This is a genomic window from Xenorhabdus sp. PB62.4, from assembly GCF_014467285.1.
Classification (GTDB): domain Bacteria; phylum Pseudomonadota; class Gammaproteobacteria; order Enterobacterales; family Enterobacteriaceae; genus Xenorhabdus.
Genome location: NZ_NKHR01000008.1, coordinates 115,343 through 162,969, shown reverse-complemented (window position 1 = coordinate 162,969; position 47,627 = coordinate 115,343). Strand labels below are relative to the sequence as shown.

The following is a 47,627-nucleotide window of genomic DNA, read 5'->3' as shown; positions in this document are numbered from 1 at the left end:
TTGATATCAGAACGCGGGTCATCGATCTTACTGATAAAGTTAAAAATACTCATTATTACGATCGCTATTTTTATGGAATAGCGTGATCTTATCGTTTTAATGAGAGAAAGAGCTATAAGAAGTTATACTCTGGTCTTTATTTAACCTAAATAACCTTACTAAATATATGAGATCTCACCCTGAACCCCCTTACGAGTAGGTAACATTAAGGGGGAAGCCATGCTGAGAAATATATCTGGCTTTATGGATCACCGAATTACATATTTAAAATTCACCTTTTCCCAGCGCACTTTTGCATTGCTTTGGCATGGTAGATAATATGATTTTCAATGAAGCTGGCAATAAAGTAGTAGCTGTGGTCATACCCTGCCTGAAAGTTGATGGTCACTGGATAACTGATTTCATCGCAAATAGCCTGTAGTAATTCAGGACGTAATTGCTCCTCAAGGAAATCATCATTGAGCCCTTGATCAATCAAAATTGGGAGCTGTTTTTTTGCGTTCTTAATCAATTCTACAGAGTCATATTGTTTCCATTCAGACGTGTTTTCACCAAGATAGTTGGAAAATGCTTTTATACCCCATGGAATTTGACTGGGAGCAATAATGGGTGAAAATGCCGATACGCTGCAATAATGGTCAGGGTTTTTCAGGGCAATCACCATTGCTCCGTGGCCTCCCATAGAATGACCGCTGATCGACCGTATATCCGTCACCTCAAAGTTTGCTTCAATCAGTTCAGGTAATTCCGAAACAACATAATCGTACATACGATAATGTGAAGACCAGGGTTGTTTTAACGCATTGAGATAAAATCCAGCTCCTTTTCCAAGATCATAAGCAGGGTCGTCAGCGACATCATCACCTCGTGGACTGGTATCTGGGGCAACAATAACCATACCATGCTCGGCTGCGTAACGTTGAGCGCCCGCTTTTGTGACGAAGTTTTGTTCAGTGCAAGTCAATCCAGAAAGCCAGTACAGTACAGGCAATTTTCTTTCTCCAATCTGGGGAGGCAGGAAAACTGAAAAACGCATCTGGCAACCCAAAACCTTTGATTCGTGTTGATAGACATCCTGCCATCCACCAAAACAGGCGTGATGTTCGATTCTTTCCATTACCTTTCTCTCTAAGGATGATTGTTTTAAAGTCAATTGTTTTAAGGTTAAACGTCTTAAGGTTAATTATTGTGGTAATTTTCAAGTTTTCTCAGAAACCGTGTTAACTGACAACACGGTTTGCTGCTTATGGTAACTATTTAAAATCAGTAGTGAATAACGGTACGGATCGACTTACCTTCACGCATCAGCTCGAAAGCCTCATTAATGTCTTCAAGAGGCATTGTATGGGTAACGAAAGGTGCAAGCTCGATTTCACCTTTCATGGCGTCTTCTACCATTCCTGGCAACTGGCTGCGTCCTTTCACTCCACCGAAAGCAGTACCTTTCCATGTACGTCCCGTAACAAGCTGAAACGGACGAGTAGAAATTTCCTGCCCAGCGCCGGCTACGCCAATGATTACGGATTGTCCCCATCCACGGTGCGCACTTTCGAGTGCGGCACGCATTACGTTGACGTTACCAATACATTCGAAAGTATAATCAACACCCCATTTTGTCATCTCCAGAATGACTTGTTGAATGGGCTTGTCGTAATCATTTGGGTTGACGCATTCAGTGGCACCAAACTGTTTGGCCAGTTCGAATTTGGCCGGATTGGTGTCAATGGCAATAATGCGCCCGGCCTTTGCTTGACGAGCGCCTTGGATGACGGCAAGTCCAATTCCACCAAGTCCGAAAATGGCGACAGAATCTCCGGGTTGCACTTTGGCTGTATTATGTACCGCACCAATTCCGGTAGTAACACCACAGCCTAACAGACAAACATGTTCATGATTTGCTGCTGGATTGATTTTTGCCAGTGAGACTTCAGCTACGACAGTATATTCACTGAATGTGGAACATCCCATGTAATGATAGATAGGTTGCCCATTGTAAGAAAAACGTGTGGTGCCATCCGGCATGAGACCTTTACCCTGAGTATCACGCACTGAGATACAAAGGTTAGTTTTACCTGACTGGCAGAATTCACATTTACCGCACTCCGCTGTATATAATGGAATAACATGGTCGCCCGGTTTTACACTTGTAACACCTTCACCAACTTCGACGACGATACCCGCTCCTTCATGACCCAGAACAACAGGAAATATACCTTCGGGATCACTGCCTGAGAGAGTAAAAGCGTCAGTATGACAAACACCTGTGTGGCTGATTTTTATCATTACTTCACCCACTTTCGGGGGAGCAACATCAATTTCGATAATTTCGAGTGGTTTGTTTGGTCCAAAGGCAACAGCAGCACGTGATTTCATATAACCCCTCTTTTTATTGACGGTATTTTTTCTGTTAACGACATTATAGATAATTGCAATCTTCTGAAAGATAAGAAGATATTTATCCTCTTTATCAAGAATGTAACTAAGAGTCTATCCCCGTAGTTTTTTGATACTGCTATTTATTCTTTTTCTTAGATAACAATTTATTTTGTAGTTGTATCACAAAATGAATAAAAGGTGATTGGATATAACTAAATTAATACATTAAATCCAATAAATACATTAGGTTATTGTTGTTCTTGATAATGGTTATGTAACATTGAAATGATGTTATTTTTTATCACAGGAAAATTTTACGGGAAATAGAGGATGGGATTTTTCATCAAAATGATCATTAGCATTCAGCAAAAACATTGTTAGAAAAAATCACCGCCAAAGCTTTGGCGGTGATTATATGTTGACTGAACTTTATAGCAATTCAAATGCTTGTGTAATAACCGCATCGGAATAAGGTTGCTGACCATTTTCCATCTGAATGATAGCCTTAACCAGTTTGCTCATTGTGTTGACATTTTCTACATCTATCACAATACTGCTGGGCACACCGACTACTTTACATACATAGGCAATGTAAGCTTCGGTATTATTTTCATTCGGTGGTGCCCAGCGGGAAATAATCTGGCGAATAGTATTCAACCCATACTTGCGTTCGTAATTGCGCAGAATTTTCAGCATCGCCCGGATACCGTATTCAGGTGCCACAAACTGGCAAAATGATTTATCTGTCTGTATATCGCGTAAACCCTGCCATTTATCACCGTGGCGAATATTACCTGGGTTATGGTTACGAATCCCTCTTGTCATTATTTATCTCCTAAACGTTTGTTGATGGCCCGGTTCGCAAATTCTCGTATTTTTTCCACGCCAATAAAGCCGACGGCACCGCCGAGAGCGGGTGAAACACTGCTTGGAATACCAAGTAGTTCTAATCCACTGGAAAATCCCCACGACAGCGCTCCGCATAGTAGCGGTTCGACCCAGCGATTTTTCCGCTCCACACCGTCATAAATCAGTCGGCCATAGCAAATCATGATGGCCAAAATAGAGCCTGATATCTGTGGCCATGCATTCTTCAGACCGTTTAGTAAGTCGGCCCATAAATCAGGATGTTCTTTCATTCTTAGTCCTATAATTTAGTGATGGAGATCACAGCAGCAGGAGCTTTTAATCAATTCAATCCAGGAAAAATAAGGTGCAATAATCCTCAATCGAGATTGGTTTTTAGTGCCTGCTTAATGATGCCCCGTACTTTTCCATAGTAACGTCAGTAAAAGAAATCCACATTGTTATGCTATTGTGCCCTGGCTCTTACTAATTCAGCGCTATAATTGCGTAAACGGTATGGGTAGGAATTGGCTATTATTATAGAGTCAGGTTTAATAAGTATCTAAGATACAAAGGAGGGTTATTTCATTGATATGGAGAACTCCATTTCCGTGCTTGTAATGCAAAGCCATGGGTAACCAAACAGAGCATATTATCGCAATTATTTTTTCCTTTAGTTTACTTAAGGGTTAAAAAGCAGTCATTCAACAGGCTGATTATATAAAAAATAAATTAAAATAATAAAAAATAATCAAAAAACTAATTACGATTAAATATTAACACAACAGTTATTAACTGTTTTTCCTGATATTTCAATATTGATAGCTTCAACTTTGTATAGCAAAGCTAATTTCCATGCTATTACCAAAATTGCACAAATCCAAATAGACACTATATTGATCAGTGTGATTTTAAGCATAAAAATTTATATTTTAGCAAATAGTTAACTAATGTTACTACGTTAATGGAATTTATATTATGGCTCACTCAGTACCGTTAAAAATGCTTTTTATACAGCATTAGCCGAATGAAAAACATCCAATTCCCTGATTGTGTCAACCATTCTATGGCAATTGCCAATAACACTAAATTTTCTTGTTGGTTCAAGTAGAGATAGCGTAAGGAAAAATGTCATGAAAGTATTGATAGCAAAAAACGAAGTGGGTACACAATATCATAATCACTATATTGAAAATGCCGTGCAGCGGTTGGCAGATAAATTAATCGAGAGAGATGTTGGTGTTGTTATTTCGGATTCTCTTGAAGATAGCTATACGATAATTTCGGCCAATGAACCATTTGATTGTCTGATGGTAAGTTGTGCACTGATGGATGATGATTTATATCGTAATATACACCAATTATTGAATAAACTGTCTGAGCGTCAGGAAAATGTCCCGGTTTTTTTATTAAGTGATCGAGAAAAAACGGTATTTTTGCTGAGCCATGAATTGCTGGAACAATTCGCCGAATTTGCTTGGATATTAGAAGATTCGGCAGATTTTATTGCTGGCCGGGCTATTGCGGCAATGTATCGTTATCGCCAACAATTATTGCCTCCCTTAATGTCGGCTTTAATGAAATACAGTAAAATCTATGAATATTCCTGGGCTGCGCCCGGGCATCAGGGGGGAGTTGGATTTAACAAAACACCTGTTGGTCGTTTCTATCATGATTATTATGGGGAAAATCTCTTCCGTACTGATATGGGTATTGAACGAGCCTCATTGGGATCGTTGTTGGACCACTCGGGTGCGTTTGGAGAAAGTGAAAAAAATGCAGCCAGAGTATTTGGTGCAGACCATTCTTATTCGGTTGTAGTCGGAACATCAGGATCTAACCGTACGATTATGCAGGCTTGCATGACCGAGAATGATGTCGTCATCATTGACCGCAATTGCCACAAATCCATTGAACAGGGGTTAATCCTGACAGGCGCGAAACCTGTCTATATGCTGCCAAGCCGTAACCGTTATGGCATCATTGGGCCTATCTACCCACAAGAAATGCAGGCAAAAACACTCCAGAAAAAGTTAAAACAGAACCCATTGACTCAGGGTATGGCTAAGCTTAAGCCAGTTTATAGTGTAGTCACAAACTGTACGTATGATGGTGTTTGCTATAACGCCAAACATGTACAGGAATTGCTGGATAAAAGTGTGGACAGAATACATTTTGATGAAGCATGGTATGGTTATGCACGTTTCAATCCAATTTATCATGATCATTACGCCATGCGCGGGGAACCTAAAAGCCATTCAGGGCCGACGGTATTTGCCACTCACTCATCTCACAAGTTGTTGAATGCACTATCACAGGCTTCTTTTATCCATGTGCGTGATGGGCGTAACCCGGTGGACTTTTCGAGATTTAATCAAGCCTACATGATGCACGCGACAACCTCTCCTTTATATGCTATTTGCGCTTCAAACGATATTGCAGTTTCTATGATGGACGGCAATAGCGGTTATTCCCTGACACAAGAGGTGATTGAAGAAGCTGTTGATTTTCGCCAGGCATTGGCACGTTTGCATCGGGAGTTCAGCAAAGAAGGTAGTTGGTTCTTTAAGCCGTGGAATCAGGAGAAAGTGACAGATCCTGCAACAGGTAAAAAAATTGCCTTTGAAGACGCTCCCAGAGAATTACTGACAAAAGAGCAAAGTTGTTGGGTAATGCGCCCGGGGGACAGTTGGCACGGGTTTGAAGATTTACCGAATGACTGGAGTATGCTCGATCCGATTAAAGTCAGCATCTTGGCGCCAGGGATGGGAGATAATGGTAAATTGCAGAAGAAAGGCGTACCTGCGGCCCTGGTAACAGCATGGTTAAGCCAGCACGGCATTGTACCTACCCGTACCACGGATTTTCAAATTATGTTCCTGTTTTCGATGGGAATTACCAAAGGAAAATGGGGGACATTACTCAACACCTTGTTATCTTTCAAACACCATTATGATGCGAATACCCCTTTAAATAAGGTTTTGCCGGACTTGGTGCAACAATATCCAAAGGTATATGGTCATTTAGGATTAAAAGAGTTGGGTGACAAGATGTTCGATTATTTGCGGCAGAATAATCCGGGCGAAAAATTGAACCAAGCGTATGCGGGCCTACCTGAAATGGCGATGACGCCCCGAGCCGCTTATCAAGCGATTGTCACCAATCATGTGGAAATGGTAGCACTGGACGATTTACCTCACCGCATCGCAGCGAATTCCATCATTCCTTATCCACCCGGAATTCCAATGTTGCTTTCAGGAGAAAACTTTGGGGCCAAGACCAGCCCGCAAATTGGATATTTGTATGCACTGCAAAAATGGGATCACGAATTCCCCGGTTTTGAACATGAAACGGAAGGTACGGAAATTATCAACGGCATTTATCACGTTATGTGTATAAAAAAGTGAGTACGGGAAAATAAATTATGGCTACAGTTTCAGAGATGAAAAAAGTCGGATTGATCCCCGTTACGTTGATGGTTGCAGGTAACATTATGGGATCTGGAGTTTTCCTTCTGCCCGCCAGTCTGGCTTCGACAGGAGGTATTGCCATTCTGGGGTGGTTAGTGACTATCATCGGTGCGGTGGGATTATCGATTGTATACGCCAAGATATCTTCACTGGATGATAGCCCCGGTGGTTCTTATGCCTATGCACGACGGGCCTTTGGGCCTTTTCTGGGCTACCAGACCAACGTTTTGTATTGGCTGGCGTGCTGGATCGGAAATATCGCGATGGTCGTGATCGGGGTAGGTTACCTGAGTTATTTTTTCCCCATCCTGAAAGATCCGATAATCCTGACCATCACTTGTACGGCGATATTGTGGATATTTGTCTTTTTGAACATTATCGGGCCGCATGTCATTACCAAAGTACAAGCGGTGGCAACAACGTTGGCGTTGATCCCGATTGTAGCAACGGCGGTTTTTGGATGGTTCTGGTTCAGCGGTAAGACTTACATGGATGCGTGGAACGTAAGTGGATTAAATACCTTCGGGGCTATTCAAAGCATTTTAAACGTGACGCTGTGGTCTTTTATTGGCGTTGAAAGTGCTTCGGTTGCGGCTGGTGTGGTTAAAAATCCTAAGCGTAACGTACCAATTGCGACCATTGGGGGCGTGCTGATTGCGGCTGTTTGTTATGTTTTGTCCAGTAGCGTGATTATGGGGATGATCCCCAATGCGGCATTGAAAATTTCATCTTCGCCTTTTGGGGATGCCGCCAGATTAGCATTGGGAGATACCGCAGGGGCAGTCGTTGCCTTTTGTGCAGCGGCAGGATGTTTGGGATCACTGGGAGGCTGGACATTACTTGCCGGGCAGACAGCCAAGGCGGCTGCGGATGATGGATTGTTTCCTTCAATCTTTGCCAGAGTGAATAAAGCGGGAACGCCAGTTGCTGGTTTGCTGATCCTTGGCGTTTTAATGACAGTGTTCCAGCTCAGTAGCATATCTCCAAATGCCGCGAAGGAATTTGGGTTGGTTTCTTCTGTCTCAGTTATTTTTACCCTGATACCTTATTTGTATACCTGTGCAGCCTTGTTGCTAATCGGTCATGGGCACCTTGGGCAAGAGAAAATACGATATGTTGTTATTACTTTTATTGCCTTTATTTATTGTATCTGGGCGGTTATGGGAACGGGAGCAAAAGAAGTGATGTGGACATTGGTTGTGATGATGGTAATAACGGCTATGTATACTTTTAACTATAACACTAAACATCCTGTACCTTTCCCCTTGGATAAAAAGGAATAATCCAGACTTTCAGGATTACAAGGTGCTGAAATATCAGCACCTTTTTACATTTATGTGTATTAATAAATGATTCCCTTTATTTTCTAGCAAAGAATTGCCCCAGAATTATCCTGACAACAATCCGAATTTCTAGGAAAACCAGCCGTGCGTTTTGCCCACAATGCGGAAGTTCTCTGGGGGTTGTCTGCACAAATTGAATTGTGAAATGAGTCACTTTTTGATACAGCAAATGGTTCTCTTTGTGTCTAAAAAATAAACGTATGTAGAAAATCAAACAAATGTTTGTCTGGTTCAGTATTTTATCAATCTAATTGTTTTTAAAGTGATTATCACAAAATAAAACATTACCTTATCGACTAATTGATATAAAATGGTGACATTTTGTAAATTTTTGCTATATAAAAAGTGATCTAAGTCACTTTTTTGAGGCGAAAAAATTTTTTCATCAGCTCTACGATCTATTTCTCACAATGACAATAAACAGCATAAATTAACTTTACTGTCGGGTAGTGATGAAATAGAAAGCTTTCATGTTCAAAAAATTAGTAAGGACATGATATGGCAAATCGAGAAAAACAGATATTGCAGCTTATCAGGCGAGACCCCTTCATTCAGCAACAGGAAATTGCCGATATTCTTGGAATTAGCCGTTCATGTGTCGCGGGACATATTATGAACCTGAGCAAAAAGGGGTATATAAAAGGCAAAGGATATATTCTTTCAGAAAATAGGTATGCCGTTACGGTGGGCGCGGCCAATATGGATGTGACCAGCTATGTGTTCTCTAAATTAATCTATGAAGATTCTAATCCAGGGAAAAATAAATCCACAGCAGGGGGCGTAGGACGAAATATCGCACATAATATCGCTTTATTAGGATTAGAAAGCTATTTGATTTCTGTTGTTGGTGATGATTTTTATGGGAAGACTTTATTTGAACAAACGAAATTAGCGGGTGTTTATACAGATTATTTCCATAAATTATCCGGAGAAAGTACATCAACATACCATTCATTAATTGATGAGCATGGTGAGATGCGCGTTGCCGTTAATGATATGAGTATACTGGAAAAACTTACGCCCGCATTATTATCTCAATCTAAGGCATTAATTCAACATGCCGGTGTATTAATTATTGACTGTAACCTGACGGAAGATACATTAGAGTGGTTATTCAACCATGCGGGAAATATTCCTATCTTTGTTGATACGGTATCAACATTTAAAGCCCCCAAAATTCGCCATTGGTTATCTCATATCCATACTTTGAAACCTAACCGGCTTGAGGCTGAAATACTGAGTGGAATAAAAATTACGACATTGGCAGATGCGGCAGATACGGCATCGTGGTTCCATCAACAAGGCGTCCAACGATTGGCTTTGAGTATGGGAACAGAAGGCGTGTATTACAGTGAAATGGGCGGTGTTTCAGGGTGTTCACCCGCGATCCCGATTAATATTATCAATGCCAATGGCGCCGGTGATGCGATGATGGCCGGCCTTGCCTACTGTTGGCTGGAAAATATGACGTTGGAAAAGAGTATTCGTTTTGCCCAAGGCTGTTCTGCACTCACCTTATCTTCAGAATTTACCAATCATCCGAATTTATCCTGTAGCAGAGTGAATAAACTGTTGGAATTAAGATCATGAATAAAAATATTGCATTAAATGAGTATTTGGATATTTCCCCGGAAGTGGTTCACGCATTGGCAAATAATCGTCCTGTAGTTGCGTTAGAATCTACCATTATTTCTCATGGTATGCCTTACCCGCGAAATAGGGAAACTGCTTTAGAAGTTGAGCAGTGTATTCGGGAGAATGGTGCGGTTCCTGCGACCATCGCGATTATTGAAGGACGAATGAGAGTTGGGTTATTGCATGATGAAATTGAGTTATTGGCAAAAGATAGTCACTTAGTAACAAAAGTCAGCCGTCGTGATTTACCTTTTGTTATCGCGTCAGGAAAACATGGTGCCACCACCGTAGCTTCAACCATGATCATTGCAGAAATGGCAGGCATTACCGTCTTTGCAACGGGAGGGATTGGAGGTGTTCATCGTGGAGCTGAACACTCTTTTGATATTTCAGCCGATTTGCAAGAATTAGCCATGACGAATGTCGCTGTTGTATGCGCCGGAGCCAAATCCATTCTGGATTTGGGATTGACGATAGAGTATCTGGAAACTCATGGTGTACCTCTGGTGGGGTACCAGACGGAAAAATTACCGGCATTTTTCTGTCGCACCAGCCAATTTCCGGTTAGTGTGAGGCTTAATGATCCACGGCAAATAGCTCATGCCATGAGCGTAAAATGGCGTTCGGGGCTGAAAGGCGGTGTTGTCGTTGCCAATCCTATTCCTGAATTATTTGCCATGCCCGAAGAGCAAATCAATGCTGCTATTGAACAAGCCATTAAGGAAGCTGAAAATCAGGGGATTAGCGGCAAAGAAAGTACGCCATTCCTGCTGGCCAGAGTGACTGAACTGACAGGAGGTGAAAGCTTACAGGCAAATATCGAATTAGTTTTCAATAATGCTAAGTTGGCTGCGAAAATTGCCATCGCTTATCAAGAGATAAATAAAAACCAGTAACTTAAATCCAATCTGTTTTATCCGGAAACCGTAATAAATGCCGGCCTGAAAAGGCACTGGATAATATCCTTTGTGGGGACTTTAGGCTGGCTAAAAAACAATGAGGATATAATTATGGATATTTTACGCAGTTTACTTGGTGTGGTAATGCTGCTTTTAATTGGTTATCTGTTTTCTGTCAATAAAAAAAGAATCAGCTTGCGTACTGTAGGGGCTGCATTATTTCTACAAATAAGCCTTGGTGCTATTATGCTCTATGTTCCTGCGGGAAAATGGCTGATTAATAACATCGCCAATGGAGTCAATAATGTTATTTCTTATAGCGCATCAGGGAGTTCATTTATTTTCGGAAGCTTAGTTGGCCCCAAAATGAATGAATTGTTTGATGGTGCTGGTTTTATTTTTGCATTTCAGGTATTGCCCTCCATTATTTTCATCACGTCTTTAATATCTATTCTTTACTATCTTGGCATAATGAAATGGATCATTAATATTTTGGGATATGCGTTCCAGAAATCGATGAAAATTAGCAAAGTAGAAGCTTTTGCGGCAGTAACGACAATATTTTTGGGACAAAACGAACTGCCTGCGGTTTTAAAACCATTTATCAATAAAATGAATCGCAATGAACTATTTACTGTGATGTGCAGTGGAATGGCTTCCATTGCAGGATCAATGCTGGTTGGATATGCGGGATTAGGTGTACCGATAGAATATTTACTGGCTGCATCATTGATGGCAATTCCGGGAGGTATTCTGTTTGCCCGATTGCTCAGCCCTGCAACAGAGCCTTCTCAAGTCCGGTTTGAGCAAATTTCATTCAGTGAGAGACGCCCGACCAGTATTATTGAGGCAACGGCTGGTGGAGCCATGTTGGGATTGAAAATTGCCGTTGGTGTCGCGACCGTGGTAATGACCTTCGTAGCCCTGATAGCATTAATCAATGGTCTTATTGGGGGTATTGGTGAGCTGTTTGGTTTACAAGGAATAAGCCTGGAACGTTTACTTGGCTATCTTTTTTCACCTTTGGCCTACATCATGGGGGTAGACTGGGAACATGCTGATTTAGCCGGGAGTCTGATCGGTCAAAAATTGGCAATCAATGAATTTGTGGCTTATGTCAGCTTTTCTCCTTATTTAAATGATCCTGTAGTGGCTTTGGACACTAAAACCATTGCTGTTATCTCATTTGCTCTTTGTGGTTTTGCCAACTTCGGCTCAATTGCTGTTGTGGTTGGTGCGTTTATCACGGTCGTCCCGGAACGGACTTCAGACATTGCGCGGCTCGGGTTCAGGGCTTTACTGGCAGCAACGCTTTCTAATCTTATGAGCGCAACAATTGCAGGGTTGTTTTTGGGTTTATCAGGCTAGTTCCTATCTATGTATCTGAATAGGCGCTAACATGTTTAGGTGTTAGATAACTCACAGTAAGTTGCCTGAATTTCAATATAATAAAGAAATCAGAATAACTTGGTATTTCAGTAGATAGGAGCATGCATATGTACAAAACTATTTTAGTACCAGTAGATATTTCAGAAGAAGATCTAACCAACAAGGCCGTTGACAGCGCGCTTAAGATCGCTAGAGAAACAGGGGCTAAATTACATTTCCTGCATGTATTACCTATTTCATCAGCTATCATTAATGCTTATGCCTTAGGCTATATGGAGATTAAGGACAAGGCGACTATCAAGGCGGAGCAAGATTTGGGAAAACTCGTCGATTCCCTTGAATTACCGCATGACCGCATTGCCTATTCGATTGCATTTGGTTCACCAAGAGATGAAATCACTGCGGCGGCGGATGAAATTGGGGCTGATTTGATCGTCATTGGTTCAAGACGACCCAATATCACTACACACTTATTAGGCTCTAACTCTTCTGGCGTTGTCAGGTATGCAAAAGTATCTGTATTAGTAGTACGGTAATGATTTCCATTGGGAATGGTGGATTAATGATAGTAATAGGTTTTTGTGACGGCTTGATGGTTGATATCCAATTACAGGGGAGTATATATGTATAACACAATTTTAGTTCCAATTGATATTCCAGAAGATCAATTAACTGACAATGCAATTAAGCATGCAGAATATTTGGCAAAAATATCTAATGCAAAGGTACACCTGTTTCACTCAGTGCCAGATATCTCCAGGTTTTCTGTGAGTTATAGCTATCATTATGATTTACTAAGTGCTTTTGCCAAAAAGGCGATTACAAATTCTGAAGAAGAACTGAAAAAAGTCGTAGAAAGAATCGACCTGCCAAAAGATAAAATATCATACTCTGTTGCTTTTGGTTCCCCACGAGACAAAGTGTTGTCTACAGCCCGTGAAATAGGGGCAGACTTGATTATTGTTGGATCAAGGCGCCCGGATATTTCAACCCATTTACTGGGTTCAAATGCGTCGGGTATTGTAGGGCATGCTGAAATCTCAGTTTTGGTTGTAAGATAATCGATTTTATTCAGCGAAAAATGCCATAAATCCTCGCCCCGGCACGGGCGGGGATAATAGTACATTCTTATAATGATACAAATACAGAGAATTTTGGTTAATCAGAAAATGAATTCAGGGTAATATCTAACTGATTTTTACCAGCGATAATAACTTGAATCTGTAAATTATTTTCTGAACTGTTAGTAGTAATGACGGTGACTTCTTCATTCCCTGAATATTTCTTCACAACTTCCTGCAACTCTTGTTCAAGCTGTTTGATTTTAGTGCTAATGGTCATTTATCCTAATGAATTCAACTGAGTGTTTTAAGTAATTGATTTAATATTACTCAAATAAACCGAGTTCAATAGTTTAATTAACGTGATATTTTAGTACTTAAAATTCCAATAAAAAGGGCTGTTTAGTGCATTAAGTCATATTAATATTAATTAATCCAAATAATGGATTAATTCCGTTGCCGTTATCAATAAAATTTCCACGAATTATATTTGTCATTTTATGGTGTTGTCAGGCAGGATAATAGATGGATGTTATGCACAATAAGTAAATAGGTATTATTTTGAACAATAAAATTGGCCTGTGGGCACGTTATCTTTTGATTTTCGGATTAACTATTTCGTTTAATGTATGGAGCGCTCCAACCAGTTTTGAGCAAGCAAAAGTGGAATCAAGAAAGAATGTCTATGATGGGCAAACAAAATCCGGCATAGGGACATTATATTGTGGCTGTGACTGGCAATGGGTCGGCAAGAGTGGTGGACGTGTTGATTTAGCATCTTGTAGTTACCATGTAAGATCACAGCAAACAAGGGCAGAACGTATTGAATGGGAACATATGGTGCCGGCATGGGTATTTGGGCACCAGCGCCAATGTTGGCAGAACGGGGGCCGAAAGAACTGCGTTGATACTGATCCGGTATTTCGCATGATGGAGTCAGATATGCATAATTTGGCTCCTTCAATTGGTGAAGTTAATGGCGATCGCAGTAATTTTGCTTATGGAATGGTTGCCAGAAACACGCCTAATATGTATGGCGCTTGTAGCAGTAAAGTGGATTTTCAATCACGTTTGTTTGAACCCCGCGACAGAGTGAAAGGGATGGTTGCCAGAGTCTACTTTTATATGCATGACCGCTATAACCTGACGATGTCACGCCAACAACAACAATTGATGATGGCATGGGATCGTCAGTATCCAGTGGAAGCTTGGGAGCGTGATAGAGATAACCGAATTGCCCGGATTATGGGGCACCATAACCCATTTGTGACTGGCAGCAAAAAATGGGAATTAGGGCACAAAAACTCAGGCCAAGGGCTGGTGGCACAATCTGGTACGCCAAAACAAAATAGGCTGCATGCGGGAAATAATCAGGCACTTACTCAAAGATCCACATCAAAAGCGGAGCAGGGAGCCATGATTAAAGGCAATAAAAACAGCCAGATTTATCATTTTGCACATTGCTCTGGTTATAAGACGGTAGCAGATAAAAATGCAGTTTATTTCCATTCAGAAGCAGAAGCCAAAAAAGCGGGATACCGTTTGGCAGGTAATTGTAAAAAATAATGGAGAAAGTAAGGTCATTATTTTTCTGAGGTTACTGAGTGAGCCCTTACCAATAAAAAATCAAGAACGTTTCAGTAAAGTTTAACCTTTCATCTTGTCATAAATAAAAAACTGTCATTATACTGACATCATAGTCCGTTAGGTTACACCAAAGAAAGCGGAAAGATGCGAGGAATGCTAATGACAGAGACTGAAACTGCATTCTCGGTTAGGAACCGGCGATTGGGATCAATGTCACTAATAAAAATAGTGGCGATCTTAGCGTCGGTTTTTTTATGGGCCTTAATGAGCTGAAAAGGGAGCTCCTACCTGTTCGATATATACCCGATACCTTGCAAATTGTAGCGTGAAAGGTGAAGGGCATAACTTAGTTATTCTATCAATGATAGAACACCGCAATAGTGAAACTAACGATAAGGTGTATGACTATGGGTAGACAGAAAGCAGTGATCAAATCGCGTCGTGAAGTGAGAAGAATGTTAAAAAAGGACATGCGGCAATCACGTTATCGGAATCATGATAATGTCACCTCATTGGTGCAAGTTGGAGGCGTTGAGGCTATTGGAATGGCGCGTGAAAACAGGGACACTTCAGAAATTCTGCCACGCAGTGAAGTTCAGTACCGCTATATGCGGGCGATCAATAATAAGCAATTGATTATTGCTAATGGTGAAGCTGGCTGCGGAAAAACATACATTAGTGCAGTAATGGCAGCGGATGCCTTAATCAATAAAGAAGTTGATAAAATTATTGTGACACGCCCTGTATTGCAGGCAGAAGAAGATCTTGGTTTTCTCCCCGGAGATATGGCAGAGAAATTTGCCCCTTATTTCCGGCCCGTTTATGACGTGTTATTAAAACGCATGGGGGCTTCATTTTTGCAATATTGCTTGCGTACTGAAATTGGCAAAGTAGAAATTGCGCCTTTTGCCTATATGCGCGGAAGAACATTTGAGAATGCGTTTGTGATCCTTGATGAGGCACAAAATGTTACAGTCAACCAAATGAAAATGTTTTTAACGAGATTGGGAGAAAACGTAACAGTGGTTGTTAATGGTGATGTTAGTCAATGTGACTTGCCGGGAAACATAACATCTGGATTGGTGGATGCCTTAGAAAGGTTTTTCGATGATGAATCTGTCAGTGTAATTCACTTTTCCCAGCAGGATTGCGTGCGTTCCAGATTGTGCCAGAAAGCATTATTGGCTTATAGCTGATAGACCTGAGCATACACATCGCTGCAAAGAAACCCATCCCCCAGTTAATCCTGTGGCTGGGGGAATAACTTTGACAGTCTAAAGCAGAGTTTTTCATTTTGTGGGGGGATTGTGGCGATTACACAAAATACTAAACAAGGTCGTTTACAGCGGAAATTGAATTTCAATTTCTGTGCCACTTTTTCTGCGTTTTTTAATTTTCATCTTACCTGAAATCAAAGATACCCGTTCTCGCATAATTGCCAGACCAAATTGTTCTTGTTCTGTCAGAGTCAGAGGCATTCCACGACCATTATCGCTAATAACGGTAATAATCTTTTTCCCGACAGGATAAATACGGATGCTGATCCAAGTCGCAGCAGCATGCTTATAGCAATTATTCAGTGCTTCCCTGATAATCTGCACCAGATGCCGGCCATGACCAATGGGAATAATTTGGTGCGTGATCCGGTAATGAAATTCAATATTAAAACCCAGTCGGTGGTTGAATTCTTTGATTAAGGCTTTCAATGATTCAAATAAATCATGATGGTTTCTCTCTGTACGTAGTGAGACCAGCATTTCTCTAAATTGTTGACCAGCGATATCCAACTCTTCTTTGATCATCCTTAAGGAGATCAATCCTTGTCGAGAGAATTTATCGGTGCGAAAGTGCAAACTATTAATCTGAATCTTCAGGAATAGAAATGATTGCGCTACAGTATCATGCAGCTCTCTGGAAATAGCTTTCCGGTCATCGCTGATACTTTGTTTAATTTGTTGGCGCACTGTATTTTTGAGCGATATATGCCTTGCCAGTGCGTCAGTAACGGACTGAATTAAATTTTTTTCATAAGAAGATAAAACCTGATCCCGATGAATTAAGATCTGGATCATTCCGTGGAAAGTCTGTTTATCATATAAATCCCATTTCATCATTCGTGGAAGATAGTTATTTAAAATATTATCCGGGTACTCAAAATGGTATTTCCTTTGTGGGTGATAAAGCGTGATCCTGACTTCCTTGAAAGGCACTAACTGGTTCAGTCGGTAAAATACCATATGAAAATTATCAGATAATGCAGTATTAAGGTTTAGCTGAGAATGAACGGAGATGAGAAAACGTAAGTATTGTTTTTCCTGTTTCAGAATCGCTATTTTTCTTTGCTTCTTTGTGGAAAATAATTTTGAAAATAAGGTGATACGAAATGAAATGAAATTTGCTCTATGGAGCAAAATAAATAAAAGTAATATATTCAGAACGTTAAAAATTGCCCACAGTTTTTCAATCAACGAGAGTGGGGTATTGAATCCCAGAAACAGAAGCACAAACAAATTAATGGCGATAGCCGTACCACACAACCAGCCTGTTGCCGTTACTGGATTGTCAGAGAAGGTTTTCATCAGTTAAACAATCCTCTTGTTGTCCTGATCAAAACCTTAGCTCAATTAATTAAAAAGGGTTAGTTATCACTGGATTTTCATGCCCGCTGTTGTCATTAAGGCGCGAAATAACGTGGATACGGCGTAGAGAGCAAGTACACTGCAAAGCCAGATTGTAATCATCCAACCTAAGCGTTTCCATATTGAGGGACGTTGTGGATCAGTTTCAGTGATAACCTTGTTCGTGAGTGATTTTTCCTCGGAAGACATAATAACTCCAAAAGGTATAAGTCAAAATGATCGGGATGATAAATAAGGCACCAACCAGCATAAAACCTAATGATTGAGGTGGCGATGCGGCCTCTTCATAACTAATGAAAGGAGGAATAATACTGGGCCAAATGCTGATCCCCAATCCACTGAATCCCATGAAAATCAGTAACAATGCGATAAAAAATGGAGAGTAATGGCTTGAGTTCTGCCTGGCTTTCAATAGGTTCCAGCTTGACCATAATATCAGTAATGGTACGGGCATGAAGAAAAACAGATTTGGCAGGCTGAACCAGCGTTCAGCAATCGTTGAATGGGCCAAAGGTGTCCAAATACTGATGATGGTAATGACTGCAAGTATCAGTAATGTCAAGGGACGCAGGATGCGATACATTTGTTGTTGCAAGTGCCCTTCGGTTTTCATCACCAACCAGCCGCAGCCTAATAAGGCATAGGCGACAACGAGACCAAGCCCGCAAAATAGAGGGAAAGGTGCCAGCCAGTCAAAATAACCACCGGCATAAACACGATTTTCGACGGGAAAACCTTCAATAACCGCACCAACGACGATACCCTGCATAAAGGTGGCAAGTATTGAACCGATCATGAACGCCTTATCCCAAAGATGTTGGTGTTTCGGGGTAGCCTTGAAGCGAAATTCAAAAGCGACACCACGAAATATCAGGCCTAACAACATAATGGTCAGCGGGATTGCCAGAGCATCTAAAATCACAGCATAGGCCAATGGGAATGCACCAAATAACCCGGCTCCTCCCAGTACTAACCAAGTTTCATTACCATCCCAGACGGGAGCAACAGAATTCATCATTAAATCCCGATCAGATTGTTCCTTGATTGCCGGATATAAAATACCGATGCCGAGATCAAAACCATCCATCACGATATACATCATGGTGCTGAATATGATGATCAGGAACCAAATCAGGGGGAGATCAATACCCATTTGTTAACTCCTTATTGGGATCTTGATTGAGACCTTTATGGATAAGTTTCATCATATAGATGTAACCGATACCGAAAACAGCAGCATAGACGACAAAGAAAATCAGCAGGCTAATACTCACGTGGATATCACCATGCGCTGATACGGCATCTTTGGTGCGCATCAGGCCATAAACAACCCATGGCTGGCGACCAATTTCCGTAGTAAACCAACCAGCCAGAATTGCGATAAGACCAGAAGGTGCCATTAAAAGCATAAAACGAAGAAAAAACCGATTTTCATACAGGCGTTTTTTATGACGCAGCCATAGCCCCCAGATTCCGGCAATAATCATTAACATCCCAAGTCCTACCATGACACGGAATGACCAGAACACCATAAAGACATTCGGGCGATCTTCGGGGATAAATTCTTTCAGTGCCGGAACCTGCTTATCCAGACTGTGCGTCAGGATCAGACTGGCAAGGTAAGGAATTTTGATGGCATAACGTGTCTCTTCTGTTTCTTGATCAGGGATGCCAAACAGAATTAATGGCGTGGCTTCACCTGCGTGATTTTCCCAATGGCCCTCCATTGCGGCAACTTTAGCAGGCTGGTGTTTTAATGTATTTAACCCGTGCATATCGCCAATCATGGCTTGTAACGGCGCAATGAACAGAATCATCCACATTGCCATTGACAACATTTTCCGTATGGCTGATGAATCATTACCTTTTAGCAGATGCCATGCAGCAGAAGCAGCAATGAAAAATGCTGAGGCGAGGAATGCAGCAGTTCCCATATGCAGTAAACGATAAGGGAAAGAAGGATTGAAAATCACCGCGAGCCAATCAACGGGCACGACTTGATTATTAACGATCTCATAGCCTTGTGGCGTCTGCATCCAGCTATTGGAAGCTAATATCCAGAATGTGGAAATAATCGTACCAAGCGCCACCATACAAGTTGCGAAAAAGTGCAGCCTTTCTCCGACCCGGTTCCAGCCAAACAGCATGACGCCTAAAAATCCGGCTTCAAGAAAAAATGCCGTCAGCACCTCATAAACCAGCAAAGGGCCTGTGACAGAACCAGCAAAATCAGAGAAGAAACTCCAGTTAGTACCGAATTGGTAAGCCATTACCAAGCCAGAAACAACGCCCATACCGAAATTAACTGCAAAAATTTTTGACCAGAAGTGGTATAACGTTTTGTAATCAGTATTGCCTGTCTTAAGCCATAAACCTTCCAATACCGCGAGGAAGCTGGCTAAGCCTATCGTAATAGCGGGGAAGATGATGTGAAAAGAAACTGTAAATGCAAATTGTATCCTTGCAAGTTCAAGGGCATTTAACCCGAACATAGTGACCTCTTATTGAAATCGATTGGGTATATGGGCAAACGAAGTTAGAAAGTGTGGATAAGTAGAACATAGAGATCTTGGGTATAATAGTTACAATTTTTTGTTTATTGGCTATAACACTTAAACCGGAAGCCTGGCATATGACGCGTTATGAACAATTAGCTGGAATGATACGCCAGCAGATAGAAGACGATATTTGGCAAGTTGGTGACAGGTTACCATCACTACGGGAATCGGTGAAATCGTCAGGGTTGAGCTTGATGACAGTGCTGCAAGCCTATCAATTGCTGGAAAGTCAGGGATGGATCGTCGCGCGACCGCAATCAGGATATTATGTCGCCACTCGGTTAAAGCCCTTTGCGGCGGCAAAGGGAGGGAGGGAACTTAATTTAAGTGAAAATGTGGAAATTAGCGCGTCTATTTTTGATGTTTTGCAGGCATGCAAAGATCCACAAATTATCCCTTTCGGCTCAGCTTTTCCTGACCCTTCCTTGTTGGCAGAACCCAAACTTTCAAAAATACTGGCTTCAGTCGCCCGTCGCTTTGTTCCACATAATTCGCTGGCAAATCTGCCGCCGGGTAATGAAAAGTTACGGCGCAATATATCACGCCGTTATGCTGCCCATGGTATCCACGTTTCACCGGATGAGATTGTTATTACTGCGGGGGCCATGGAATCATTAAGTTTCAGCCTGCAATCCGTCACTTCTCCGGGAGATTGGGTAGTGATTGAATCTCCTGCTTTTTATGGTGCGTTACAAGCGATAGAACGATTGCGATTGAAAGCTATCGCGATTAAAACAGATCCACATACAGGCATTGATTTAGATACATTGGAAGAAATCGTGCAAAAATATCCAATAAAAGCCTGTTGGTTGATGTCGCGTTTTCAAAACCCACTGTGCAGCACGATGCCATCTGAAAATAAACAGCGGCTGGTGGAAATTCTAAATCAAAACCAGATCGCCCTGATTGAAGATGATGTATATGGTGAACTGTATTTCGAGCAGGAACCTCCTGCGCCAATAAAGGCATGGGATACAGAAAATAATTTCATGCACTGTTCATCATTTTCAAAATGCCTTGCACCCGGATATCGGGTCGGTTGGGTTGCTGCGGGTAAACATGCGAAGAAAATTCAGCAATTACAGATGATGAGCACGGTGTCAGCCAGTACACCAACTCAGTTGGCCATTGCGGATTATCTGGCGCAAGGAGGGTATGACAATCATCTGCGGCGGCTGCGACGCCAATTGGAGCAACGGCAAGGCCAGATGTTACGGGCAATTAGTGAATATTTCCCTCAGTCAGTGAAAGTAAACAGTGCCCGTGGGGGGTATTTTCTTTGGTTGGAGTTTGAACCGCCTTTCAATGCCAATCGCCTATACCAATTGGCACTGGCTAAGAATATTAGTATTGCGCCGGGTAGTATGTTCTCCACCAGTTCCCAGTTTGATCATGCCTTCCGTCTGAATACTTCGTTTGCATGGAATGAAATGCAGGCTGTTGCAATGAAAGATTTGGGGAACATGTGCCACATGTTTCTCAAGGAAGGCGGGTAATCAATCACACTTCAACTATCTCAATATTGTCGTAGGAAGAATTATTTGCGAATGTTCCTATTAACAATTTGACATTAATCATCTTTTGATACTGTAAACAGAATATAAAAGTGGTGAGGGAGTGGCATGAAAATGAAATGTTTCGATTATGCAATATTACCAAAAGAGCAATGGTCTGAAGGGAGAGGCGAAACAAGGGATATTGTTTGCTGGCCAGTTTCTGATGATTTTGCCTGGCGAGCCTGTTTCACGACCATTCATCAAAGTGGCGCATTGGGGCAGTTCCCTGATATTGAACGCTCCATTGTTTTATTGAAAGGGAAAGGTGTTCGCTTGACCAGTCCGGGTTTTTTGGAGCATGAACTGGTGAAAAAGATGACACCATTCCATTTTTCAGGCGATATTCAGGGGAATGCTGAATTGTTGGATGGCCCGATCCAGTGCTTCAATATTATGACCCGCCGTTCCTGTTGGACTTCTGAGATCTCATTGGTTTCCGATGAGCGATTATTGCCGACATCTCACAGTGGCGTACTTTATGTTTTAAAAGGCCGTTGGGAAATGACAGGTGCAAATAGTGCTCAGCTTGCTTTTGGTCAGGGAGCATGGTGGTTGCCGGATATCAGGGAAGGGGTTATTAAGCCATTAGTTGCAGATAGCCAATTATTATGGGTTGATTTACGCCCAGTTGGATGAATCATCTTATGGGAGTTGGTAAGTATTGTTTATGTAATAACGTTAGTAGTCTGAATTTGATATCAGGCTACTAACCGTTAACTCATTGTCCATTAATGCTATTTTCCATTAATATTACAATTTTCATTAATATAGAAACCAACAATCAGTAATCCGAAATATAAAAAACGTAGGTAAAAGGACATAACGATATACTATAAAAATACAGTTATTATAAATAATACGTCATTCAAAAGTTATTTCTTTGTTGATAATATCTTTTTGTAATTATTCGGTGACTACTCGCTATTAAGGATGATAAAGGATCTGATCTGGAAAGCGGGTTTATGTTCTTATTTTTTACTAAGGACACATAATTATGAAAAGAATATTGATAGCCTTTCCATTGGTGTTTCTATCTTTTGAAGCAACATCGGCAGAACCTTCGTCATCACCTTTAGCACTCAATTTGAATTCTGACAGCCTCTCTTTTGATGTTGGATTAGGTTGGTTAAAAGGGGAATCAAAAGAATATGTTTACGATCCTAATTCGAAATATAAGATTAGCCAGCTTAATTGGAATATTGGTAATGCTTTAATTGCTAAGGGAAATATTTCTTGGGATGCTTTTTATAGACTAACTTTGAATACTCGTGGTTGGATTAAATTAACTTCACGTAACAGCAGTATGGATGATTATGACTGGGAATTCAAACAAAGTCATTGGAGTGACTGGTCATCCAGCCCAGATTCCCCACTTAATTATGCTAATGAATTCGATTTAAATGCGACAGGATGGTTAATTAAGCAATTTAATTATAAATTAGGTGCAATATTGGGTTATCAGGAAACACGTTTCAGTTGGACAGCCTATGGGGGGCATTATATCTATAATAATGGAATGAACGTTGGCGATTTTCCTTCAGGAACACAAGGAATCGGTTATCAACAAAAATATCGTTTTCCCTATATTGGATTGATAGGACAGTATCGTTATCAAGATCTGGAATTTAATGTTCTGTTGAAATTCAGCCAGTGGGTTAAAGCTAAAGATCACGATGAACATTATATGCGCAATTTAACCTTTTATGAAGAATCTAATAATGTCCGTTACTATAGCATCAGTATAGATGCTGGTTATTATGTAACACCGAAAGTTAAGGTGTATACGGCATTTGTCTGGAATAAATATCGTGAAGGTAAAGGTGATATGATGAAAATTGATAATGATAGCAGAACAAATTATTATTCCGGAGGAGATTCAGCCGGAATTGCGAATCGGAATTACAGTATAGATCTTGGTGTACAATACCGTTTTTAATTTTTTTATTTGCCCAGTGAATACTGGGCAAATTCACGCTCAATTTCTCATCTGTCTTACTTACTTATTTCATGAAAGCTCCACCATACCCCAAATTTTGTCTCCCTTTTTTCTTTGTGTATAACGGAATTTTTTTGAAGCGTTTTGTAGAAAGCCTCCGTTGGGCCAAATTCTGCGAATGTCATAAACATCACCCCTTCATTAGTCAGATAGTCACGATACTGACTAAAAAGAGTTTCCCCATAACTTGATATGGTATGTCCGGAAAGTTTTTTTTCTGGCCAGGATTCAGGAGAAATTGGCCCATTAGCAAATATGTAGTCATATTTACCTTCGACAGATTCAAAGAGATTACTATTTATAAAATGGATGTCAGTAACCTTATTCAGATAAGCATTATGTTTGGCATGGTGTAATATATCGTCATTGATATCTGTTGCTGTTATCAAAGATGCACCATTAAGGGCAGAATAAATGGCAAGAATGCCACTGCCAGTTCCTATATCAAGGACTTTTTTTCCAGTAAAATTACGATGCTTAATATTTTTTATAAGTAATGGTGTAGAGTGCGTTTGTAATGGGGATGGAAGAAATACTTGAGGAATAACAGATAACTTAATTCCGGCCAGTGTTATTTTTACAGGGACTCCATTATTCGTCCGTAACTTTTCCTGCTCCAACCACCATTCCACATAAAATTTGTAATTATTATTCATGGTAAACTCTTTTTTAGGATGATTTGCAAGGATGAAAGATAGCTGATTATTGTTATTTCTTGCTATTTTTGTGGTTAAGTCAGTCTTTATGGGATACTGCTGCCATCAATTCTATCAGTATGCTATTCATTGTCGCTATTACAGCTTTTATTATGGGGTACTTTTTGAACGAAGATTATCTCAATATGAAGATAAATTGATTCGCATTAATTAAGGCTATCCTAATTAATCCAAACTGACAGATACCGAAAAAATGGTAACTGTCAGTTTAAAATATATCAATCCTCAAAAATCAGTGAAATATTGCCTCACAATTTCCCTGCCAATCTCTATCGACGCCGTAGCCGCTGGAGAGGGGGCATTGCATACATGCAATGAACGGCGACCTTTTACAAAGTGAAAATCATCCACCAATTTGCCATCGTCGGTGAGTGCCTGAGCGCGAACGCCGGCAGGCCCCGGTTTGATATCTTCTGGCTGCAAATCAGGAATAAGCTGACGGGCATTCTCAGTGAAAAGACGGCGTGAAAATGAACGCTGCATTTCTGCTACGCCTTCGCAAAAATAGCGCGTAGCAATCTTCCAAAATCCTTTGTATGTCAGCACTTCTGCTAAATCCCGTGGGTTGAAGTCCGTTTTATGATATCCCTCGCGTTTAAATGCCAGTACCGCATTCGGGCCGACATCCCGCTTGCCATTGTGCATCCGTGTAAAATGAACGCCGAGGAAAGGAAAATCAGGATTGGGCACCGGGTAAATCAGATGATTAACCAGATAATTTTTACTGCTATTCAGTACATAATATTCGCCCCGAAATGGGACAATCTTCATGCCGGTTTCATAACCTGCCAACCGGGCAATTCTGTCACTGTGCAATCCGGCGCAATTCACCAGCCATTTGGTTTGATAACAGGTTTTCTGAGTTTGTACTTCAACATAATCCCGGTGTTCACAAATACCTTGAACCTGTTGTTGATAATGAATATCTCCACCTTTGGCCTGAATAATTTCAGCCAGTTTTGCGGCAACTTCCGGGTAATTAACAATACCTGCATCCGGCACCAGAATTGCCTCAAGGCCATTCACATAAGGCTCGCGTTCTTTCAATTGAGCTTGTGAAAGGCGTTTGACTTCAAGGCCATTCTGTACCCCTCGTTGATAGATATTCTCCAGCAAAGGCAGCTCCTTGAGTTGGGTTGCGACAATCACTTTACCGCAACGGTCGTAATATAACCCGTATTGCTGGCAAAACTGGTATATCGTGCGGTTTCCCTGTTTTGCCAGCCGTGCTTTTAAGCTGCCGGGGGGGTAGTAAATGCCAGAGTGAACAACGTTGCTGTTATGGCCGCTTTGATGCTCTGCCACACCATTTTCTTTATCCAACACGAGCAAGCGCAGGTGCGGATAACGTTCTTGCAGGGCCTTGGCAGTGCCAAGCCCGACTAATCCTGCTCCAATGATAATCACGTCATACATTTTCAGAATGTTCCTCATGATTTTTATTTTTCAAATGTCCCCATTTATTGCGTAAAAAATGTATGGTTCCTGCGGCGATAATCAATACTATTCCAGCCAGATCAGTCAGCATTCCCGGTTTGATTAAAAGAATCGCGGCGATCGCGAAGAGAATTCTTTCTGACCAATGGGTGTTGCTCATCCAGAAATTTGCGCAGGCAATGGAAAGTGAATAGATGCCAATCAGGGCAGTCAGAATCATATAACTGATGGACAGGGCGTTTAAATGGTCGCCCTGCATCAATAATGCAGGGTTGTACACTAAAATAAATGGGATGATAAAGCCCGGCAAAGCCAGCCGTACCGCATTCCATGAAGTCTGCATTGGATCAGCGCGAGCAATGCTGGCTGCTGTGTAACTGGCAAGTGCCACAGGTGGTGTAATATTGGAAAGTGCACCAAACCAGAAAACAAAGAAGTGAGCCGCCAATGGTAAAACACCGGCTTTGATTAATATGGGTGACACTGTCACGGCAACGACGATATATAAGGCAGTTGAAGGTAATCCCATACTGAGGACAATACAAACAGCCATCACAACAAGCAGAATCATCCACAGGGTATTATTGGTGAGTGAAACAATATTGAAGGCGAGAGTAGAGCCAATGCCCGTCATGGTGACAACACAGATAATTACGCCAATAGCAGCACAGGCAACGGTGACTTGAATAGCCCCGCGAGCAGCCTCATTCAGGGCAGCAGCAATTTTTTTGGGTGTCATGCGTACAGAAGTGTCTGGTGTTATCCAGCTTGCGATGATAATTGTGATAATGCCGAGGAAACCGGCATAAATCGGGGTTTTTCCGGTTAATAGCGTTCCGATCACAATAAATAGTGGTAATAATAACAAACCACGCGCTTTCAGTACGGCTTTAACTTGGGGAATATTATTCTTACTGAGACCTTTTAATCCTTGTTTCTTGGCCTCCAAATCAATAGCGATAATCAGGGCTGCATAATAGAGCAGAGCCGGAATAATGGCTGCAATCACAATAGTGGTGTAGGAGATACCCAGAAAACCCGCCATGATAAATGCGGCTGCCCCCATAATAGGTGGCATGATCATGCCTCCCGTTGATGCCGCAGCTTCGACCGCACCGGCAAAACGGGAAGATAGGCCGATGTTTTTCATCAGAGGAATGGTGAAAGTGCCTGTTGTAGCAACGTTGGCAACAGCACTGCCACTGAGTGAACCTGTCAGGGCAGAAGAGATAACAGCAACCTGCGCTGGCCCGCCCCGGCGACGTCCGGCTATTGATAGAGCAAGGTCATTGAACAGGGCAGTCGCACCACTGACACTTAAAAATGCGCCAAACAGAATAAAGGTGATAATTGCTGTTGATGCGGTAGATAGCGTAATACCAAAAATACCTTCACTGGTCATGAATAAGCGGAACAGCAGACGTTCAAGCGAAAACCCGGCATGCCCGAAGATCCCCATGAAATATTGGCCGAATAGGGCATAGATAATGGCAAAAATAGATAAACCCGGAATGAAATAGCCTGTAGTGCGCCTTGCTGCTTCAAACAGCACCCCAATACCGATAACGGACATGACATAATCTGTGGTGTTGGGAATACTGTTACGCACAACATGCAGGTCAGTGTAAGTAAGATAAAAATACCCATAACTTATCAGTGTAAGCAGAATAAAAAAGTAATCCCAATAATTGAATTTAGAAGTTGAATAACGTTTGGAAATTGGAAACAGAATAAAGCCTAAGACCAGAATGCCACTAAGGAAAGTTGCATTGCGGTAAAATTCTTGCGTATTGGATAACGCATTGGAATAAATAGAGTAAAGAGAAATAGTGACAGCAAGTATGGTTGTGAACTTCAAATAGACACCCATTAAATGGCGGCTGCCGGAGCCGGTTTCTTTATCCAGCTCAGCAGCAGCAGATGACGTTACATTGTCAGTATTCATAGTAACTCCATAACATTATGGTCAATAGCATCTTGGTAAAAATCGGAGTGAAAATTATGGTTGATTGATCGCAGATTTGATGGAGGCGGAATCGCAAATCAATATAACCATATGAATATATTTAATTCATTTCACGTCATTGTTTTTATGTCCCTTTTTGTGACCCTGAATTTTTGCTTTCCTGATTTTCCTACCTTTCTAATTTTACTTATCTTTATCACTATTTGAGTGTCTTATAGGTATCTTAAAGCAAAAAAGCCATAAGCGTTAAAAATGGTCAGAGTGTGTTGCCATTTTAATCTCAGGGCGTTGTATAAAAACTTATTATTTTCACGAAGTCGATCACAAACTGAGGAAGGCTATCTCTATGGTTTATTTTTCTTAAATTCTTTTTGCAGGGTATGCGTCCATGTGCGGCTAGCTGAACCCCCTGACATGCTGGCTTCGTTAATGACTAATGACTGGTGTTGCCGGGCAATCGCTCATATATTGAATAGTTGGTTATTGTGATATGCTCTAACTTTTTAAGGGTGGAGTATGGTTAAAGTTGACGTTTATTGTCGTTATTGTCACACCTTCCGTTACGTTTTGAAACTTCGCCGATGGTTAAAGCCTGATTGAAATTATCGCATTTATCTTTTTTAATCTCTATTGACCTCAAGTTAACTTGAGATTTTATAGTGCAACGTTGCTGTGTCTGTCAACTAGTAAAAAATACTACCCTGCTGTTTTATCGCGAAGAAAATGCGGGATCGTTTTTGTTTAATAATCAGGAAAATAGATGGTGTAACGTTTTATTGAAAACGCACTTGAGAGTAATTGGCTATGGTTTGTTGTCCGGCTGCTGCTTTTGGTTATTTTCATTTCATCTGGACTTGCGAAACTTATCGACTTTGGAGGCGGTCTGGCAGAAATGCGCGCTGCGGGACTATATCCAGATTGGTTTTTTAATATCGCATCAGCGATTGTTTTGCTGTCTGGTTCCCTGCTGATTTTATTTGATTGTTTTGTTTGGCTTGGTGCCGGAATGTTATCCGTTTTCCTCTTTTTAACCATTGCTATTGTACATACCTTTTGGCTTTTTCAGGGGATTTAGCCAAAACTTCACTCTATTTTGCGCTTGAACATACCACTGTAATTGGAGGGCTGATATCAGGAGTGAAAAACTGTTATTAAGAGATATAGCTAGCTGATGCTGGTTTCTATTTTAAAATCGCCGTAAGCTCTCGCCCAATGTGGGCGAGTCTGTTACTCACATAGGGCAATAATTGATTCAATTTCTATTTGTAAATCTGGATGAATAAGATTTGATACTTCAACCAGAGAGCAAGAGGGTAAATTTCCTTCATAAAAATCAAACAGCAATGGACGAATTAATGGGAGTTGGTTGATATCTTTAACGAAAATAGTGAATTTTATCAGATCAGACTTATGTCTGTTCTCCTGCTCAAGTATCGAAGTCATTTGTTGGAGAATGGCAAGGGTCTGTGATTCTACATTATGAGTTTGTGCTTCCGTACCAAAAGCCGTTAAACCTGACACATATAATAGACCGTGGTGTTTTGTTGCATGTACATATGGACCTTTGACTTGAGGTAAATCATCATAATTCATTCTAATAACCAAAATATGCTCCTTAATGATTTGCGCCTTTATACCTTTTATCTTTCAGGTTGCGGCATTATTTCCTGAGCTGCAACCCGAGATCTATTGGAGATATTATGATGAGGTTAAATAATATCTGTCGTAAAAACTTGCACGATATCAGTCAAGTTTAAGGATAAATAATACTGTGTATGCTCATATTCAAAGTGTTTCTTTAATGAGTCATGGTCAATAAATTTTTCCCACATGATAAAAGAACGTGGATTTTCACGAGATTGTTGGATGAAAAATATTTCACAGCCTGGCTCTAATAGCGTTTTCTGTTGCAAGACTTTCAGTTCCTTGACAACGATGTCAAGGTTTGCTTTTTCATTGGCTATAATTTCTGCTGTGACATAATATCCATTATTATACATTTATATTGACCTTATTATTTTAATGAAGTGTGAAGATTAAACGAAACGCTTATTATAAATTTACAGAAGGTAATATAGTCCTAAATGTAAAATTTAAACAAGTGATAATAACATTAATAAATTATTCATCATTTTTGCTATTCTTTGAAAACATTTTCTTAAATTGTTGGTTGTGTATTAAATGGTTAGCTCTCTTATTAAAAATAGTTCTCACGCTCAATGAAAGTACTAATCACTTTATCGTGCATTTCCTCCGATTTAGAATGCTCTATCGTTTTTCGATTCAGTCTTTTTATCCGGGTTCTATGCGTTAATTAGCAATATCCATTAATAATTTTTCTGTCGAACTTTCCGGTATCATGTTTTAAACATACTTTTATTTTATTGATTTCTGTTCAATATAAATTGAATAACTTAAATCATCTATTTTTAATGCTGGTAAGTCAGCTAACACTTCAACTGTCAACCGATATTGTCCATATTGATATGGGGATCCAAAATCCACTAAACCAAATAAATTATTACCTGACCACCCAGATGAAGAAGTTACTTTTGCGTGAGTTTTTTCATATATTATGCTTTCTGTTAAATCATCATTTATTTTATATATTTTTATATCAAAAATAGGCTTGCCTTTAAGGTCATGTATAGGACCACTTCCTCTAAATATGTCACTAACATAGAACCCTAAATTAGAATCTTCTCGTTTTTTAATATTCAAACTAATTTTAGGTGATGGAGTATTAGCAGGAATAAGATAGAGAAGTTTAGGTTTGGGTTGAGGAACCTTCCAAAACACCAAATCTACTTTTTCCCCTTTTTCATACAGCTTAATCGGAGTTTCAACTGAGTGGTAACCACCAACTGTAGTTGGTTTAGGATTTAAAAAAAAGTAAGGATCTTCTGTAGGTGGGCGCATCCATTGGATTAACATTACAATGCCTGCTCCAAAAAAAACAGCCAAAACCAATAACATAGTGCTTTTTACCATAAGTTTTTGTTCCATCAGAAGTAAAGAAAATTTAGGATTCCGTTTCATAGCTAAGTTAAAGTGCATACAAAACAAGATATAACAAAATAATTTATCTATTCAAGAGTGAATGGAAACACATCAAGAGAATTGTGATTAACTTCTCCTCTTAAATGAAATCAGATAATTACTTAATTTAAGCTCCACATAAAACAACAAATTAAAACTACACTGATGCGCTACGCTTGTCTTCTCTGGTTTGTCTGGTTAATGTATGAGCCAGAAAAGCCATTTTTCACTGCCCCCACCCTTGTAGGTAATTACTCTTCTGGCAGGTTGCCCCTTGTCGGTTTTGGCATCCATTTAATGGCGGTATCGATATTCAGCTCATATTGCGGCGAATGTCCTGTTTGCTTTTCTTACGCAGAACACTACGGGATAGACACCAAAAGTTTCATTGTGGGGGCATTCTTATAATCGAACGGCTGGCGCTCCGGATTATTTCCCTTGCTGCATATTGATTGCAATAGATTAAACCTGACGTTGAAATAGGAAAGGTAGTTGATTTTGAAAGATTTGATATTGATTGCTGTATTTGGCTGGACTTCACTGGAAGTTGAAGTGGTGTCGGGAGGCATAAGATAATCGGGAATATTCAGACCTATTTCGCGATAATATTGATAGGCACCAGGATGTAATGGAACGGAAACACCTTTGAGGGCGTTTTCGGGCAGAATATATTTCGCAGAGCTGTGAATTTGGTGAACTTCTTTCTGGTTTTCAAACATCGATTTTGTTAATTCATAAATGATTTTTTCATCTATTTTGCGCGTTGTCATCAGAATATTGGGTTGAGCGATTGTTTGAACGGGCTGTTTTTGGCGAGGATAAGTTTCTGGTTTGATGATAAAACGAAACCACGAGTTAGCGATGGCGTTAATCTTCTCCAGTTGTTCATTTGTCACATTGAGGATACGGGCAGGAACGCCGCTGGCATACATATCTGTGATAGCCGATGCTGGCACACCGGCAGGCAAGGCCCCGCCATCAAGACGTCCATCCCGCATGGCAGAAACGGTATCACCATAGCCAAGATATTCCGGTTGAATATCCTGTTTGCTAAGATTGATACCGCTGAGAATAATCAGGGTAGATTGTTCCGTGCCACTGGCTTGGGGCCCGACAGAAAAACGGGTTCCGGCAATATCATTCAGTGTTCCATCCTTGATCTTATTGTCTAATAAAACAAAATGTTCAACATTTGGCCAAAGCACGGCTATGGAACGCAGGTCTTGATAAGGACGATTTTCGAAATTACGGACACCTTGATAGGCTTCGACAGCGATCAAACTCTGTAAAATAGCGAGTTGTGCTTCATCTTTCTGGAGTAAGTCAATATTTTCAATCGAACCGGCTGAAGATTGCCCCGTGACCTGAATATTTTCCTGTTTCAGATGGTTACTCCATACATTGGCTAAACCCACGCCTATCGGGTAATAAGTTCCACCCGTGGAAGCGGTAGCTACGGAGAGAAAACGTTTATTGGCATTTTCTATTTTTCCTGCAATGGCCATGAGGACCAAAATAATGGCGGCAATGATTGCCAATAGAAGTTTGAGTTTTTTCGACGTTCTCTTTTGTATTTGCATAACTTAATTACCAAATGTTGTGTAACAAGTGTTTAATGGTTTGTTAAATTGTATACAGTATGACACGTTAAAATCAGAGTTTAATATTGCTGATTTGTGATAGGTGTTTTGAAAATATCAAAACAAAAGATGTGTAATGGTATATGGATTTTGTGTAAGGAAAGTACGAAATAATCTTTTAACGGATCACCAATGCCAATAGGTTGCCTGAGTTAATTTGTTATTGATTCTTGAGGAGATAGTATAATGACGACTACACATGATGATATTAACTACTATGATATTCAAACCCGTTATGCTGGCATATCGGTCATAGATACTGGCGGTAATGGTTTACCCGTTCTTCTGATACATGGCAATTCAAGTTGTAAAGAAATATTCCGTCATCAAATTAACTATCTAAAAGGGAACTCTCTAAAAGGGAAATACCGGGTTTTGGCGTTAGATTTGCCTGGACATGGCGCATCATCAAATGCCAGTGAACCACGCCAAGCGTATTCAATGCCGAGTTATGCCCGCACTATTATTGAAGTATTGGAAAAGTTAGGCATTAACAGAGTCGTGGTTTTTGGCTGGTCATTGGGAGGGCATATTGGCTTGGAAATGTTGGCTCTGTTTCCCAAAATGATTGGGCTAATGATCTGTGGTACCCCACCGGTAGCGATTGGTGCAGATAACGTGGCCCTTGGTTTTAAACCCTGCGAACATATGGGGCTTGCTGGCAAAGCTGATTTTACTGAAGAAGATATTAAGCATTTTGCATACGAAACTTGTGGGGTCAATGCACCTCATGAACCTTTCCTTATGGAAGCGGTGGCAAGAACAGATGGATTGACACGACAATATATGTTTGAGGCCTTTCTTTCATCTCAAGCGACTGATCAAAAATTATTGGCTGAGACCAGTGAAATACCGTTAGCGATTGTTAATGGTGCTGGTGATCCATTTATTAATATTGATTATATTAATGGTTTGAATTACCGAAATCTTTGGAAAAATCAGGTATTCAATTTAGCGAATGTTGATCATGCCCCATTTTGGGAAGCTCCAGACGTATTTAACCCGATTTTGGCTGAGTTTCTCAATGATTTTCAATGAATTTAATGGCTGTCCATTCTACTAATGTGCCCATTTTTTATTTGCATAAGACAATATTAAGGATACCCTTTATGTTAAGAAAGGGTATCCTTATCTTCTTATTCATATTGTATCAGTTATTTTTAAATGACAGTTTATTTTCCTGTATTAACTCGCTGAATAATGGAGTTTATTGGACATATATTTAGGGCCTAATTATAAGCATCCTTGTCTCACTACACTCCAAAAACCATGGTCAGGAATTCTTTCACATGTCTTTATGCAAAACGCTTTTGCAGCACCTGCAAGATAACCACAAAAAAGCGCATTTGCGTTGGTAGTAACAGTTACTCCGATAATTAATGAAAGTATACAAGCAGCTAGTTTTCTATTCATGATTTAATTCCTCAGTAAGAATATAAGTATTTACATGATAAAGATTTGTACTAATGCTAAAAGTAATCTACCTTTCACAATTGAGTGACACATTGTTTATATTTAACAACAGCTTATATTTAACAACATGCCACAACAATAACGCATTGATCTCTTGCACTGTATCTTCAAGTTGAGATTTGTTGAGTATATGATATGTTTCGGTTCACTGAGATGTTAGCTAATAATCAATATTGATAAGCTTATGCAACTTAAATAGTTGTGATGTCGCATTGTTCATTTGTTATTTTCGATGTTATATATTTAATTTTACCTTGGCTACAGGTTTATTTATCCTATTTATATTCCATTGAAAATAACAATAATGATCCTTAACGATCCTTGTAATCATTTAAATTTATTAATTTTATTATAAAGAGAATGGGTTGTTTTATTTATTAAGGTGTCGGTGTGATTACATCATAAATTCCATAAGCTTATACTCTAACCATCGGAGGGCGGGATATTTCGGTACCACACTGTACAGTAAGGTGGGTATGTGTATTGTTAGCGACTAAAAAGGAAGAAGGCATGAACAAAAATAAAAGCCGTCGTGAATTTTTAAGCCAGAGCGGCAAAATAGTCACTACTTGTGCGTTGTTGGGCGCAGCCAGCCCTGTCGCGTATGCTGTTCAGTCAGTTACAGCAGACTGTGAGATGGACAATTCCATGCAGCCAACTGATAAGCATTACTATTTAGATAATGTTTTGCTGGAATCGGGGTTTGCATTTGAGGGACAAACGGTAGTCGGTACCCTGACTGAGCTGAAAACTCTGGAAATCAATAATGGTAAAATTGTTGCGTTGCACGGAAACAAACAGGACTTGGACAGCCCATTACCACGTTACGATGCGGGTGGTAAATTGATACTCCCCGCAATGCGGGATATGCACATTCATCTGGATAAAACTTATTATGGTGGTTCGTGGCGCGCCCTTAACCGGCCGGCTGGCACCACAATTCAGGACATGATCAAACTTGAGCAGAAAATATTACCGGAACTGCAACCATACACTCAGGAGCGTGCGGAAAAACTGATTGACCTTATCCAGTCGAAAGGCTCCACCATCGCCCGCAGTCACTGCAATATTGAACCAACTTCAGGACTGAAAAATCTCGAAAACCTGCAAAAAGTACTGGCACGTCGTCAAGCTGGTTTTAGTTGTGAGATTGTGGCTTTTCCGCAGCATGGTCTTCTGCTTTCTGAATCAGAATCGTTGATGCGTGAAGCGATGCAGGCGGGGGCACACTATGTGGGCGGTCTTGATCCCACTAGCGTTGACGGCATGATGGAAAAGTCCCTTGATACGATGTTCCAGATTGCGCTGGACTATGGCAAAGGTGTGGATATTCATCTGCACGAAACCGATCTGGCAGGTGTAGCGGCGATTAATTACATGATAGAAACCGTTGAAAAAACACCGCAGTTAAAAGGCAAACTGACCATCAGCCACGCCTTTGCACTGGAGACGCTGAACGAACAACAAGTGGATGAAATAGCTGCCCGCATGGCAGCGCAGCAGATAACTATTGCGTCTACTGTGCCTATCGGTACGCTGCATATGCCGCTCAAACAGTTACGCGACAAAGGCGTATTCGTGATGACCGGCACCGATAGCGTAATTGATCATTGGTCACCATATGGTTTGGGTGACATGCTGGAAAAAGCCAACCTGTATGCACAGCTTTATATTCATCCGAACGAGCAGGCGCTGTCTCGTGCTCTGGGGATTGCCACTGGCGATGTTCTGCCGCTCAATGATAAAGGCGAGCGCGTATGGCCTAACGTGCAGGATGATGCCAGCTTTGTACTGGTGGATGCCTCCTGTTCTGCTGAGGCAGTAGCACGTATTTCGCCGCGAACCGCGACATTCCATAAGGGAAAAATGGCGTGGGGGAATGTGAGGAAAGTGATATAAAAGGCTTTTCATATTAATGTCATTGTCGGGTAACATACTAGAAATTTAATATGTTACCCGAATAATACTCAGAACCTATCCCGTCACTTTCTTAATATGACAAAACCTATGATGTATTTTTTTAAGAAGAATGATTAATTAATTGATTAATTCAATCGCATTCAGATCGTTATTATCGGTTAAATTCTTCCCATTAAAGAATCGTATAAGAAGATCGGCCAACACATCCGGGCGTTCTACCATGACAAGATGATCTGATTTTTTGATGGTGGTGAATATTGAGTTTGGAAAAATAGACGCGCAAAGTTTTACATATTCAGGCGGTGTCATGATGTCATACTCGCCAGTAGCAAATAAAATTGGTTTGTTAAAGTTTTCGGCTTTCTCGTATTTCTTTTGGTTCAAGAGACGTATTTGGAGATGTTCATATTGCTCTCCCTGATGCCGTGTTGATTCCTGTAACGTTTTTTTCAGAAGCTTATATGTCGTATCTCTTCCTAATATATTAATACCTGGATCGAGACAGAGGATACTTGAAATTATCTTCTCTATAGATTCTTCGTATTTCCCTTCGCTGAGTAATCGTAAGGCTGTATTGAGCCTATCTTGAATGTGAGGTGGCTGAGTTAATGCAGTACCGATTAATACGGATTTATTAATTCTATCGGGCCATTGATATGAAAATGCCAGAGCAGTAGCACCACCGTAAGAAATACCAATCAGATTTATTGTTTGCAAGGAAAGAACATCTAAAATATGTCGTGCGCATTGAGCAAGAAATTCAAAGCTTTCCTTTTTGGGAAGATTCTCGGGAATATCATCCGCAGATCCTATTCCCGGTAAATCAACAAATATGAGCGGGCCGTCATCTTTGAGAAGATATTCAAGGTGTGGCAAGGAATACATATCTTGAAAACCGCCCGCGATAACGAGCTTTGGTATTGTTGTTGCTGCACTGATATCACCAATGATACGAAAAGCATATTTTACGCCACGCCATTCAATTTCTCTTCTGTCTTGGGGGGGAAGGCGATGAGTTGAATCAATAAAAGCGGCGAGGGATTCAACATTTCTGAATCTAAGAACATCACTCCAATCTATTTTCTTTCCTAAATTTTGCTCAATAAAAATTTGTATTTCGACCAGAGAGATGGAATCTGCTCCGAGACTGAAAAAATCATCTTTGATATTTACTGACTCTACATGTAGTACTTCTTGACATATTTTCAGTACCTCATTTTCAGTGTCATTGAGTTTTCGGTTTTGTGGTGATGTTGTGATCATATCTTCCTCTTATTCCTGCTTAGTTATTTTTTAATAATCTTAGTTAGAGTTTTATGAAAACAGGTAGTTTTTGGTGAATAAATGGCAAGAAGGTGGACATTAGATCATTTCTAAAACAAAAAATAACATATAGAAATTATTATTTAATAATATCAATATGATGATTAGAGGATGATTGAACTTTGAGGAGGTTTGTGAGGTGGTATTTCCTGATGTTACAAAACGGCTTTTACTACACAGTGAAGTTTACTGTATGGCTGGAAATATCTATCTGATATAGAAAAGAAGCGACTAAACCGCTTTTTAGATAAACTGCTTAATAAATACTTAGTAAAACAAACCGCCACTGCATATTCTTTACGTAGAAATGAATACACAAATGGCGGTTTTCAAATTCAGATTATTCTGTTCAGGCTCTAGGCCATCTAAAACAAATCAGACGTTAAACAAGAAGTTCATCACATCGCCATCTTTAACGATGTAATCTTTCCCTTCTGCACGCATTTTACCGGCTTCTTTCGCGCCTTGTTCGCCTTTGTAAGTAATGAAATCTTCAAACGCGATCGTTTGGGCACGGATAAAGCCTTTTTCGAAATCGGTGTGGATTTTACCCGCCGCCTGTGGAGCTGTCGCGCCGACTGGAATAGTCCAGGCACGAACTTCTTTTACGCCAGCAGTAAAATAAGTTTGCAGATTCAGCAGTTGATAGCCCGCACGAATAACACGGTTCAACCCCGGTTCTTCCAGACCCAGTTCAGCCATGAATTCTTCACGGTCGGCGTCTTCCAGTTCTGCGATATCCGCTTCAATGGCAGCACAAACAGGAACAACCGCCGAACCTTCAGCTTCCGCAATAGCACGGACGGTATCAAGGTATGGGTTATTTTCAAAACCATCTTCATTGACGTTGGCAATGTACATGGTTGGTTTCAGAGTCAGGAAGCTCAGATAACGAATAGCGGCTTTTTCTTCCACGCTTAAGTCTAAAGAGCGCAGCATGCCAGCTTGTTCAAGGTGAGGAAGACATTTTTCCAAAACTTCCAGCTCTGCTTTGGCATCTTTATCGCCACCTTTGGCTTTCTTCTGTACACGTTGGATAGCGCGTTCGCAAGTATCCAGATCTGACAGCGCCAGCTCAGTATTGATAACGTCAATATCAGCAGCAGGATCAACCTGACCAGCAACGTGAATGATGTTGTCGTTTTCAAAACAGCGTACAACATGGCCGATAGCTTCTGTTTCACGGATGTTGGTCAGGAATTGGTTACCCAGACCTTCGCCTTTTGAAGCACCTTTTACCAGGCCAGCAATATCCACGAATTCCATCGTGGTTGGCAGTATACGCTGTGGTTTGACGATCTCAGCCAGTCGGTCGAGACGTGGGTCTGGCATCGGCACAACACCTGTGTTTGGCTCGATAGTGCAGAACGGGAAGTTTGCTGCTTCGATACCTGCTTTGGTCAGCGCATTGAATAATGTAGATTTCCCAACGTTAGGCAGGCCAACGATACCGCATTTGAATCCCATAAATTTATCACCTTAGATCACTTATAAACCAACGAGCATATGCCTGTCGGTGAGTTATACAAAATTGGCGCCATTATACACGCAATAGTCGGCTGCGCCACGCACTCTCAGCTAGGCGCTGGCTTTAAAGGCATGCAGACGGTTAATCGCTTTGGGCATGCCATCTTTGATGAGGATATCGGTGCAGCGCAATGCTTCATCAATCGCATCGTCAATCAGCTTTTGCTCGCTGGCAGGCGGTTTACCAAGTACGAAACCCACAACTTTGTTTTTGTCCCCCGGATGGCCGATACCAACACGCAGGCGATGAAAGTTAGGGTTATTGCCGAACTTGTTTTGGATATCTTTCAAACCATTATGACCGCCATTGCTGCCACCCAATTTCATTTTTGCTACACCGGGAGGGAGATCCAACTCATCATGGGCCACCAGAATTTCATCTGGTTGAATGCGGTAGAAACCGGCAAGGGCAAGGACAGATTTGCCACTGAGGTTCATGAAAGTCGTGGGCACCAGCAGGCGGATATCTTGTCCGTTGATGTTGATGCGGGCTGTATAGCCAAAAAATTTACTCTCTTCTTTCAGAGACTGGTTATGGCGTTGTGCTAACAAATCGACAAACCATGCTCCGGCATTATGTCTGGTCTGTGCATATTCAGCACCGGGATTTGCCAGGCCAACGATTAATTTTATGTTACTCACAGTTTAGCTTCGCTTATTGGCAATAAAACAAAAAGAGGGTTAGTTTACCCATCTCAAGGCTTGAGTACAAAATTCATTAATAGTGTTCTTAATAAATATTATTTCAATGAAATGTAAAAGGTTAGGTCTAAATTTGTATGGCTTGTGATCAAGGCCGCAATAACCTTTTAATCTACAAGGCTATAATTAATACAAAAGAAGATATCTACTTTCGTGCTTTTGAGTTCGTTGTTTTTACGCATTGGCGTTCACAAAAAGTATTGGAGGTTGGTTATGAGGCGTAAAAAGGCTTTTGTTTTTGGTAATATTCTCATGGGACTGGGAATGTCGGCAATGTTAATCAGTTTGACTTATGTATTGTTCAGTCATATTTTCAGTTTCGGGCAATCTGAATTACTGTCAGGCATTGCATTAATGGGATTATTTGTTGGCGCATTTATTTGGTTGGCAGGTGCTAATATTGGCGGTCGGGAACAGGTTACCGACAAATATTGGTGGCTGAAGAATTATGATGGGCGTTATCGTCGTAAAAAGTACAGACATCCGTGATTGTTTCAAATGTTGAAATCTAATGAGTTTGGATAAGGCGGAACTTTGTTACCGCCTTATCCTGTCTGTGGAATTTTCTTTCGCATTTTCTCTGGGCTTATTCTGTAATTCACATCTTAGAAGCTCATATTAAAACCGAGACTGAAATCATAGTTATGATTCGATGAGCTATTGTTTTTTTCATGTGATACGGCTGCGAATGCACGAAAGTTATTAGTCAGGTTGGCATTAACCCCGATTGTGTATTGAAAACGGTCTCTATCTTGTTGTTCTCCCCGTTGAACGAAAGTTCTTTTAGCTGAATTGATCGCGCTGCGGAGTGCATAGCGTTCATTGTCGAATTGGTGCTTGAACAGGATAGAAGCGTAAGGATTGAAACGACCTAATTGCGTATCAACCCGCCAGCCAATAGAGCCAACTTTAGATGTGTAGTGCTGACTTCCAAAATGCATAGAGGTACTGTTGTTATCAGATTCACGATAGCCATCAATACTGCCTTTATCCCAACTATATTGGATGATTGGGCTGGTGGTCAGATAATCAGTGACAGGGATATTCCAGCCTGCTGTGATCCGCCAACCCCATTGCTTGCCGATGGTTGAGCCTGATTCCCTGCGTATGGCCCGACCAAGTTGGATAGAACGTGACAGGTTATCGAAATGGGTGCGCGAATAATGGGCATCGCCGCTTAACCAACCGTTGTTGTTGTAGTTCCATAGTGTATAAGCTGTTACGACATGACCTGTAGCCGCATAATTGAAATCCGGGGTTAAATCTTGTTCATCACGATAATGTGAAAGGGTTGCTCCTAACAGTAGATTATCTGTTAGTTGGTAATCGCCGCCTAAGATGAGCGTGGTATTGTTATTGCCTGTATAACCACCGAATACACCAACTTTACCTTGGGCGTTATGGCTATTGCGAAGTTGTTGCAGATGCCCGTCAAGTGAGTTTAAGGCGTTTGTAACGGGGATACGGTTGGTATAATTCAGCCTCATCACTTGTAGCGGAGCGTTATAGATTGACATAATGTACTGACCGACGACATGGTGCACATAAGGTGTCGGGTGGAAACTATCAGAAAACAAGTATGACTGGCTTTTATCAAACTCAGGGTCAGAAGAAGAACAAAACATGGCCAATTTGCCTTGTGGGCAAGCATAACCAAGGGTATTGTCAATGCCATAAATAGTTGGGTTTTCAATTACTTCTCGTAAGAGGAGATTGGTATCAGCAAGGAGGATATTGCCATTACCAAGCTGATCTTCCTCTTTCTGATTGTACTCAGCAGACAATTGGGAAGCAATTTTGCTGTTTTGATCATAGGCCTCAATCAGTTGTTGATAGATTTCTTGAGCTTTTTTGGGATCTTGGGGAGATGCACCTTCAGCAATCTTTTTAAAAACACCCTCAATAACTTGACGCCGGACAGCGCCATTCGGTGTAGGGTATTTATTGAGGGCCTGGTGAGTTTGTTTCAGAATCTGGGAAATTTTTTCATCAGGGATTTTGCTTTTTTTCAAGGCTCCCTGTAGTACTGCCTCCATAATTTTGGGGCTTGTACCAATATCAGGAACATTCGGTACAATAATCAAATCAGCTCCGGCCTTAGTGAGTTGATTGATCTGTGACGCTGCGGAGGCGGAACTATTATTGATAATTTTTTGTGCCGTTTTTTTATCACCTTTTGCTGCAAATTCCAAAGCCTCTGCGATATTATTTCCCCCTACCCAATGTACATATAGAGCATCAGAACTTGCTCGCCCAGAGTGTGTTTTCAAATAATTATCGACCTGCTTTTTTGTCGTATTCTTCAAAAGCTTACATAATCCTGTTAATGCGCCATTGGCAGTTGCACAACCTTGTGCGTAATTAGTTCCGCCATCTTTAGATGGGGTTAGTTTTTTTCCGGTGAGTTTACGTGTTATATATTCATCATAAAGTTCTGAATTTTCTCCATCCGTTGTAAATCTTCCTACATTACCGCCATCACTTAGACTATCGCCAAAAACATAAACATTGTCATAAGCATGGGCATGTGTAATGAAATTAAATAAAAATGCAGTCGTGGTCGATATTAAAAAAAATGTTTTTTTCATCCTCGTTCTCCAGAAAGAATGGTTCACTATTTATTATCTTTGGTTGAGGTCTGATTGATTTTTTGATTTTCAGGCAGGTTCGATGCTACTTCTATCTACCTATATGAAGAGTCAACATGATGTTGGTATGTTTATATGGAAACTAAACGAAGAGAAAATAAAAACGCAAGACAGTGATATTACCGCCTTGCGTTTCTTATTGAATTGTCTGTGTCTGTTTTTCGATGATTCGATTACATCGTTTTATCTATACAGAATTAGAAACTCGCGTTGATGCCTAAGCTAAAGTTATAGTTAGGATCTTGAGCATTGCCGTCATTACGGGTCACAGAAGCAAAACCACGCAGTTTACTGGTCAGGTTTGCATTCACGCCGACAGTATATTGACGCCAATTGGTGCTTTGTTTACTACTTTCCGTTACAAAAGAAGACTTGGTGGAATCAGTATTCATACCGCTGCGTAGCTTATATTTAGTGTCACCAAATTGGTGGTTAAACTGAATTGAAGCGTAAGGGTTGAAACGGCCCAGATTAGTATCCACTCGCCAACCCAGTGTACCAACTTTGGAAGTATAGCTCTGATCACTAAAGTTCATAGAACTGCTATTGTTGCCGGATTCACGATAACCGTCGATATCACCTTTGTCCCAGGCATACTGGATAATGGGGCTGGTGGTCAGATAGTTGGTGACAGGAATGTCCCATCCGGCAGTAATGCGCGCTCCCCACTGTTTACCTGTGGTTGAGCCGGTTTCTCTGCGTGTGGCTTTACCAAGCTGAATGGCACGGGTCAGGCTGTCATAATTGGTACGTGAATAATGGACATCGCCACTGAGCCAGCCGTTGTCATAATAGTTCCACAGCGCATAAGCGGTAAAAATATGGCCGCGGCCTTCATAAGTGAAGTTAGAAACTGGAGAGCGTTCTTCTTTATAGTTAGAATACATGGCACCCAACCGCAAGTTATCGATTAACTGATAATCGCTACCTAGCGTAAAGGTTTTATCCCGGGTGCCAGTGAAGCTACCAAAGACACCAATTTTACCTTGAGGATTGCCGCCACTACGCAGTTGTTGCAGGTGACCATCAAGGGAAGAGAGGGCACTTTTAACGGAGGCACGGTTGACTTGAGTCAGGGTCATTACCTGTGATGGCGCTTGAATGCTGGAAGTAATGAGCTGGCCTTCTATTTCTTGTGCCAACTCGCTTGGATGTTTGTTGTCTGCAAATACAAACTGTCTGTCTTTAGTAAATTCTGCTTCACCAGAATTACATTCACTCGCGGATTCACCTTGTGGGCAGGCATAACCTAACGTATTTTGAAAGCCATAAATCAGAGGATCGGCAATGACTTCACGTAACAGACCATTAATATCAATGCGCATAATATTAGCATTAGTTTGACTGAGCTGTTCCTTTATCTGTTTGTTTATCTGTTCGTTATAGATGTCTGTGAGAATTTTAGCCATTTTTTTGGCTGCTTCGTAACCTTCTGTAAGCTCTTTTTCAACTTCTTTGGCGGATGCTCCAGGAATAAGTCCTTCAGCTTTCAGACCCAGCTCATGAAAAACTTTTTTCAGAGCAATATCGCGAGCTGCACTATTGGGGATTTCGTGCTTGTTAATTTCTGTATGGACTTCTTTTAAAACTCCTTGTATGAGAGAATTTATCTTCTTCTGAGGAATGCTTTTATTTTTTAATTCCTTGTTGATCCCACTCGTTATAACTTGTTCAAGTAACTCTGGTGTTGTGCCAACATCAGGAACAGTGGGAACAATCATTAATCCGTTACCTGCACCTGCATTTACAAGTTGTTTAATCTGATCAACAGTAGCTTTTGCACTGGTTCCAACATTCTCTTCAGCTTTTTTGAGGTCCTTATATTTTAAAGCAGCCGTTATAGCAGCATCAAGATCATTCCCACCTACCCAGTGAATATAAATACCGTTAGGATCCGCTTTATTATTATGCTTATTCAGATAAGCATCTACCTGCTGTTGTGTACTTAGTTTGTCTTTATTATATTCCCCTATAGAAGTAGCACCGCCTTGGGCATAATTAGTTCCCCCTTTGTCTGAGTTAGTTAGGTTAGTCCTTGTAATGTGTTTAGCGATATACTCAGCATATATCTGTTTTTGATCTGTCGTATATCTTCCTATATTCCCACCATCACTCAAACTATCACCAAAAACATAAACCTGGTTATAAGCATGGGCAGTAGAAACGGCATTGATTGAAAGCGCTAACAGTGCAGGTGTAAATAAAAATGCCTTTTTCATTGGCACTCTCCTTAAAAAGTAGTTTTTTTTATTGATCAGCATATCGCTTTTGAATGAAAAACATTCGGCGCCTTTTCTTTGATGAAACAGGAGATGCTGATGTATTGGATATTCAAAATAAATTTAAGTCAGACAGCTAACTGATTGATAATGACTGTCTTAAGGTTAAGTATGGTTCCCTGTTAACGATATTCCATATTGATTCGAATTTTTTATACACAATGTGATGCGAATACATTCAGCTTTTAAATATTTCCCTGAACATGGCCTATTGGATTCAACAAGAAAAAATCCATCACTGCTTAGTTTTCAATACTGATATCTGATCACATTAACAATATTTATTTTTTTTAGTTTGGGAATAATATTTTTTCGGTGATATTAGCAAGTAAAAAATCGCTTTCATCAACCGCTCCACAGGTTAGCAGTAACTTTTCAGCGACACCAGTGTTGTTAGAAGCTTTGGCAACTGGACGTACCAGATAATTGATTATATTTGCAGAGGATGATTCTTTTTATTGTTGATAAATTCCGCAATAAAATGTTTTGAAAAGAGTTGATGGTGTAATGGTTAATTAATTGATATTGTTAATTATTTTCAGTAAATTAAAATTTATAATAGTTATTAATTTATGATGAAAGCATTAATTAATAGTATATAAAATAAACAGAAAACCCCGCTACTGTGGATGCAGTAACGGGGTTTCTTAGACAATGATTTATTTAATCACTTGAATAAGTTAACGCTTAATTTCAACGCTGAACTTTAAACATTAGTGCTCAAACATAGCAGAGATAGACTCTTCATTGCTGATACGGCGAATAGCTTCAGCAAGCATGCCAGACAGTGTCAGAGTGCGCACTTTGTTCAACGCCTTAATCTCATCAGACAGAGGAATGGTGTCACAGACAACAAATTCATCGATCATAGAGTTCTTGATGTTTTCCACTGCATTACCGGAGAAAATAGGGTGGGTTGCATAAGCAAATACCCGCTTCGCTCCGCGCTCTTTCAATGCTTCTGCCGCTTTACACAGTGTGCCGCCTGTATCGATCATGTCATCAACCAGAACGCAATCACGGCCAGCAACATCACCAATGATGTGCATAACTTGAGAAACGTTTGCACGTGGGCGACGTTTATCAATGATAGCCATATCTGTATCGTTCAGCAGTTTGGCAATCGCACGGGCACGGACAACACCACCGATGTCTGGAGAGACAACGATAGGGTTTTCCAGATCTTGCTGGAGCATGTCTTCCAGAAGGATTGGGCTGCCAAATACATTATCAACCGGGACATCAAAGAAGCCTTGGATCTGCTCGGCGTGCAGGTCAACAGTGAGAACACGGTCTACTCCAACGCTGGACAAAAAGTCCGCGACAACTTTGGCTGTGATAGGTACACGAGCTGAACGAACACGGCGATCCTGACGGGCATAACCGAAGTAAGGAATAACAGCGGTAATACGGCCAGCAGAAGCACGACGTAAGGCATCGACCATAACGACTAATTCCATCAGGTTGTCGTTGGTTGGTGCACAGGTAGACTGGATGATGAAAACATCACCACCGCGTACATTTTCATTGATTTGAACACTGACTTCACCGTCGCTGAAACGACCGACGGCAGCGTCTCCCAGGCTAGTGTACAGGCGGTTAGCAACACGTTGTGCTAGTTCAGGTGTAGCATTACCAGCAAAAAGCTTCATATCGGGCACGGGATAAACCTCAGGCTTGCGTCCAGAGAGATATTGTTGACCAATCAAACAAACATTGCTCATTGGTTCAATAACATGGTTATCCCAGAGCGGAATTTATGCAACGGAGAAATGTTAACGCCACGCGCAACAAAGCCCTGCATCCACTCTGGGGCTTGATTTAACACCCTACGGGCCGATGCTTCAGATTCGAACTCGCCGAAAACACATGCACCGGTTCCGGTCAGGCGTGACGGTGCGTATTCTAACAGCCATAAAAGAAGCTGTTCAACCTCACGAAAACGTTTTCTTGCGATTGGCTCACAATCATTTGCAAATGGTGCCTGTAATAATGCGGGTAGAGCACGAATCGGAGAATTTCTTTTTAATTCAGGATCTGTGAAGATCATCGGGGTTGAGATCTCAATCCCGGGGTGAGCAACCAAGAACCATTTTTCTTCCGGTGAGGCGGGTTGAAGTTTTTCTCCGATGCCTTCGGCAAAAGCGGCATGACCTTTGACAAAGACCGGAACATCTGCACCAAGGCTAACCCCCAGTTGTGCCAGTTCATCATCGGACAGGTTGGCTTGCCAATGATAGTTTAAGGCGACTAATACCGTTGCGGCATTGGAAGAACCGCCACCTAATCCTCCGCCCATCGGCAGGCATTTATCAATGTGGATATCAGCCCCCGGATGTTCGGTACCCATTTGGTGTGTTTTTAAATGATGCTGCAATAACCGGGCAGCCCGCACGATCAAATTATCATCATGGGTTACTCCTTCAACAGGGGTCAACAGACGGATTTGATTATCCTGACGGGGGGTAATGGTGATTTCATCACCATAATCTAAAAATTGGAACAGCGTTTGCAGTTCATGGTAACCATCAGGGCGTTGTCCTGTGATATACAAAAATAAATTCAATTTTGCCGGGGAGGGCCAGGTTAAAGTCATTATTGTGTTGTCCAATTATCCATCTTTAGTTTTATGCGGTTTTTTCCTTGCGTGAGTTCCAGGCGATTAGGTAAGGCAGGGATCGTGGATGTATCATATCCCTGATAAGTTACCCGCCAAATTTCACCATTTTGTTGATCACTTACGGACTTAAGCAGGTAATTCGCATCTAGTTGAAAATCTTTGGCATTACCGGGCAAACCAATAATCCAATTTTTAAGGTTATCCAGAGGGATATTCATATTGGTAAGCTGGTAAATTAAGGATGCCGGGTCATCACTGAGATATTTTTTACCATTATTATCAGTGAGCTGAATCATATTGGGTTTAACAAATAATTCCAACTCAGTCGTACCCAATGGATTTAGCAGCAGTAATTTATAATTGTCATGCGAATATTGTTGCCAGAAAAAACGGGCATACACTTTTTTTTCATCTGCCAGATAAGCAAAAGAGCCCCGGGTCTGGTAATGCTCTAATTTTTGTAATTTTTGTTCGCGGGCATGCCATTGTGGGGTATCCGCTGATCCTGTGCCTGTGGGAGGTTGCGTGATTGTACAGGCAATCAGTAAGACAGCGGAGAGAGGAAGCAAGCGAAAAAATAAAGACATTTTCATAAGGTAACCCTTGGCAATAAGAGAGTCTGAAACTTGGAATCTATCGGGACATTTATTGGGTATAGATATTAGATATAGGTATTGGGTATAAATACGGGTTTAGGACATGCCATCCAAGTCTATAATCAAGAGGCTAATTTAGCGAAAATTTGGTAAGAATTCTCGAATAAATTATCGCATAACTGTCTGATTGACTTTTATTGCACTGGAGCATCAAGTAAAATGCCCATCCAATGAGAGTCCTTATGAAGGGTGTGAGTTTATGAGAATAGTTATTAATATCATCATGAATTTGATCCCTGTGATAACTCAACGCAGTTAAAATGACTTTATTAGCACTTGGTATCAACCATAAAACAGCGCCTGTTTCTTTACGTGAGCGGGTAGCC

The 47,627-nt window shown here is 40.9% G+C and carries 42 protein-coding genes and 1 pseudogene (1 of these 43 cut by a window edge); 17 read left to right on the top strand and 26 right to left on the bottom strand.

Annotated elements, in window-relative coordinates; all coding sequences use genetic code 11:
• Positions 1-271 precede the first annotated feature (271 nt).
• The 4 genes from fghA to Xenpb_RS09705 all read right to left on the bottom strand — a co-directional run bounded on the left by fghA (position 272) and on the right by Xenpb_RS09705 (position 3,515).
• Entirely contained in the window at positions 272-1,117 is an 846-nt protein-coding gene (gene fghA / locus Xenpb_RS09720) for an S-formylglutathione hydrolase (RefSeq protein ID WP_187654128.1), read from the bottom strand.
• 146 nt (positions 1,118-1,263) lie between these two features.
• Entirely contained in the window at positions 1,264-2,373 is a 1,110-nt protein-coding gene (locus Xenpb_RS09715) for an S-(hydroxymethyl)glutathione dehydrogenase/class III alcohol dehydrogenase (protein ID WP_187654127.1), read from the bottom strand.
• A gap of 432 nt (positions 2,374-2,805) precedes the next feature.
• The gene (locus tag Xenpb_RS09710; protein WP_187654126.1) at positions 2,806-3,201 is read right to left on the bottom strand and encodes a structural protein; all 396 of its coding nucleotides are present in this window, start codon (positions 3,199-3,201) and stop codon (positions 2,806-2,808) included.
• Positions 3,201-3,515: a phage holin, lambda family gene (locus Xenpb_RS09705; protein ID WP_187654125.1), complete on the bottom strand. Its 315-nt coding sequence runs from the start codon at positions 3,513-3,515 to the stop codon at positions 3,201-3,203. The genes Xenpb_RS09710 and Xenpb_RS09705 overlap by 1 nt, the downstream gene beginning before the upstream one ends.
• Before the next feature lie 840 nt (positions 3,516-4,355).
• Between Xenpb_RS09705 and adiA the strand changes: the two genes are divergently transcribed.
• From adiA to Xenpb_RS09670, 7 genes are all read left to right on the top strand, one after another.
• Positions 4,356-6,629: an arginine decarboxylase gene (gene adiA / locus Xenpb_RS09700; RefSeq protein ID WP_187654124.1), complete on the top strand. Its 2,274-nt coding sequence runs from the start codon at positions 4,356-4,358 to the stop codon at positions 6,627-6,629.
• A gap of 17 nt (positions 6,630-6,646) precedes the next feature.
• Entirely contained in the window at positions 6,647-7,975 is a 1,329-nt protein-coding gene (gene adiC, locus Xenpb_RS09695) for an arginine/agmatine antiporter (protein ID WP_187654123.1), read from the top strand.
• Between the two features lie 558 nt (positions 7,976-8,533).
• Positions 8,534-9,625 carry a PfkB family carbohydrate kinase gene (locus tag Xenpb_RS09690; RefSeq protein ID WP_187654122.1) on the top strand — a complete coding sequence of 364 codons (1,092 nt, stop codon included), beginning with the start codon at positions 8,534-8,536 and terminating at the stop codon, positions 9,623-9,625.
• A complete protein-coding gene (locus Xenpb_RS09685) occupies positions 9,622-10,566 on the top strand; it encodes a pseudouridine-5'-phosphate glycosidase (protein ID WP_187654121.1) in 945 nt (314 codons plus the stop codon). The genes Xenpb_RS09690 and Xenpb_RS09685 overlap by 4 nt, the downstream gene beginning before the upstream one ends.
• 114 nt (positions 10,567-10,680) lie before the next feature.
• Positions 10,681-11,937, top strand: coding sequence for a NupC/NupG family nucleoside CNT transporter (locus Xenpb_RS09680; protein ID WP_187654120.1), 1,257 nt, complete (start codon positions 10,681-10,683; stop codon positions 11,935-11,937).
• A gap of 128 nt (positions 11,938-12,065) precedes the next feature.
• Positions 12,066-12,494, top strand: coding sequence for a universal stress protein (locus tag Xenpb_RS09675; RefSeq protein ID WP_099115269.1), 429 nt, complete (start codon positions 12,066-12,068; stop codon positions 12,492-12,494).
• An 87-nt stretch (positions 12,495-12,581) separates the two neighbouring features.
• Positions 12,582-13,019 carry a universal stress protein gene (locus Xenpb_RS09670; protein ID WP_187654119.1) on the top strand — a complete coding sequence of 146 codons (438 nt, stop codon included), beginning with the start codon at positions 12,582-12,584 and terminating at the stop codon, positions 13,017-13,019.
• Between the two features lie 97 nt (positions 13,020-13,116).
• Here Xenpb_RS09670 and Xenpb_RS09665 read toward each other — a convergent pair whose 3' ends face one another.
• The gene (locus Xenpb_RS09665; RefSeq protein WP_047964321.1) at positions 13,117-13,299 is read right to left on the bottom strand and encodes a hypothetical protein; all 183 of its coding nucleotides are present in this window, start codon (positions 13,297-13,299) and stop codon (positions 13,117-13,119) included.
• Between the two features lie 281 nt (positions 13,300-13,580).
• Here Xenpb_RS09665 and Xenpb_RS09660 point away from each other — a divergent pair, with 281 nt between their 5' ends.
• Positions 13,581-14,585 (top strand): endonuclease, encoded by a 1,005-nt coding sequence (locus tag Xenpb_RS09660; protein WP_187654118.1) that lies wholly within the window; start codon positions 13,581-13,583, stop codon positions 14,583-14,585.
• 428 nt (positions 14,586-15,013) lie between these two features.
• Positions 15,014-15,802, top strand: coding sequence for a phosphate starvation-inducible protein PhoH (phoH, locus tag Xenpb_RS09655; RefSeq protein WP_187654117.1), 789 nt, complete (start codon positions 15,014-15,016; stop codon positions 15,800-15,802).
• A gap of 144 nt (positions 15,803-15,946) precedes the next feature.
• On the opposite strand, the gene Xenpb_RS09650 is transcribed toward phoH, so the two are convergent.
• From Xenpb_RS09650 to Xenpb_RS09635, 4 genes are all read right to left on the bottom strand, one after another.
• A complete protein-coding gene (locus Xenpb_RS09650) occupies positions 15,947-17,185 on the bottom strand; it encodes an ATP-binding protein (protein ID WP_187654116.1) in 1,239 nt (412 codons plus the stop codon).
• A 66-nt stretch (positions 17,186-17,251) separates the two neighbouring features.
• On the bottom strand, positions 17,252-17,434 hold the full coding sequence (locus tag Xenpb_RS09645; RefSeq protein WP_187654115.1) for a DUF2474 domain-containing protein: 183 nt from the start codon (positions 17,432-17,434) through the stop codon (positions 17,252-17,254).
• Positions 17,391-18,398 (bottom strand): cytochrome d ubiquinol oxidase subunit II, encoded by a 1,008-nt coding sequence (gene cydB / locus Xenpb_RS09640; RefSeq protein WP_187654114.1) that lies wholly within the window; start codon positions 18,396-18,398, stop codon positions 17,391-17,393. Before cydB ends, Xenpb_RS09645 begins: the two co-directional genes overlap by 44 nt.
• Complete coding sequence (locus Xenpb_RS09635) at positions 18,388-19,737, bottom strand: cytochrome ubiquinol oxidase subunit I (protein ID WP_187654113.1); 1,350 nt, start codon at positions 19,735-19,737, stop codon at positions 18,388-18,390. The genes cydB and Xenpb_RS09635 overlap by 11 nt, the downstream gene beginning before the upstream one ends.
• 140 nt (positions 19,738-19,877) lie before the next feature.
• Here Xenpb_RS09635 and Xenpb_RS09630 point away from each other — a divergent pair, with 140 nt between their 5' ends.
• The 3 genes from Xenpb_RS09630 to Xenpb_RS09620 all read left to right on the top strand — a co-directional run bounded on the left by Xenpb_RS09630 (position 19,878) and on the right by Xenpb_RS09620 (position 23,295).
• A complete protein-coding gene (locus Xenpb_RS09630; protein ID WP_187654112.1) occupies positions 19,878-21,299 on the top strand; it encodes a PLP-dependent aminotransferase family protein in 1,422 nt (473 codons plus the stop codon).
• Between the two features lie 126 nt (positions 21,300-21,425).
• Positions 21,426-21,995, top strand: coding sequence for a HutD family protein (locus Xenpb_RS09625; RefSeq protein WP_187654111.1), 570 nt, complete (start codon positions 21,426-21,428; stop codon positions 21,993-21,995).
• 358 nt (positions 21,996-22,353) lie between these two features.
• Entirely contained in the window at positions 22,354-23,295 is a 942-nt protein-coding gene (locus Xenpb_RS09620) for an omptin family outer membrane protease (RefSeq protein WP_187654110.1), read from the top strand.
• Positions 23,296-23,351: 56 nt separating this feature from the next.
• On the opposite strand, the gene Xenpb_RS09615 is transcribed toward Xenpb_RS09620, so the two are convergent.
• The 3 genes from Xenpb_RS09615 to Xenpb_RS09605 all read right to left on the bottom strand — a co-directional run bounded on the left by Xenpb_RS09615 (position 23,352) and on the right by Xenpb_RS09605 (position 27,453).
• Positions 23,352-24,011 (bottom strand): methyltransferase, encoded by a 660-nt coding sequence (locus Xenpb_RS09615; protein WP_187654109.1) that lies wholly within the window; start codon positions 24,009-24,011, stop codon positions 23,352-23,354.
• Between the two features lie 285 nt (positions 24,012-24,296).
• Positions 24,297-25,487, bottom strand: a complete 1,191-nt coding sequence (gene lhgO, locus Xenpb_RS09610) for an L-2-hydroxyglutarate oxidase (protein WP_187654108.1) — start codon at positions 25,485-25,487, stop codon at positions 24,297-24,299.
• Positions 25,480-27,453 (bottom strand): TRAP transporter permease, encoded by a 1,974-nt coding sequence (locus Xenpb_RS09605; protein ID WP_187654107.1) that lies wholly within the window; start codon positions 27,451-27,453, stop codon positions 25,480-25,482. The genes lhgO and Xenpb_RS09605 overlap by 8 nt, the downstream gene beginning before the upstream one ends.
• An 850-nt stretch (positions 27,454-28,303) precedes the next feature.
• On the opposite strand from Xenpb_RS09605, the gene Xenpb_RS09600 reads away from it, so the two are divergent.
• A complete protein-coding gene (locus Xenpb_RS09600; RefSeq protein WP_304952543.1) occupies positions 28,304-28,549 on the top strand; it encodes a DoxX family protein in 246 nt (81 codons plus the stop codon).
• Between the two features lie 152 nt (positions 28,550-28,701).
• On the opposite strand, the gene Xenpb_RS09595 is transcribed toward Xenpb_RS09600, so the two are convergent.
• The 5 genes and pseudogenes from Xenpb_RS09595 to Xenpb_RS09575 form a co-directional block, all read right to left on the bottom strand.
• The gene (locus tag Xenpb_RS09595; RefSeq protein WP_222942928.1) at positions 28,702-29,067 is read right to left on the bottom strand and encodes a RidA family protein; all 366 of its coding nucleotides are present in this window, start codon (positions 29,065-29,067) and stop codon (positions 28,702-28,704) included.
• A gap of 116 nt (positions 29,068-29,183) precedes the next feature.
• Entirely contained in the window at positions 29,184-29,474 is a 291-nt protein-coding gene (locus tag Xenpb_RS09590) for a putative quinol monooxygenase (protein WP_187654105.1), read from the bottom strand.
• Positions 29,475-29,671: 197 nt separating this feature from the next.
• A pseudogene (locus Xenpb_RS09585) lies at positions 29,672-29,788 on the bottom strand (IS1 family transposase); the annotation flags it as partial.
• Between the two features lie 62 nt (positions 29,789-29,850).
• On the bottom strand, positions 29,851-30,465 hold the full coding sequence (locus Xenpb_RS09580) for a hypothetical protein (protein WP_187654104.1): 615 nt from the start codon (positions 30,463-30,465) through the stop codon (positions 29,851-29,853).
• A 410-nt stretch (positions 30,466-30,875) separates the two neighbouring features.
• Positions 30,876-32,093 carry a TAXI family TRAP transporter solute-binding subunit gene (locus Xenpb_RS09575; protein ID WP_187654103.1) on the bottom strand — a complete coding sequence of 406 codons (1,218 nt, stop codon included), beginning with the start codon at positions 32,091-32,093 and terminating at the stop codon, positions 30,876-30,878.
• Between the two features lie 246 nt (positions 32,094-32,339).
• Here Xenpb_RS09575 and Xenpb_RS09570 point away from each other — a divergent pair, with 246 nt between their 5' ends.
• Positions 32,340-33,191 carry an alpha/beta fold hydrolase gene (locus Xenpb_RS09570; protein WP_187654102.1) on the top strand — a complete coding sequence of 284 codons (852 nt, stop codon included), beginning with the start codon at positions 32,340-32,342 and terminating at the stop codon, positions 33,189-33,191.
• A 195-nt stretch (positions 33,192-33,386) separates the two neighbouring features.
• On the opposite strand, the gene Xenpb_RS09565 is transcribed toward Xenpb_RS09570, so the two are convergent.
• Positions 33,387-33,566, bottom strand: coding sequence for a hypothetical protein (locus Xenpb_RS09565; RefSeq protein WP_187654101.1), 180 nt, complete (start codon positions 33,564-33,566; stop codon positions 33,387-33,389).
• 570 nt (positions 33,567-34,136) lie between these two features.
• Here Xenpb_RS09565 and Xenpb_RS09560 point away from each other — a divergent pair.
• A complete protein-coding gene (locus tag Xenpb_RS09560; RefSeq protein WP_187654100.1) occupies positions 34,137-35,525 on the top strand; it encodes an amidohydrolase family protein in 1,389 nt (462 codons plus the stop codon).
• A gap of 138 nt (positions 35,526-35,663) precedes the next feature.
• Here Xenpb_RS09560 and Xenpb_RS09555 read toward each other — a convergent pair whose 3' ends face one another.
• The 3 genes from Xenpb_RS09555 to pth all read right to left on the bottom strand — a co-directional run bounded on the left by Xenpb_RS09555 (position 35,664) and on the right by pth (position 39,038).
• On the bottom strand, positions 35,664-36,809 hold the full coding sequence (locus tag Xenpb_RS09555; protein WP_222942927.1) for an alpha/beta fold hydrolase: 1,146 nt from the start codon (positions 36,807-36,809) through the stop codon (positions 35,664-35,666).
• A 435-nt stretch (positions 36,810-37,244) separates the two neighbouring features.
• On the bottom strand, positions 37,245-38,336 hold the full coding sequence (gene ychF, locus Xenpb_RS09550; protein ID WP_187654099.1) for a redox-regulated ATPase YchF: 1,092 nt from the start codon (positions 38,334-38,336) through the stop codon (positions 37,245-37,247).
• 111 nt (positions 38,337-38,447) lie between these two features.
• On the bottom strand, positions 38,448-39,038 hold the full coding sequence (gene pth / locus Xenpb_RS09545) for an aminoacyl-tRNA hydrolase (protein WP_187654098.1): 591 nt from the start codon (positions 39,036-39,038) through the stop codon (positions 38,448-38,450).
• Between the two features lie 273 nt (positions 39,039-39,311).
• Here pth and ychH point away from each other — a divergent pair, with 273 nt between their 5' ends.
• Entirely contained in the window at positions 39,312-39,587 is a 276-nt protein-coding gene (ychH, locus tag Xenpb_RS09540) for a stress-induced protein YchH (RefSeq protein ID WP_099115240.1), read from the top strand.
• A 116-nt stretch (positions 39,588-39,703) separates the two neighbouring features.
• Here ychH and Xenpb_RS09535 read toward each other — a convergent pair whose 3' ends face one another.
• From Xenpb_RS09535 to lolB, 5 genes are all read right to left on the bottom strand, one after another.
• On the bottom strand, positions 39,704-41,686 hold the full coding sequence (locus Xenpb_RS09535) for an autotransporter outer membrane beta-barrel domain-containing protein (RefSeq protein WP_187654097.1): 1,983 nt from the start codon (positions 41,684-41,686) through the stop codon (positions 39,704-39,706).
• A gap of 257 nt (positions 41,687-41,943) precedes the next feature.
• Complete coding sequence (locus Xenpb_RS09530; protein WP_187654096.1) at positions 41,944-43,965, bottom strand: autotransporter outer membrane beta-barrel domain-containing protein; 2,022 nt, start codon at positions 43,963-43,965, stop codon at positions 41,944-41,946.
• A 773-nt stretch (positions 43,966-44,738) separates the two neighbouring features.
• Positions 44,739-45,686, bottom strand: coding sequence for a ribose-phosphate diphosphokinase (prs, locus tag Xenpb_RS09525; RefSeq protein ID WP_187654137.1), 948 nt, complete (start codon positions 45,684-45,686; stop codon positions 44,739-44,741).
• A gap of 59 nt (positions 45,687-45,745) precedes the next feature.
• On the bottom strand, positions 45,746-46,621 hold the full coding sequence (gene ispE / locus Xenpb_RS09520; RefSeq protein WP_187654095.1) for a 4-(cytidine 5'-diphospho)-2-C-methyl-D-erythritol kinase: 876 nt from the start codon (positions 46,619-46,621) through the stop codon (positions 45,746-45,748).
• Complete coding sequence (gene lolB, locus Xenpb_RS09515) at positions 46,621-47,238, bottom strand: lipoprotein insertase outer membrane protein LolB (protein ID WP_255523096.1); 618 nt, start codon at positions 47,236-47,238, stop codon at positions 46,621-46,623. Before lolB ends, ispE begins: the two co-directional genes overlap by 1 nt.
• A 323-nt stretch (positions 47,239-47,561) precedes the next feature.
• Between lolB and hemA the strand changes: the two genes are divergently transcribed.
• A protein-coding gene (hemA, locus tag Xenpb_RS09510; RefSeq protein ID WP_187654094.1) for a glutamyl-tRNA reductase crosses the window boundary here: on the top strand, positions 47,562-47,627 show its 5' portion. Its footprint extends 1,197 nt past the window's final position; the window shows 66 of its 1,263 coding nt (coding positions 1-66); the start codon lies at positions 47,562-47,564; the stop codon falls past the right edge of the window.

Coding starts and splice junctions, on each gene's coding strand:
- Xenpb_RS09670 (WP_187654119.1), top strand. CDS start 12,582: ATGTATAACACAATTTTAGTTCCAATTGATATTCCAGAAGATCAATTA.
- cydB (WP_187654114.1), bottom strand. CDS start 18,398: ATGGGTATTGATCTCCCCCTGATTTGGTTCCTGATCATCATATTCAGC.
- Xenpb_RS09665 (WP_047964321.1), bottom strand. CDS start 13,299: ATGACCATTAGCACTAAAATCAAACAGCTTGAACAAGAGTTGCAGGAA.
- Xenpb_RS09560 (WP_187654100.1), top strand. CDS start 34,137: ATGAACAAAAATAAAAGCCGTCGTGAATTTTTAAGCCAGAGCGGCAAA.
- Xenpb_RS09680 (WP_187654120.1), top strand. CDS start 10,681: ATGGATATTTTACGCAGTTTACTTGGTGTGGTAATGCTGCTTTTAATT.
- Xenpb_RS09580 (WP_187654104.1), bottom strand. CDS start 30,465: ATGGTAAAAAGCACTATGTTATTGGTTTTGGCTGTTTTTTTTGGAGCA.
- ychF (WP_187654099.1), bottom strand. CDS start 38,336: ATGGGATTCAAATGCGGTATCGTTGGCCTGCCTAACGTTGGGAAATCT.
- Xenpb_RS09650 (WP_187654116.1), bottom strand. CDS start 17,185: ATGAAAACCTTCTCTGACAATCCAGTAACGGCAACAGGCTGGTTGTGT.
- lolB (WP_255523096.1), bottom strand. CDS start 47,238: ATGAAAATGTCTTTATTTTTTCGCTTGCTTCCTCTCTCCGCTGTCTTA.
- adiC (WP_187654123.1), top strand. CDS start 6,647: ATGGCTACAGTTTCAGAGATGAAAAAAGTCGGATTGATCCCCGTTACG.
- ispE (WP_187654095.1), bottom strand. CDS start 46,621: ATGACTTTAACCTGGCCCTCCCCGGCAAAATTGAATTTATTTTTGTAT.
- lhgO (WP_187654108.1), bottom strand. CDS start 25,487: ATGTATGACGTGATTATCATTGGAGCAGGATTAGTCGGGCTTGGCACT.
- Xenpb_RS09535 (WP_187654097.1), bottom strand. CDS start 41,686: ATGAAAAAAACATTTTTTTTAATATCGACCACGACTGCATTTTTATTT.
- Xenpb_RS09635 (WP_187654113.1), bottom strand. CDS start 19,737: ATGTTCGGGTTAAATGCCCTTGAACTTGCAAGGATACAATTTGCATTT.
- Xenpb_RS09685 (WP_187654121.1), top strand. CDS start 9,622: ATGAATAAAAATATTGCATTAAATGAGTATTTGGATATTTCCCCGGAA.
- Xenpb_RS09570 (WP_187654102.1), top strand. CDS start 32,340: ATGACGACTACACATGATGATATTAACTACTATGATATTCAAACCCGT.
- Xenpb_RS09675 (WP_099115269.1), top strand. CDS start 12,066: ATGTACAAAACTATTTTAGTACCAGTAGATATTTCAGAAGAAGATCTA.
- Xenpb_RS09620 (WP_187654110.1), top strand. CDS start 22,354: ATGAAAAGAATATTGATAGCCTTTCCATTGGTGTTTCTATCTTTTGAA.
- Xenpb_RS09555 (WP_222942927.1), bottom strand. CDS start 36,809: ATGATCACAACATCACCACAAAACCGAAAACTCAATGACACTGAAAAT.
- adiA (WP_187654124.1), top strand. CDS start 4,356: ATGAAAGTATTGATAGCAAAAAACGAAGTGGGTACACAATATCATAAT.
- Xenpb_RS09530 (WP_187654096.1), bottom strand. CDS start 43,965: ATGAAAAAGGCATTTTTATTTACACCTGCACTGTTAGCGCTTTCAATC.
- Xenpb_RS09605 (WP_187654107.1), bottom strand. CDS start 27,453: ATGAATACTGACAATGTAACGTCATCTGCTGCTGCTGAGCTGGATAAA.
- Xenpb_RS09575 (WP_187654103.1), bottom strand. CDS start 32,093: ATGCAAATACAAAAGAGAACGTCGAAAAAACTCAAACTTCTATTGGCA.
- Xenpb_RS09705 (WP_187654125.1), bottom strand. CDS start 3,515: ATGAAAGAACATCCTGATTTATGGGCCGACTTACTAAACGGTCTGAAG.
- phoH (WP_187654117.1), top strand. CDS start 15,014: ATGGGTAGACAGAAAGCAGTGATCAAATCGCGTCGTGAAGTGAGAAGA.
- fghA (WP_187654128.1), bottom strand. CDS start 1,117: ATGGAAAGAATCGAACATCACGCCTGTTTTGGTGGATGGCAGGATGTC.
- Xenpb_RS09595 (WP_222942928.1), bottom strand. CDS start 29,067: ATGAATTATGATGATTTACCTCAAGTCAAAGGTCCATATGTACATGCA.
- Xenpb_RS09630 (WP_187654112.1), top strand. CDS start 19,878: ATGACGCGTTATGAACAATTAGCTGGAATGATACGCCAGCAGATAGAA.
- Xenpb_RS09690 (WP_187654122.1), top strand. CDS start 8,534: ATGGCAAATCGAGAAAAACAGATATTGCAGCTTATCAGGCGAGACCCC.
- Xenpb_RS09710 (WP_187654126.1), bottom strand. CDS start 3,201: ATGACAAGAGGGATTCGTAACCATAACCCAGGTAATATTCGCCACGGT.
- Xenpb_RS09715 (WP_187654127.1), bottom strand. CDS start 2,373: ATGAAATCACGTGCTGCTGTTGCCTTTGGACCAAACAAACCACTCGAA.
- ychH (WP_099115240.1), top strand. CDS start 39,312: ATGAGGCGTAAAAAGGCTTTTGTTTTTGGTAATATTCTCATGGGACTG.
- Xenpb_RS09625 (WP_187654111.1), top strand. CDS start 21,426: ATGAAAATGAAATGTTTCGATTATGCAATATTACCAAAAGAGCAATGG.
- Xenpb_RS09645 (WP_187654115.1), bottom strand. CDS start 17,434: ATGTCTTCCGAGGAAAAATCACTCACGAACAAGGTTATCACTGAAACT.
- Xenpb_RS09615 (WP_187654109.1), bottom strand. CDS start 24,011: ATGAATAATAATTACAAATTTTATGTGGAATGGTGGTTGGAGCAGGAA.
- Xenpb_RS09590 (WP_187654105.1), bottom strand. CDS start 29,474: ATGTATAATAATGGATATTATGTCACAGCAGAAATTATAGCCAATGAA.
- Xenpb_RS09565 (WP_187654101.1), bottom strand. CDS start 33,566: ATGAATAGAAAACTAGCTGCTTGTATACTTTCATTAATTATCGGAGTA.